This window comes from Actinokineospora xionganensis (assembly GCF_014323725.1).
GTDB lineage: Bacteria > Actinomycetota > Actinomycetes > Mycobacteriales > Pseudonocardiaceae > Actinokineospora > Actinokineospora xionganensis.
In genome coordinates this window covers 1-57,671 of sequence record NZ_JABVED010000017.1, presented here as the reverse complement: position 1 = coordinate 57,671, position 57,671 = coordinate 1, and the positions used below count along the sequence as shown (strand labels likewise).

At 70.2% G+C, this 57,671-nt stretch carries 47 protein-coding genes; 20 read left to right on the top strand and 27 right to left on the bottom strand.

Features of this window, described 5'->3' with window-relative positions:
• Positions 1-110 precede the first annotated feature (110 nt).
• Positions 111-1,064 (bottom strand): helix-turn-helix domain-containing protein, encoded by a 954-nt coding sequence (locus GPZ80_RS25580; protein ID WP_187223641.1) that lies wholly within the window; start codon positions 1,062-1,064, stop codon positions 111-113.
• A gap of 260 nt (positions 1,065-1,324) precedes the next feature.
• Here GPZ80_RS25580 and GPZ80_RS25575 point away from each other — a divergent pair, with 260 nt between their 5' ends.
• The 11 genes from GPZ80_RS25575 (at position 1,325) to GPZ80_RS25525 (ending at position 9,223) form a co-directional block, all read left to right on the top strand.
• The gene (locus tag GPZ80_RS25575; RefSeq protein ID WP_187223640.1) at positions 1,325-1,615 is read left to right on the top strand and encodes a hypothetical protein; all 291 of its coding nucleotides are present in this window, start codon (positions 1,325-1,327) and stop codon (positions 1,613-1,615) included.
• Positions 1,608-1,952 (top strand): thioredoxin domain-containing protein, encoded by a 345-nt coding sequence (locus GPZ80_RS25570; RefSeq protein ID WP_187223639.1) that lies wholly within the window; start codon positions 1,608-1,610, stop codon positions 1,950-1,952. Before GPZ80_RS25575 ends, GPZ80_RS25570 begins: the two co-directional genes overlap by 8 nt.
• A gap of 31 nt (positions 1,953-1,983) precedes the next feature.
• Positions 1,984-2,472 (top strand): glycine-rich domain-containing protein, encoded by a 489-nt coding sequence (locus GPZ80_RS25565; protein ID WP_187223638.1) that lies wholly within the window; start codon positions 1,984-1,986, stop codon positions 2,470-2,472.
• 23 nt (positions 2,473-2,495) lie between these two features.
• Entirely contained in the window at positions 2,496-3,131 is a 636-nt protein-coding gene (locus GPZ80_RS25560) for a phosphotransferase family protein (RefSeq protein WP_246477475.1), read from the top strand.
• A 338-nt stretch (positions 3,132-3,469) separates the two neighbouring features.
• A complete protein-coding gene (locus GPZ80_RS25555; protein WP_187223637.1) occupies positions 3,470-4,036 on the top strand; it encodes a DUF5987 family protein in 567 nt (188 codons plus the stop codon).
• A complete protein-coding gene (locus GPZ80_RS25550) occupies positions 4,033-5,682 on the top strand; it encodes a GMC family oxidoreductase N-terminal domain-containing protein (RefSeq protein ID WP_187223636.1) in 1,650 nt (549 codons plus the stop codon). The genes GPZ80_RS25555 and GPZ80_RS25550 overlap by 4 nt, the downstream gene beginning before the upstream one ends.
• Positions 5,683-5,760: 78 nt before the next feature.
• Entirely contained in the window at positions 5,761-5,967 is a 207-nt protein-coding gene (locus GPZ80_RS25545) for a hypothetical protein (protein WP_187223635.1), read from the top strand.
• 66 nt (positions 5,968-6,033) lie between these two features.
• Positions 6,034-6,600 carry a hypothetical protein gene (locus tag GPZ80_RS25540; RefSeq protein ID WP_187223634.1) on the top strand — a complete coding sequence of 189 codons (567 nt, stop codon included), beginning with the start codon at positions 6,034-6,036 and terminating at the stop codon, positions 6,598-6,600.
• A gap of 131 nt (positions 6,601-6,731) precedes the next feature.
• Positions 6,732-7,355 (top strand): DUF6239 family natural product biosynthesis protein, encoded by a 624-nt coding sequence (locus tag GPZ80_RS25535; protein WP_187223633.1) that lies wholly within the window; start codon positions 6,732-6,734, stop codon positions 7,353-7,355.
• Positions 7,356-7,434: 79 nt separating this feature from the next.
• A complete protein-coding gene (locus GPZ80_RS25530) occupies positions 7,435-8,490 on the top strand; it encodes a carboxymuconolactone decarboxylase family protein (RefSeq protein ID WP_187223632.1) in 1,056 nt (351 codons plus the stop codon).
• 127 nt (positions 8,491-8,617) lie between these two features.
• A complete protein-coding gene (locus GPZ80_RS25525; RefSeq protein WP_187223631.1) occupies positions 8,618-9,223 on the top strand; it encodes a response regulator transcription factor in 606 nt (201 codons plus the stop codon).
• A gap of 19 nt (positions 9,224-9,242) precedes the next feature.
• On the opposite strand, the gene GPZ80_RS25520 is transcribed toward GPZ80_RS25525, so the two are convergent.
• The 5 genes from GPZ80_RS25520 to GPZ80_RS25500 form a co-directional block, all read right to left on the bottom strand.
• Entirely contained in the window at positions 9,243-11,423 is a 2,181-nt protein-coding gene (locus GPZ80_RS25520) for a sensor histidine kinase (RefSeq protein WP_187223630.1), read from the bottom strand.
• An 85-nt stretch (positions 11,424-11,508) separates the two neighbouring features.
• Complete coding sequence (locus tag GPZ80_RS25515; RefSeq protein WP_187223629.1) at positions 11,509-13,833, bottom strand: sensor histidine kinase; 2,325 nt, start codon at positions 13,831-13,833, stop codon at positions 11,509-11,511.
• A 73-nt stretch (positions 13,834-13,906) separates the two neighbouring features.
• On the bottom strand, positions 13,907-15,403 hold the full coding sequence (locus GPZ80_RS33830; RefSeq protein WP_222719855.1) for a SagB family peptide dehydrogenase: 1,497 nt from the start codon (positions 15,401-15,403) through the stop codon (positions 13,907-13,909).
• A 15-nt stretch (positions 15,404-15,418) separates the two neighbouring features.
• Complete coding sequence (locus GPZ80_RS25505; protein ID WP_187223627.1) at positions 15,419-17,680, bottom strand: TOMM precursor leader peptide-binding protein; 2,262 nt, start codon at positions 17,678-17,680, stop codon at positions 15,419-15,421.
• Entirely contained in the window at positions 17,680-17,844 is a 165-nt protein-coding gene (locus GPZ80_RS25500) for a hypothetical protein (RefSeq protein WP_187223626.1), read from the bottom strand. Before GPZ80_RS25500 ends, GPZ80_RS25505 begins: the two co-directional genes overlap by 1 nt.
• A gap of 525 nt (positions 17,845-18,369) precedes the next feature.
• Between GPZ80_RS25500 and GPZ80_RS25495 the strand changes: the two genes are divergently transcribed.
• The 3 genes from GPZ80_RS25495 (at position 18,370) to GPZ80_RS25485 (ending at position 20,419) form a co-directional block, all read left to right on the top strand.
• On the top strand, positions 18,370-18,903 hold the full coding sequence (locus tag GPZ80_RS25495) for a hypothetical protein (RefSeq protein WP_187223625.1): 534 nt from the start codon (positions 18,370-18,372) through the stop codon (positions 18,901-18,903).
• The gene (locus tag GPZ80_RS25490) at positions 18,900-19,487 is read left to right on the top strand and encodes a thiamine pyrophosphate-dependent enzyme (protein ID WP_187223624.1); all 588 of its coding nucleotides are present in this window, start codon (positions 18,900-18,902) and stop codon (positions 19,485-19,487) included. Before GPZ80_RS25495 ends, GPZ80_RS25490 begins: the two co-directional genes overlap by 4 nt.
• 161 nt (positions 19,488-19,648) lie before the next feature.
• Entirely contained in the window at positions 19,649-20,419 is a 771-nt protein-coding gene (locus GPZ80_RS25485; RefSeq protein ID WP_187223623.1) for a helix-turn-helix transcriptional regulator, read from the top strand.
• A gap of 197 nt (positions 20,420-20,616) precedes the next feature.
• On the opposite strand, the gene GPZ80_RS25480 is transcribed toward GPZ80_RS25485, so the two are convergent.
• The 4 genes from GPZ80_RS25480 to GPZ80_RS25465 all read right to left on the bottom strand — a co-directional run bounded on the left by GPZ80_RS25480 (position 20,617) and on the right by GPZ80_RS25465 (position 25,417).
• Positions 20,617-21,456, bottom strand: coding sequence for a winged helix-turn-helix transcriptional regulator (locus GPZ80_RS25480; RefSeq protein WP_246477473.1), 840 nt, complete (start codon positions 21,454-21,456; stop codon positions 20,617-20,619).
• Positions 21,453-21,686, bottom strand: coding sequence for a hypothetical protein (locus tag GPZ80_RS25475; protein WP_187223622.1), 234 nt, complete (start codon positions 21,684-21,686; stop codon positions 21,453-21,455). The genes GPZ80_RS25480 and GPZ80_RS25475 overlap by 4 nt, the downstream gene beginning before the upstream one ends.
• Positions 21,687-21,795: 109 nt before the next feature.
• Positions 21,796-24,687 (bottom strand): helix-turn-helix transcriptional regulator, encoded by a 2,892-nt coding sequence (locus tag GPZ80_RS25470; protein ID WP_222719854.1) that lies wholly within the window; start codon positions 24,685-24,687, stop codon positions 21,796-21,798.
• 10 nt (positions 24,688-24,697) lie between these two features.
• Complete coding sequence (locus GPZ80_RS25465; RefSeq protein ID WP_187223620.1) at positions 24,698-25,417, bottom strand: zf-HC2 domain-containing protein; 720 nt, start codon at positions 25,415-25,417, stop codon at positions 24,698-24,700.
• A gap of 73 nt (positions 25,418-25,490) precedes the next feature.
• On the opposite strand from GPZ80_RS25465, the gene GPZ80_RS25460 reads away from it, so the two are divergent.
• Positions 25,491-26,078 (top strand): sigma-70 family RNA polymerase sigma factor, encoded by a 588-nt coding sequence (locus tag GPZ80_RS25460; RefSeq protein ID WP_312880571.1) that lies wholly within the window; start codon positions 25,491-25,493, stop codon positions 26,076-26,078.
• A 102-nt stretch (positions 26,079-26,180) separates the two neighbouring features.
• On the opposite strand, the gene GPZ80_RS25455 is transcribed toward GPZ80_RS25460, so the two are convergent.
• The 8 genes from GPZ80_RS25455 to GPZ80_RS25420 form a co-directional block, all read right to left on the bottom strand.
• Positions 26,181-27,308, bottom strand: coding sequence for a VWA domain-containing protein (locus GPZ80_RS25455; protein WP_187223619.1), 1,128 nt, complete (start codon positions 27,306-27,308; stop codon positions 26,181-26,183).
• On the bottom strand, positions 27,305-29,482 hold the full coding sequence (locus tag GPZ80_RS25450; RefSeq protein ID WP_187223618.1) for a DUF5682 family protein: 2,178 nt from the start codon (positions 29,480-29,482) through the stop codon (positions 27,305-27,307). Before GPZ80_RS25450 ends, GPZ80_RS25455 begins: the two co-directional genes overlap by 4 nt.
• Positions 29,479-30,564, bottom strand: a complete 1,086-nt coding sequence (locus GPZ80_RS25445) for an ATP-binding protein (RefSeq protein ID WP_091383571.1) — start codon at positions 30,562-30,564, stop codon at positions 29,479-29,481. The genes GPZ80_RS25450 and GPZ80_RS25445 overlap by 4 nt, the downstream gene beginning before the upstream one ends.
• Positions 30,565-30,598: 34 nt before the next feature.
• Positions 30,599-32,017 carry a DUF5691 domain-containing protein gene (locus GPZ80_RS25440; RefSeq protein WP_187223617.1) on the bottom strand — a complete coding sequence of 473 codons (1,419 nt, stop codon included), beginning with the start codon at positions 32,015-32,017 and terminating at the stop codon, positions 30,599-30,601.
• Positions 32,014-33,285: an SWIM zinc finger family protein gene (locus GPZ80_RS25435; protein WP_222719853.1), complete on the bottom strand. Its 1,272-nt coding sequence runs from the start codon at positions 33,283-33,285 to the stop codon at positions 32,014-32,016. The genes GPZ80_RS25440 and GPZ80_RS25435 overlap by 4 nt, the downstream gene beginning before the upstream one ends.
• 76 nt (positions 33,286-33,361) lie before the next feature.
• Entirely contained in the window at positions 33,362-34,357 is a 996-nt protein-coding gene (locus GPZ80_RS25430; RefSeq protein ID WP_187223616.1) for an LCP family protein, read from the bottom strand.
• The gene (locus GPZ80_RS25425; protein WP_187223615.1) at positions 34,354-34,860 is read right to left on the bottom strand and encodes a SigE family RNA polymerase sigma factor; all 507 of its coding nucleotides are present in this window, start codon (positions 34,858-34,860) and stop codon (positions 34,354-34,356) included. The genes GPZ80_RS25430 and GPZ80_RS25425 overlap by 4 nt, the downstream gene beginning before the upstream one ends.
• A gap of 266 nt (positions 34,861-35,126) precedes the next feature.
• Positions 35,127-36,227: a trypsin-like serine protease gene (locus GPZ80_RS25420; RefSeq protein ID WP_187223614.1), complete on the bottom strand. Its 1,101-nt coding sequence runs from the start codon at positions 36,225-36,227 to the stop codon at positions 35,127-35,129.
• A gap of 409 nt (positions 36,228-36,636) precedes the next feature.
• On the opposite strand from GPZ80_RS25420, the gene GPZ80_RS25415 reads away from it, so the two are divergent.
• The 3 genes from GPZ80_RS25415 to GPZ80_RS25405 all read left to right on the top strand — a co-directional run bounded on the left by GPZ80_RS25415 (position 36,637) and on the right by GPZ80_RS25405 (position 42,463).
• Positions 36,637-38,964 carry a terpene synthase family protein gene (locus tag GPZ80_RS25415; protein ID WP_187223613.1) on the top strand — a complete coding sequence of 776 codons (2,328 nt, stop codon included), beginning with the start codon at positions 36,637-36,639 and terminating at the stop codon, positions 38,962-38,964.
• A 101-nt stretch (positions 38,965-39,065) separates the two neighbouring features.
• Complete coding sequence (locus tag GPZ80_RS25410) at positions 39,066-40,178, top strand: DUF418 domain-containing protein (RefSeq protein ID WP_187223612.1); 1,113 nt, start codon at positions 39,066-39,068, stop codon at positions 40,176-40,178.
• A 437-nt stretch (positions 40,179-40,615) separates the two neighbouring features.
• Positions 40,616-42,463: a PA domain-containing protein gene (locus GPZ80_RS25405; protein WP_187223611.1), complete on the top strand. Its 1,848-nt coding sequence runs from the start codon at positions 40,616-40,618 to the stop codon at positions 42,461-42,463.
• A gap of 45 nt (positions 42,464-42,508) precedes the next feature.
• Here the strand turns inward: GPZ80_RS25405 and GPZ80_RS25400 are convergent, their stop codons facing one another.
• From GPZ80_RS25400 to GPZ80_RS25390, 3 genes are all read right to left on the bottom strand, one after another.
• Positions 42,509-42,916, bottom strand: a complete 408-nt coding sequence (locus tag GPZ80_RS25400; protein WP_187223610.1) for a hypothetical protein — start codon at positions 42,914-42,916, stop codon at positions 42,509-42,511.
• 21 nt (positions 42,917-42,937) lie between these two features.
• Entirely contained in the window at positions 42,938-46,165 is a 3,228-nt protein-coding gene (locus GPZ80_RS25395; RefSeq protein ID WP_187223609.1) for a S8 family peptidase, read from the bottom strand.
• Positions 46,166-46,302: 137 nt separating this feature from the next.
• Complete coding sequence (locus GPZ80_RS25390) at positions 46,303-47,121, bottom strand: SGNH/GDSL hydrolase family protein (protein WP_187223608.1); 819 nt, start codon at positions 47,119-47,121, stop codon at positions 46,303-46,305.
• 51 nt (positions 47,122-47,172) lie between these two features.
• Between GPZ80_RS25390 and GPZ80_RS25385 the strand changes: the two genes are divergently transcribed.
• A complete protein-coding gene (locus GPZ80_RS25385) occupies positions 47,173-47,718 on the top strand; it encodes a class I SAM-dependent methyltransferase (RefSeq protein WP_187223607.1) in 546 nt (181 codons plus the stop codon).
• A 53-nt stretch (positions 47,719-47,771) separates the two neighbouring features.
• A complete protein-coding gene (locus GPZ80_RS25380; protein ID WP_187223606.1) occupies positions 47,772-49,211 on the top strand; it encodes a PhoX family protein in 1,440 nt (479 codons plus the stop codon).
• 3 nt (positions 49,212-49,214) lie between these two features.
• Here the strand turns inward: GPZ80_RS25380 and GPZ80_RS25375 are convergent, their stop codons facing one another.
• The 6 genes from GPZ80_RS25375 to GPZ80_RS25350 form a co-directional block, all read right to left on the bottom strand.
• A complete protein-coding gene (locus GPZ80_RS25375; RefSeq protein WP_187223605.1) occupies positions 49,215-50,387 on the bottom strand; it encodes a trypsin-like peptidase domain-containing protein in 1,173 nt (390 codons plus the stop codon).
• Complete coding sequence (locus GPZ80_RS25370) at positions 50,384-53,428, bottom strand: ATP-binding protein (RefSeq protein WP_187223604.1); 3,045 nt, start codon at positions 53,426-53,428, stop codon at positions 50,384-50,386. The genes GPZ80_RS25375 and GPZ80_RS25370 overlap by 4 nt, the downstream gene beginning before the upstream one ends.
• Positions 53,428-54,471, bottom strand: coding sequence for a hypothetical protein (locus GPZ80_RS25365; protein ID WP_187223603.1), 1,044 nt, complete (start codon positions 54,469-54,471; stop codon positions 53,428-53,430). Before GPZ80_RS25365 ends, GPZ80_RS25370 begins: the two co-directional genes overlap by 1 nt.
• Positions 54,472-54,481: 10 nt before the next feature.
• Positions 54,482-55,528 carry a zinc metalloprotease gene (locus GPZ80_RS25360; RefSeq protein ID WP_187223602.1) on the bottom strand — a complete coding sequence of 349 codons (1,047 nt, stop codon included), beginning with the start codon at positions 55,526-55,528 and terminating at the stop codon, positions 54,482-54,484.
• 94 nt (positions 55,529-55,622) lie between these two features.
• Positions 55,623-56,504 (bottom strand): carbohydrate ABC transporter permease, encoded by an 882-nt coding sequence (locus GPZ80_RS25355; protein ID WP_187223601.1) that lies wholly within the window; start codon positions 56,502-56,504, stop codon positions 55,623-55,625.
• Positions 56,501-57,463 (bottom strand): carbohydrate ABC transporter permease, encoded by a 963-nt coding sequence (locus GPZ80_RS25350; protein WP_187223600.1) that lies wholly within the window; start codon positions 57,461-57,463, stop codon positions 56,501-56,503. Before GPZ80_RS25350 ends, GPZ80_RS25355 begins: the two co-directional genes overlap by 4 nt.
• Between the last annotated feature and the right edge of the window lie 208 nt (positions 57,464-57,671).

Here is a 57,671-nt window from a genome sequence, read left to right as displayed (position 1 = left end):
TGGTGCCCCTCTCTCATCTGTCAGCCAGCCGGATGGCGTACGCCACGCTATCCAGTTCACGGCGAGCACGGTGGGTGAGGTGGGGGTCGGCGCTCATCCGATCCACGACTTCACCTGCCCGAGCTTGGGCATGCCTCCGACCCCGCAAAACAATTGGCCGAGCAAGCAAACAGTGCCCAGAGCGTGTGGATGTTGAGGTCGGCGTGATGCGAGCCCGGATTGAGTCGAACAAGCAGGTGATCAAGCACGCGGGCGCCAAACCACTGTTCGGGGTCCACGGTAGTCATGAAGTCGTCATCGACCTGAGGATCGGCGATCTCCCCAAGCCAATAGGCCCAGTAGTTCAGATTGGCGATCTCCTGCGCGTCGGTGTTCAACTCCCGTGCGACGAAAGCATGCAGAGCGTCACGGTGTCCCTTCTGCGCCAAGGCGATGGCCGACGACCGATGTGCGACCCAGGACGACAGGTGATCGGCGTGTCCGGCGATGCGGTTGGCGTCCCGCAGCTCAGAAGTGAGCCACCGGGCGGAGTCTGGGCGTTGATCGAAGCCCAGCAGATAGACGGCTTGGCGCCTCAGCAACGCGTTTGCTGTTCCTCGTGAGGCATCCGCAGTGACCTGCAGGTGGTCGAAGAACCGCTCGCGTTCCTCCGAGCCCAGTAATGGTCGGTCGGCAACGGGACCACGGCGGGCCGTTTGCGCAGGCACTGCCAGAACGCCCGGCACAGTTCCCGTGAACGGCCAGGTGAGCAGGCTGGTGAGCGTTCGACGATGCACAGCGGCGGCGAGCGGATGGGTGTCGGCAGCCAACACTGTGGGGCCTGCCTCGACAGCGTCGAAGACGATGAGGTCAGCCTCGATCGCGAGATCCAACACGGCCAAGGCGACCGCAGGCGCTCCGAGACGGCGCATGCTCATCCGTAGCCGGACGAGATCTGCGCTGCGCAATGCACCCAGGGGCCGACGACCGCTCTCCCAGCCCTGAACTGTCGCCACATCCACACGCAGGATTTCGGCGAGACGCGCCTGAGTGAAATGCGTCGACTCACGAATCAGCTTGAACACGTAGCCCGAGATGCAGGCGCGGCCGGGCGAACGTTGACCAGCGCGCGGTGTTGCCCGCCTGTAGCCCACATCGCCCCCTGCACATCGTCGCCCCGAGCCCTGCCGTACTCGTACCCGTGGTCAGTCCTCTACCAGGTCGAACAAGCCTAGCGTTCACTATGCGGTGGTCAACAGCAACGCAGGGTGATGCTTCCACCGGCAACGACCGGCCCGACCGAATCAAGAGGACGTCAATGCCGAGGCCCGGATACCGACCGATCGTGGCTGTAGTCGTGGGATCAGACAGCCTGCTCGGCCAAGTCGCGCGGGTGATCGACGATCTGACCGCGCATCAGCCGGCTGAAGGAACCGAAACGTGCCTCCTCTGCTCGACCGAGCATTGGCCATGTTCGCGATTCGCGGCGGCGGCGCAAGACGTGATGGGCGCTGGGCTCCGACTGAACGACCTCGTGTCATCGGATCTGCATCAGCGACTGTGGCCGCCGCAGGCGGACACTGAGTATTCGTCGACATTGAACTCGGCACAATCATTCGGTCGCCGCTATGACTGAATCCGCCAGTTCCATTACCCGGTTCCCAGAGCTTGCCGAACTGGCGGCGCTACGGGACAACGGGTGGCAATTCCGGCTGCTTCACGACGACAACGGCGAACTTGTGTGCGTCGCCTGTTCCAGGAATCACGGAGCGCACACCGACGCTGTGTTCGTTTTTGATCGCACCCATGTCGTCGCCAGCCGTGTGCTCACCGAAGAGCATGGCGGTGTCGTCTGGCTCAAGGACGGCACTGACCTGGTCGAGGTGGTGCGTGAGCTTGTCAACCTACCCGCTCCCGGCGAACCGGGTGCGCCGTCGTTGGTGATCAGGGGCAGCGCCCTGTGGTCGCCGTGATGATGAGTACATCAACGAAAGGAACTATCCAATGACCGGGGTATTGCGCCTTGACTCTCGCCGGGCCCGCACTCTGATCTCGGAGGAATTGTTCGACCTCCTGACGACAAGACTCGCCCAAGATCGGAACATCGACCTGGACCTGGCCACACGAATCATGGACCAGACGCTTGCCTTTCTCGCGGCTGCCGGACACCCTGGCGAGCGTCTGTCGCCCAGCCCGGCAGTCGACGCGGGGTGGCACCTGTTCCTGCGTTGGACCAAGGACTACGCCGCGTTCTGTGAACGGGTGGCGGGCCGGTTCATCCACCACGTCCCGGACGACACGCCTGCCGAGACCTCGAACGCCGCGACCGCGCGGGGTGTACTCCGTACGCTGGAGGCGATCGAAGCCGCGGGGTATCTCGTCGACCACGAGTTGTGGGCGCTCGACGGCAAGTGCGGCAGCTGCCATGAAGACGGCAACTGCAGCTCCAGCGGGGAAGACGGCAACGAGAACACTGAGACCAGGAAGCGATAAGCGGCCGATATGAGGGCTCGACGATGAAGGTCGGCTGGACCGACCTGTCCCCCCAGGTGCGGGCGACGATCGAGAGACGCATCGGACCGGTAGCCGACTTCATGGACGTCACCGCGGGCCAGACCTGTGACCTCACGGCGATCCTGCGTCCCGCCACCGGCGAGCCGGTGTTCGTCAAGGGTGTCGCGGGACGATCACCTCGGATGCGGTGGCTGCGCAACGAAACCCTCGCGTCGCCGCTCGCCGCGGACCTGGCTCCGGCGGTGCTGTTCGCCGAGGACGTCGAGGACTGGTTGGTGGTCGGGTTCGAATTCGTTCCGGGCCGCCCGGCCGATCTCACACCTGGCTCGCCCGATCTGGCACTGGTCGGTGCGACAGTCGATCAGCTCAGTGCCACGCCCGCACCCGCACTCCGCCCGCTGAGCGAGCGGTGGGCCGTCACGGACTGGTGGAGTCGACTCGACACGGGGATGGACGCCGAGCGCCTGGACTCGATCGCCGCGCTGGTGCCCGACCTCGTGGACGGCGATCGACTCGTCCACACCGACCTGCACTCACACCAGTTCCTGATCGACGGCCCCGCCGTTCGGGTGATCGACTGGGGTCTGCCCGGTCGCGGTGCGGGCTGGTCGACACCGCATTCCTGTTGCTGCGTCTGATCGATTCCGGACACCACCCAGCCGAAGCCGAAGCATGGGCACGGACGCGCTCATCGTGGTCTGCCAAAGCGGATACCGCGCTGACGCCATGGGCGGTTTTCGTGGCCGGTCTGTGGAACTACTGGGCGACTGTCGGCCGCACCACTCCTCACCGTGCGGACCTGGCTCGACGGTATCTCTGTCACCGGATGCCAAATCTCCCCTCCACCTGACACCAGCGCCTCTCACTGTGCGGTATTTCCCTTGTCCAGCAAGGAAACGACGGCATACCGGGAGATGCGCCAGCCACTGCCCCACCACGACGATGGAGTTCTACCAAGGCCGAGGGAGGACACACCGTGCACTCGGGCACCTCAGACGAACACGTCAAGACGATCACGCTGGAAGCGTTCGCGGACTGCATCGTGCCCGGCGAGAAGCGCTCGCCTGATGACCGGGCCATCGCGGGGGTCTCCACCGGTGGGGGCGCGGTGCAGGCTGGTGCGCTCGAGATGCTGCACCACGACGCCACCGGGATCACCGCCGGGCTCGAAGCGCTGGTGGGCATGCTCAACGGGCATGCCACCACCTACGCCGCCGACAAGGGCATCACGCTCGACGGGGACGTCCCGCCGTTCGTGGCGCTGGAGTTCGACGACCGGTGCGCGATCATCCGGACGCTGACCACCCCCGGCCACCCGGAGAAGGACGGCTGGGTGCTGCTGTCGCTGTTCTGCAACATGGCCTTCGACAGCGCCGCCCACATGAGCACGCACGACGCCATCGCGCAGGGCCACCCGGGTCTGCTCACGATCGGCTTCGAGCTGCCCCAGGACGACGGACTCTGGCGGTTCGCGGACTTCTCCTACGGCAGGCAGCTGGCCAAGCCGCACCCCGACACGACGCCCTCAGGGAGCCCGGCGTGACCAGTATCGAAAGCACGGACGTCCTCGTCGTCGGCAGCGGCTTCGGCGGCGCCATCGCGGCCTACCACCTGGCCGCCGGCGGGGCGAAGGTCGTGGTCCTGGAACGCGGTCCGTGGCTGCAGGCCGAGGACTTCGACCACGACTACCTGCTCGGCAAGAGCTACACCAAGGTCTTCGACTTCGTCGCGGGCGACGGGATGAGCGTGCTGAGCGGCAACTGCGTCGGCGGCGGCTCGGTGGTGTACTTCGCCGCGCTCCCCCGCGCCCCGCGGTTCACCTTCGAGCGGCAGGGCAGCATCGGGCGCCGGATGTGGCCGAAGGCGATCAGCCGTGACACCCTCGATCCCTGGTATGACCGGGTTTCGCAGGTGATCCCGGTGGTGCAGCAGGGCTGGGACGACATCAGCTACGCCGGCGGCCTCTGGGCCGCGGCGTGCAACCACGCCGGGCGCACCGCCAACCCGGTGCCGGTCGGCATCGACAAGGCCAAGTGCACCAACTGCAACTGGATGATGGCCGGCTGCAAGTTCGACGCCAAGCGCTCGCTGTTGTTCAACTACCTGCCCGGCGCGGTCGCCAACGGCGCGGAGATCCGTCCGCTGCACGAGGTCCAGCAGTTGGAGCGGACCGACGACGGCGGCTACCGGGTGCGCTACAACCAGATCGACGAAGAGGACTACCGGATCACCGTCGGCAGCGGCACGATCGACGCGAAGATCGTGATCATGGCCGCGGGCGCGGGCGCCACGCCGGTCATCCTGCAGCGCTCCGAGGCCACGCTCGGCAAGATGCCGCACGCGGTCGGCCGGTACTTCTCCGGCAACGGTGAGCGCCTCAACACCGCGATCATCAACGAGGACCGCGCCCGCGAGGTGCTCGGGCTCGACCGAGGCAACGGATTGGCGTACGCGGCCAACCAGATCGGCAAGGGCCCGGTGGTCGCCAACTGGGACCACCTCGACGGCTCGCTGCCGGAGTACCGCCGCTTCTCCTTGGAGCAGCTGTACTTCCCGCCGGGACTGGGCACGATCCTGGCCCAGGCCCAAGGCGCGGACGGCCCGACCTGGCTGGGCGTGGAGAAGAAGGAGATGCTGCGCCGCTGGCAGTCCTGGCTGACGATCTTCCAGATCGTCGAGGACGACAACGAGGGCGTCTTCGGGCCGCCGCCGCCCACCGGCAACGCCTACCGCATCTCCCAGCAGATGCTGGGCCGCGGGCCGCTGAGCTACGACCCGACGCCGAACACGCTGGGCGCGTGGGCCGCCGCGGACGCGGAGGTGCGCGACATCCTCGAACGCGACGGGATCGCCACCGTGCTGCCGTGGACCAACGACCTGGTCGGCGCGTACACGGTGCACCCGCTGGCGTCGTGCCGCATCGGCGACGACCCGGAGACCTCGGCGCTCGACGACCGGCATGAGCTGCGCGGTCACCCGGGCATCTTCGTGACCGACGGTTCCGCGGTTCCCGCCGCGCTGACGGTGAACCCGGCGCTGACCATCTCGGCGCTCGCCGAGCGCGCCATGCCGGGCATCGTCGAGGCAGCCCGGGCCCGCGGGATCAATGTCAGCTACGGGGCGCCGCTGCCCACTGCGGCGGTGACCAAGCCCCTGATGAGGCCGGTGACGGCGACCCAGGGCGCGTGATGACCGCGCCGTCGTCGACCGTCCGGCAGACCCGGTCGCAGCCGCGTCCGGTGTGGACGTTCGACGACGGCGGTGGTCATGAGCGGGTTGCAGGAGATCACGCAGGTGATTCTGAGTATGCCGGGACCGCGGGCGAGCAAGGAAGAGGTCGCGGCCTGGTACGAGCGCAAGGCACGGTTGCTTGAGCAGATCGCGGCCGAGGGCGGCCCGGACTCCGATCAGGTGAGCGCGCTGGCGCTGTTGGCCCATCGGCGTTCGCAGGCCTTGCTCGATCGCGCCGCGTGAGGAAATGATCACCGTGGGTCGGCCCGTGCCGGGCGGCCCGCGGCATCGCGAAGAGAGGCGGGCGTGATGGCAGTGCAGGCGGGCGCGGGCGGGCGCGTGGGGTTCGTCGCGGCGCTCAACGGGAAATACCACAAGGCCGCCGTGCTGGGGTTCACGGTGATTGTGATCGGACACTGGGCCGAGCACCTCGTCCAGGCGTGGCAGATCTTCGTCCTCGGCTGGCCCCGGCCCAAGTCGCTCGGGCTGATCGGGCACTACATACCGTGGTTGTTCACCTCCGAGTGGATGCATTATGGCTACGCGCTGGTGATGCTCATCGGGTTCGTGGTGCTGCGCCACGGGTTCACCGGCCGGTCCCGCACGTGGTGGGTGGCGGCGATGTGGATCCAGGTCTGGCACCACTTCGAGCACCTTCTGCTGCTGGTCCAGGCGATGACCGGGCAATACCTGCTCGGTGAGCCCAAGCCGACCAGCATCATCCAGCTCATCGCCCCAAGGGTCGAGCTGCACCTGTTCTACAACTTCGTCGTCTTCGTCCCGATGGTCGTGGCGATGATCGCGCACCTGCGGCCACGGCCCGAGGAACGCGCCGAAATGGTCTGCTCGTGCGCCGCGCCGGTGCCGGTCGGATGAGGCGGGGGGTGGGCCGTTCGAGTGGACGGCCCACCCCTATCACCCCTATTTCCCCTGGGCCACGCCTCACCGGGCAACCGACCGCGACCCTCGGCACCACTGCCACCACAAAGCCGCTCCACACCCATGCGGTGCGGACGATCGCTGTCCTCGCCGCCACAGTCTTGTTCCTCGTCGCCTGCGCGGGTCGGGCGGTGGCGCAGCACGAGCACACCCTGTCCGTCCCGGTCTCGTTCGGGCCGCTGGCCCTGCGGATCGCGCTGCTCTACGCCGTGCCCGCTGTCGCCGGTTTTGCTTTGCTGCGAGGGTTCCTCGACCGGCCCAGCCGCATGACCGTCGCCTTCGTCTGCGGCAGCGCCGCGCTGGGCGTGCTCCTCGACCTGATGCTCGCGGGCAGGGTCGAGGTGTCCAACCAGGTCGTCTTCCTCGCCGTGGTGGCGGGCTGCTTCCCGGTCTTCCTCACCCTCGCCCCTGTCGCCGCGCCCCTGGCCGAGCCCGCTCGCCGGGCCGCTCCGGTCGTCCTGGCCGCCGCCTCGGCCGGCGCGATCTTCCACTTCGCCAAGGCGTGGACCGGCGCGGGGTCGCCCGCGACCCTCCACAGCGGAGTGATTCTGGCGCTCGCCGGGCTGGCCTGGCTGCCGTTGGTCGGGTGCCGCCGCCGCGCCGCCCGACTGACCGTGCACGCGGGTTCGGCGGTGGTGGCGACCGCGCTGCTGGCCGCCGCTGCCCAGGCCACCGTCGCGGGTGGCTTCTGAGACCGCATTCTCGGAGAGCCCCCACGGCCTTCGCCGTCACTAGATTTGGTTTGTTTACCCACGTTCGGGGAGGGACACCATGGGTGGCACCGTGATCCGCGCCGCGCTGCGTTCGGCGCTCAACCAGGTCCTGTACGTCGACCCGGTCCGGCCGCGGCAGGCCCGCGACGTCGTCGCGACCGTGTACCAGCGCGTCGAGCGGGAGTTCGGCATGCTGGCGCCCCCGATCGCCCTGCACTCCCCCAGCCCGACCGTGCTCGCCGCGAGTTGGGTGATGCTGCGGGAATCGCTGCTGGCCCGCGGTGAACTCGACCGCGCCACGAAGGAGGTCGTCGCGGCCGGGGTGTCGGTCGGCAACGGCTGCCCGTACTGCGTGCAGGTCCACAGCGCCACGTTCGGCGGGCTGGTCCACGGCCCCGCCGCGGCCGCGCTGAGCACGTCGCGGGTCGAGGACATCGCCGACGACAGCACCAGGGCACTCGCGCTGTGGGCCCGGGACAGCGCCTTCGCACACGCGCGACCGCCGTCGCCCACCGCAGAGACGGTCGGCGTCGCGGTGACCTTCCACTACCTCAACCGCATGGTGAGTGTCTTCCTCGGCGACTCCCCGCTGCCACCGAACGTTCCAGCGGGCGCGCGCGGCCCGGCGACCCGTTTCCTGGGCCGCTTCATGCGTTCCTCGGCGACCGCGGAGCACCGACCCGGCGACTCCCTCGACTTGCTGCCCCCTGCCCCGGTCGGCCAGGACCTGTGGTGGGCGGCGGACAGCCCGACGATCGCCGACGCCTTCGCCCGCGCGTACGCCGTCATCGACGAGGCGGGCGACCGCGCGGTCCCGGCCGACGTCCGCGCGCTGGTGATAGCCCAACTGGCCCAATGGGACGGACGGCCCAGGGGGGTGAGCCGGGCGTGGGCGGGCGAGGCGGTTTCCGTGTTGTCGCCGCGCGACCGGCCCATCGGCATGCTGGCACTGCTCACCGCGATGGCCGCCTACCAGATCGATCCGTCCGTCGTGGACGACGCCGGCCTGTCCCACAGCACACTGATCGAGCTGACCTCGTGGTCGAGCCTGACCGCGGCCCGACGGGTGGCCGCGGTGGCCCAGCAGGGGAAAACGCCTGGCCACAGCGGATAGGGGCGGCAGTCAACCCCCATTCGCCGGTATCGGTGGGAATCCACAGGCGACCAGACGGGCGAAAATCGGACACCGGGAAAGTGGTACAAACAACCATGGCGTGTGCGGGCGAAGGGTGCGTGGAGATGTGATCAGAGTGTTGATTGCTGAGGACATGCACATGGTGAGAGGCGCACTGGTCGCGCTGCTGAACTTGGAGCAGGACGTCGACGTCGTCGCGGAGGTCGCCTCGGGCGACGACATCCTGCCGGCGGCACGCAAATCGCAGGCGAATGTGGCGGTGATCGACATCGACCTGCCGGGCAAGGACGGCCTCACCGCGGCCACCGAACTGCATGAGCATCTCCCCGAATGCCGAACCCTGATCCTCACCAGCCTCGGCCGCCCCGGCACCCTGCGGCGCGCCCTGGCGGCCAAGGTGGGCGGCTTCATCCTCAAGGACGCCCCCGCAGACAAGCTCGCCAACGCGATCCGCGGCGTGGCCGCGGGAAGGCGCGTCGTGGACGGCGACCTGGCCCTGGCCGCCTGGGACGGCGCCGACTGCCCCCTGACGGGCCGTGAGATCGAGGTGCTGCAGATGGCGGCGGGTGGTGCGAACGCGGTGGACATCGCCGCCCGCTTATACCTGTCGGCGGGCACGGTGCGGAACTACCTGACGACCATCGTCACCAAGCTCAACGCCCGCAACCGGGTCGACGCGATCCGGATCGCCACGGAATCGGGCTGGCTCTAGGCCCTTTGCGGGCCAGGACCTAGGCGGGAACCTGGGCGCGGAGTCGGAACCGCCCATCGGCTCCGACTCCGGCGGTCAGCTCCCCGCCGACCGTCGTCACCCGCTCGGTCAGGTTCCGGATCCCGTTGCCCGGGCCCTCGAACGACACCGACACGCCGTCGTTGACGATCTCCAACACGACCATGTCGCCGTGGCGCCGCACGCTGATCTCGCAGTGGCCGCCGCGACTGTGCCGCAACACGTTCGTCACGCCTTCGCGCAGCACAGTCGCCAGCACCGTCCGGACCTCGGCCCGCAGCTCCCCGTAGCGCAGGTCCATCCGCACGTCGACGTTCGCCGCCGCGAGCACCGACTCCACGGACCTGGACTCCTCGTTCAGTGAGAGGTCCCGGTACCCGCTCGCCACCAGCCGGACGTCGGCGAGGGCCAGCCGGGCGATGGAGACGATCTCCCCCAACTCGCTCGCCGCCCGCGCCGGATCGACCTTCATCGCCCGAAAGGCCAGCTCCGCCTTGAGGGTGATCGCCGACAGGCTCAGCCCCAGCAGGTCGTGCAGGTCCCGCGCGAACCGCAGCCGCTCCTGTGCGACGGCCGCGTGGGCGAGAGCGCGTCGGGCGGCGCGCAATTCCGAGACCGAGCCCGCCATCCAGGTGAGCCCGTAGGTGACCAGGCCGGTGATCACCGTGGCGGTCACCGCGAGAAAGACGTCGATCAGCCCGGAGGACCCCTGCGCCCAGGGGACGCTGGCCACGACCGCGACGAAGCCGAGCCATCCCGTGGCCGGGCGGAACACCAGCAGCGCGGTGCCCGCGAGCAGCCCCGGCACGCTCACCCATGCCTGCGGGAACACCGCGAGCGGCAGATAGACCAGGACCGCCTGCACGGCCACCACCACGTACCTCGACGGCGACCCGATCCGGACGCCGGGTCTGCTCACCCACAGCAACTGCAGCGCGACGAGGACGGCCAGGCAGGTCGCGCTGAACGCGAGCACGAGCGGATCGCGTGTCAGGTACAGCAAATGCAGCATCGCGGCGCAGAGGAAGCCGACGAACACAACGTTCATCAGCCCGGTGGCGAGCAGCGCCGCGTAGCGGGGCACGTGCTCGACCTCGTCGGGCGCTGCCGCGAGTTCGGGCCGCCCGCTCACCGGGATCGTCAGGTGCAGGCCGAAGCGGCCGTCCGGGTCGGGGCCCTCGACGAGCGTCCCACCCAGCCGGCGGACCCGGTCGGCCAGGCTTTCCAGTCCCCCGTCGAAGGAGCTTTCCTCGGTGGGACACCGACCGGTGACCCCGTCGTCGACGATGTCGAGGGCGATGGTCCGGCCCGCCTGCCGCATGGTGATGTCGCACCGGGCGACGCTCGTGTGGTGCAGGACGTTGGCGACCCCCGCCCGGAGCACCGCGACGACCACCGATCGGATGTGCGCGGGCAGCTCGCCGTGGTTCAGCTCCATCCGAACATCCACATTGGACGCGGCGAGCAGCGCCTCGACCGTGCGCGACTCCTCGCGCAGCGACAGTTCCCGGTATCCGTTGGCGATCAGCCGCACGTCGGCCAGCGCGTGCCGGGCCACGACCAGGATCTCCCGCAGCTCAGCGCGGGCCTTGTCCGGGTCGGCGGTGAGCGCGGTGCTCGCGGCGGCGCTCTTGGGCCCGATGGCGGCGAGGCTGAGTCCGAGCAGGTCGTGCAGGTCGCGGGCGAACCGGGTGCGTTCCCGGGCCACGGCCACCTTCCCCAGCTCCGAGCGAGCCGCGTGCAGTTCGGTGATCAGCCCGGCCAGCCGGGTCAGGCCGAACACCTCCAGGGCCGCCACCAGGCCGCCCACGACGATGTAGGCGACGTCGAGCGCCGAGTCCGTCAGCGTTTCCTGGGTCCGCGCGGTGATCGCCAGGATGGCGACGAACGCGGTCACCGCCGCGGCGGGCGGCAGCACCAGCAGCACGGTTCCCGCGAGCAGGCTGGGCAGCGCCACCCAGGCCTGCCCGAACTGCTGCGCGGGGACGAAGATCAGGCAGGCCTGCGCGGCCAGCACCCAGTAGGTGAGCGGGGAGCGCGGCGGTCCGCCCGGCCTGCTGAAGTAGCAGACCTGCAGGGCCAGCAGGATCAGCAGCGCGGTCGCCGCGAACAGCGCGACCGAGAACGCCGGCGCCGACTCCAGGACGTGCAGGAACGCGACGACACAGAGTCCGGAGTACACCGCGGCGACGATGGCGCGGGCGAGGAGCGGGGCGAGGAGCGGGCCGGATGCGAAGGTCGCGCGGTGCGTCCCCCACGGAGTTGAGCTAAGCGGGAACCAGGGCACGGAGCCGGAACGATCCGTCGGAGTCCAGGCCCGCGGTGAGCCTGCCGCCCACCGTCGCGACCCGGTCGGACAGGTTGCGGATGCCACTGCCACTGCCGGGTCCGGTGTCGCCGACCCCGACGCCGTCGTTGACGATCTCGAGTTCCACCATGTTGTCGTGCTGGCGCACGGTGATCTCGCACCGCGCGCCCCGGCTGTGCCGCAACACGTTCGTCACTCCCTCGCGCAGCACCGTCGCCAGGACGGTGCGCACCTCAACCGGCAGTTCCCCGTAGTGCAGGTCCATCCTCACGTCGACGTCGGCCGCGGCCAGCACCGACTCCGCCGACCGTGACTCCTCGTTGAGCGAGAGGTCCCGGTAGCCGCTGGCGACTAGGCGGACGTCGGTGAGGGCGAGGCGGGAGATCTCCACGATCTCCATCAGCTCGGTGGCCGCCCGGGCCGGGTCGGCCTTCATCAGCCGCTGCGTCAGCTCGGTCTTGAGGGTGATCGCGGACAGACTCAGGCCGAGCAGGTCGTGCAGGTCGCGGGCGAAGCGCATCCGCTCCTCGGCGACAGCCGCCTCGGCCAGCGCGCGCCGCGCGGCGCGCAACTCCCACACCGACCGGGCCATCCAGGTCAGGCCGCAGGTGACCAGGCCGGTGGTCACGGTGGCGCCGACGTTGTAGAAGATGCTGAGCGCGTCGGCGTGGAAGTCCGCCTGCGCGAACGGAACGCTGAGCACGACCGCGCCGAACCCGATCCAGCCCGCGACCGGACGCAGCACCAGCAGGACGGTGCCCGCGAGCATCCCGGGGATGCTGATCCAGGCGTGGGGGAACAACAGGGCGGGCACGTACACCATCGCGGCCTGGGCGGCGATCACCAGGTATTTGGTCGGCGAGGTGAACCGGGTGCCCGGTTTGCTGACGTAGAACAGCTGCAGTGCCGCCAGTCCCGCCATGCAGAGTCCGCTGACGGTGAGCACCACGGCGTCGCGCGTCAGGTAGGTCAGGTGCAGCAGCGCCGCGATGGCCATCCCGACGAACACGACGTTCATCAGCCCGGTGGCGAACAGCGAGGCGAACCGGGGGATCTGCTCGACCTCGTCTGGTTCGGACTTGGCGTCCGCGTGCTCGCGGGAGACCGGAATGGTCAGGTGCAGGCCGAACCGGCCGTCCGGATCCGGTCCGACGACGAGTTCGCCGCCGAGCGCGGTCACCCGCTCGACCAGGTTCTCCAGGCCGAGGTCGGCGTCCGGGGTGAGCGGGCACATCCCGGTCATGCCGTCATCGATGATGTCCAGCGTCACCGTCCGGCCCGCCTGCCGCAGGGCGATCTCGCACCGCGCCACCCCGGTGTGGTCGAGCACGTTCGCCACGCCCGCGCGCAGGACCGCGACGATCAGCGACCGGATGTGGACCGGCAGCTCGCCGTGGTTGAGCTCCATCCGCACGTCGACGTTGGAGGCCGCGAGCAGCGACTCGACCGTGCGGGACTCCTCGTGCAGCGACATCTCCCGGTATCCGCTGGCGATCAGCCGGACGTCGGCGAGGGCGTGCCGCGACACGGCCAGGATCTCGCCGAGTTCCTTACGCGCCCGGTCCGGGTCTCCTGCCAGCGCGCGGCGCGCGATGGAGCCCTTCGGGCCGATCGCGGCCAGGCTCAGTCCCAGCAGGTCGTGCAGGTCGCGGGCGAAGCGGGTCCGTTCCCGGGCCACGGCCACCTTGCCGAGTTCGCTGCGGGCCTCATGCAGGGCGGTGATCAGACCGCCGAGCCTGGTCAGCCCGTAGAGGTAAAGGGTCACGCCGATGAAGCCGACGGTGAGGTAGGAGACGTCGAGCAGGGATCCGGTGAGGACCCACTGCTTGCCGACGACGATCGCGAGGATCGCGGTGACGGCGGCCCACGCGATCACCCGCGGTAACACCAGCAACGTGGTGGCGGCGAGAAACAGCGGCATCGGCAGCCAGGGGTCACCGAACTCGGACAGCGGCACGAAGGAGACATAGGCCTGGACCCCGAGGGCGGCGTAGCCCATCGGCGAGCGGGCCGCCGCGCCGACACGGCTGAAATAGAACAGCTGCAGCGTGAGCATGACCAGCAGGTATCCGGCGGCCCGGACCGTCGTGCCGACGCTGACGCCCGAGGTGGCGATCTGCAGGAAGGCGAACATCCCGAGGGTGAGGAACACCACGACGGTGATGGCACGAGCGAGGAACGGCGCGATCAACGGGACGCGGTACGAGTCCCCTTTCGGCGCGACCGGCCCCACGAGGCCGTCGTGGCCGCCGGGTAACTCTGCGTGAACGGTGACCGGGTGCATGTGTCCCCCTCGTTGAGCTGGTTTACCCGCGCCCCCACCCGAGCTTGATTCCGGTAGCAGTACTACCGTCCGATTATAGAGGGACACTGTCTGTGTTCCAGTGTCCCCGGCGGTAACCGAACACGAACTCTCCTACTCCGATCTCGGCGGGCCACTCCAGCCGCAGCGCGCTGTCCACGACGTCGCCGGGGTCGATGGCGGGCACACACGCGGCGAGCCCCATCGCGGTCGCGGCGAGACACAACGTCTGCTGCAGCGCACCCACGTGCGTGAGTGTCAGCGAGTACGCGATCCCGCCGTACATCCACGACGACCGCTCGGCGCGCGCGGTCACCGTGATCATCGCGGGCGGCCACTGCGACGTCGCACTGCCGATCATCGCGTAGTCGAGGACCTCGTCGAGTTCGCCCGCGTCGTCGTTGACGAGTGTCAGGCAGTGCTCCTGCGGGTCGAAGTGGAAGATCCCCCGCGGCAGTCCCGTGCAGTTGTGCAGGAGCAGGTAGATCTCCAGCTCATAAAGGCCGTGCACGCTCAGGTACGGGCGGTCGGAGATCTCGTAGGTGACCTCGCCGCCCGCCGACGCGGGCGAGACCGACCGCACCCGCGCGGCCCGGAAGAGCAGCTCACCGACCTGTTCGGCGGTCACCGGCCGGTCGGCGAGCTCCTGGCAGAGGCGGGTGTTCTCGATGACCTCGGTCATCGACGGGTCGGCGGTCGCCAGCGCGGACAGATCGGGCTGGAACAGCGGGTACCGCTCCCCACCGGTCGGCTGCTTGACCAGGGGAGGCGGCGGCACCGACTGCGCGGTGGGGAACACCACCCCGGACAGCCCGCCGTAGCGGCCGAGCCGGGTGCGCGAGTGGAACAGCAGGTCGTGGTGCGACCAGCTGACCAGGTTCGGGTCGGTGTCCTCGACGAAGCGCGGCACCCGGGCGGTCGCGCCGTCGGCCCAGTCGCCGAGCAGCACGATCCCGGCGGCCGCCATGAACGCGACGATGTCGCCGACCAGCGCGGGCTCGAACTCCAGCGCCCTGGTCAGCGCCTCGACCGACGTGGCCGCGCTGAGGGCGACCACGACCCGGGAGGCGATCCGCCGGTGCAGCACCACCCGGTACTCCGCGAGCGGTGACTCGACGACGAGATCGCCGTCGACCGTGCGCAGCGCCGCGAACCGGGACAGCCGGACGGGCCTGGCCGGGTCGACGTCGGCGAAGGTGAACCGGGCCGACCGGGAGATCGGGACGGCCGAGAGCATCGGCCCCTCCCCGGTTCTCGTGCCCAGTGAGTGCACGACGGACCCGGAGAGCCGCAGCAGGACCGACTCCAGCCGGGCCACCTCGTCCGGGGAGCCGCCGCGCGGGCCGAGCACGTTGTCCAGCGACACCGGGCCCAGGCTCATCCTGCGCAGCGACTCCCACACCATCTCACCGGCGTTCTCGATCTTGGTCTCACCCCAGCGGGTGACCACGACCAGTCGATCGTCTTGTGGTTCGCCTTCGACGAGAACGTCTTCTCGCAGCGACCACAGCCGTATCCGGGGATCGGAACGGCGGCCGGGCTCGATGGGCACGATCACACTCGATTCTCAAAGGAACATGGGCAGGGGGTTGAGGTCCTCGTACCGCGTGGGCGCGGCGACCCTGCCCAGTCGGACGGGTACGTCGAAGAGCCGGCCCGGTGCGAACCGGGACCAGAAGTGGCGCAACCCCGGGACGATCACCTTGACCACCGGGAGTCCGATGTCCGGCCGGGTCTGGTCGAGCACGAGCACCGAGTGCCCGGCGTGCTCCACCCGGGCCCGCACTGTCGTGACGTCGACGAGCAGGTCCTCCGACGGGGTGTACCCGTAGTCCCCCGGCACGCGGGGTCGCACCGCGGGATCACGGGTCAGATAGGGCTGGTTGGCCACGGTCGCGGTCCGCCACCAGCGCACGGCATCGGGGTCGTCGCAGTCGTACTCGCCGGGCCGGGCGTCGACCACGGCGGGCATCATCTGGTTGAGCTCGGTCACCGCGCGGCGCAGTGCGACGCACGGGTCGAGGTGGGCGCCGAAGCCCATCATGATGTCCTCCGGGCCGCCGCCGACGCGACGCGACAGCGCGACCATGACCGGGACGCCGAGGTCGGTGGTCAGGTCCAGCGCCCAGACGGCGCGGCCCAGCCGGGCGTGCACCCGCCGGGCCTCGGCGGTCCACTCGTCGTCGAACGCGGCGAGGTCGACGCCGGGCTGCCGGGTGCGGTTGTACCACCACAGGGCCACCGCGTCGCGTTCGACCACTTCGAGAAGTCCTTGCAGGACAGCGTCTTCCAGGCTGCTGCCTGCGGCGCTGCCGTTCGAGTCGGCGGTCATGTAGCCGTTCCCGGGGGCGCCGTAGTAGAGCATCGCGGTCGGCATCAGCCGGTGGCGCTCCTCGGTCATCGACCAGACCGGCGTCCAGTCGAGCACGGCGTCCGGGTCGAACGGCTCGGCGACATGCTGGAACGGCGCGTGCGTGCGGTTCCACGCGGCGCGGTCGGCGAACTGGCGCTCGTCGTAGAGCAGGCAGGTGTTCGGGTGGATCGCCCCCGCGCCAAGGGATCGGAAGCTGCCGGTCACCCGCTCCTCGTCGCCGTGGAAGGTCCCGGAGTAGCGCTCGATGGCCTCGCAAAGGGCGCTCACCTCGGCGTGCACCGGGGTGACGCCCTTGCCGCCGTTCGCCATGCGCAGCATCGCGCGCAGCGTGCCCACGTCGCGCGTGCGCGCGGCGGCGTTGGCGCCGGAGCGGTAGGAGTTGAAGAACGCGGGGCCGCGCGTGTCGCGCTTGATCTCCTTGACGATGCCCGTGACCGGGCTGATCAGGTGGCAGTAGCGGTCGCGGACCTGCTCCGGCGTCAGGGAACGGTGTCCGCCGCCCGTACCCGCCACCTTGCGCCGCGGGGTGAGCCGAACCGGCCGGTGTGAGCGCTCACGCACCACGGCCGGGTCGCCGCAAGCGCGGCACTGCGGGTAGACCGGGATATCGTGGTGGGCGCCGCGCAGGTCGAGGGTGTCGAGCGTCCAGACCTTGCGCTGGCCCGGGTACCGCAGACCGGCGACCCACTTCAGGGCCTCCGCGGCGACCAGGTGCAGGGCCATCGCGCTGGACGCGGGCGTGGCCGCGGCCGGGCTCGACGCGGGTCCCTGGCGGCCGAGTGAGCCCTGCAGGCAGCGCTCGGCGTTGCGGTGGCCCCACAACCGGCGCGCCAGGCAGTGCCAGCACCCGGCCTTGGCGGGCTCGAACACCGGACCCAGCCAGGTCCTCGTGCCGCCCGGTTTGGCGAGCAGCCACGGCACGCCGGACGCCCGGTGCGCGGCGTCGAGGTCGGCCAGCGCCGGGTTCAGATAGTCGTCACAGAGCACGACGCCGACCGTGGCCCGGTCGGCGTCGTCAGTGACGGAGAGACCCGCCGCGCGCAAGGCGGTCGTGGCCGCGTCCGCGTCGAGACCGCCGACGACGTGCAGGCCGACGGTGGCGGTCGTGGTGGCGGCGAACGCGGTGGAGGCGTCGAGGCCGCCCGCGTCCCAGTAGGCCAGGGTGCTCGGGTCCGCGCCTTCGCGCACGGGCCGGAACGTCACCAGGCCCGCCCGGGTCAGCGAGGCGAGCACCCCGCCCGCCTGTTCGCGGCTGACGTCGTCGGGCAGGCCGCCGAGGACCCCCGACAGGTCCCTCGTTCCGTCCACAAGGGACACAACCGACTCGATGGCGGACCCCTTGAGGACGGTGACACCGTCTTCGGAGAACAGGTACACGCCTTCGCCGGCGGCGATCTCGGCACGAAGGTGCCGCCTGAACGCGACCAGCGGCCCCTTCGCGCCGTCGGCGGCCATCAGACCAGCTGCTCAGCCGGGAAGACGGAGGTGAAGCCACCCACGCACGCCTTGGCCACCGGGCTCTGGTCATCCACCCACTGGGTGAACCGGTCGATCCTGAGCTCGGCGGAACGCTCCGCGGGAGCGGCTTCGACGCCGAGGGTGGCTAAGCGGGTGATCATGTTTTCCACGTCGGACTTGACCATCGGGGACTCTCCCAGGTTGTCGCGGTGAATCGGTGGGGATGCCAATTCTGGGAGTCAGCGGTCTTACCCGGCCAGTGTCAGTGTCACCGGCGGTCCATGTCTTTTTCATACCCTGGGTGGACCTGTTTTCACGGCGGCCGTCGTGGTGGCATCACTGTCGGGCGCGCGCCCATTCTGCAAGTGTTCTGGGCGTGCTGGCCGCGATCACCGGATAAGGCAACCCTAACGGCGACGGAGGGAGTGAAGATGTCCGGTCACGCTATCGGAACCGTCCCGACACGCGGGGACCGGGTACCCCCGGTCGATCATCGTTGCGGCCAAATCCACAGGTCATGGCCCACTTCTCCGGCCGGTCCGGGTGCGGCCCGAACGATCGCGCGCATACCGGGCCGATCGCTTTCGAATCGACGGTTTCGCGGTTCCGCCGATATCGCGGATCCGATGGCCTTGAGTTCATCCAGCCGTCATGTTCGGTCAACGGCACACCTGCAGGGAGACAAGATGCCAACTTTCACCCAAGGGATCGACGTCGCGAATGAATTGAGCAAGGAACTGATTGCGGCGGACTTCGGCCCGTTTTACGCGACGCCCTGCGGCATTCTCTCGCCATTGCACCGCACGCTCGACGAACTGGTCGGCGTGCTGACCGTGGCGCGTGAGGACAACGCGGTCGGCATCGCCGTCGGCGCCTCGCTCACCGGGCGCAACCCGGTGGTGCTCATGGAGAACGCGGGTCTGGGGCTGTCGCTGAGCGCGATCGCCTCACTCGTGGTGCCCTACAAGATCCCGATGCTGTTCGTCGTGGACGTCCGGGTCGCCACCGACGAGCAGCCCGGCGCGGCACTGCCCGGCGAGAGCGTGATCCTGCGCAAACTCACCGTGCCGCTGCTCGTCGGGCTGGGCGTCGAGACGTTCGAGTTGGAACCGGACACCCCGCTCGCGGAGCAGGTGAACCTGATCCGGGAGTCCGTACAGGACCAGCGCAGGCCCGCCGCCCTGCTGATCGCCTCCGACACCTCCGGGTTACCGCGATGAACAAGACCGCGGCCATCCAGGCGATCATCTCGGCCACCTCGACCGCACAGCCCGTGGTGTTCACGACCGACTCGACCTGCCGCATCGCGCAAGTCGTCGAGGACCGGCCGAACCACTTCTACCTCACCGCGTCGACCGGCCTGGCGGGCTCGCTCGGCATCGGCATCGCGCTGGAGACCAGGCGCCCCACCGTGATCGTCGACTCCTACAGCAACCTGGTGCGCAACCCGGTCGGGCTGATCACCGCGGGCACCCTCGTCGACCTGCCGCTGATCCACATCGTGCTCGACGACGGTCTCTACGGCTCGGGCCACACCTCTCCCCCGCCGTCGGACCGGGCCGACGTCCTGGCCCTGGCGCGGGCGTCCGGCTACACCGACGTCTCCACCACCACACAGCTCGACAAGTTCACCACCCTGCTGCGCGGCGGACTGGCGAAATGCCACTCGCCGGTGCTGGTGCGCGCGGTGCTCACCCATCCGGACTCGCCGATGCCCTATCCGTCCGATTCCGACCCGGCGATCCACGCGACCCGTTTCCACGCGCACCTGTCGATTCTCGACGACGACGCCCGAGCGGCGTGACTTACGCACAATTATCGGGTGCATATTTCATGTGCGGCTCCGAGAAATCGTCACGCGCACTGATGCGGGAAACACTTGAAAGCGATTCGCGCAACTCTGGACAATGCTTCTTTGAGCTGTATAAACACAGTCGCAGACGTTTCCAGCGAAAGGGAACAGCCATGGACGAGATGGTCGTGCGAGCCGTCGAACGGGCTATCGACACCATGCGGCGTGGCCTCGCCGATCGACTCACCATCGATGACATGGCCAGGTCCGCCATGTTCAGCAAGTTCCACTTCTCCAGGGTCTTCCAGCAGGTCACCGGGGTGTCCCCCGGCCGGTTCCTGTCCGCCATGCGGCTCGAGGAGGCCAAGCGGCTGCTGTTGACGACCTCGCTCACCGTCGCCGACATCAGCCACCAGGTCGGGTACAACAGCGTCGGGACGTTCAGTTCGCGCTTCCGCTCCACGGTCGGCCTGTCCCCGATCTCCTACCGCCAGTTAGGTGGCTCGACCTCCGAATTACCCGAGGACGTCCCGGTTCCCGGACCGGCCCGCACCTCGACGATCAGGGGCCACGTCACCCCGCCGCGTGACGGGCGGGCCGGTCTCGTGTTCATCGGCCTGTTCCCCAGCCGGATGCTGCAGGGCTCCCCGGTCCGCTGCGCGGTACTCGACCAGCCCGGCCCGTACGCGCTCAACGACGTCCCAGAGGGCACGTGGCACGTGCTCGCCCACTCCGTTCCGCCCGGCGCCGAGGAATCCCTCGACCCGGTCCCCTACGTCGGCGCGCACGGCCCGATCACCATCCGCCCCGACATCATCGCCCGCATCGCCGACGTCTCCCTGCACGAGATGCGCTCGTTCGACCCCCCGGTGCTCAGCGCCCTCCTCGACGTCCGCTCCGCCGCCCTCACCCGCCACCGCACCACCCTCCGCCAAGCCGTCTGACCCCGCTTTCCATGCGGTCGCGAGTCCAACGTTCAAGACACTGAGTCCAACGTTCAGAACATCGAGCCCACGTTCCGATTATCCGGAACGTGGGCTTCTGATGTTCTGAACGTTGGACTCAGTGTCTTGAACGTTGGACTCGCGACCGCATGGAAAGAGCCCGGCGCTGGGAAGCGCCGGGCTCTTGGGGTGGGGGGTTAGGTGGTGGCGGAGACGGGGACCGGGTGGATCTGGAAGAGGCTGACGAAGCGGGGGAACAGCGAGGCGTCGCCGGTGAGGGTGACGTGGCCGGTGTCGATGGCCTGCACCGGGGTCATCTCGTTGGTCATCAGCATCTTCAGCGTCGGGCCCGGCTCGACGACGAGGTCGGCGCCCGGCAGGGGCCCGGCACCGGCCTTGAGCACACCGTCGACGACCTTGGCGTGGATGATGACCTCGCCCAGGCGCAGTTCGAAGCTCGCGGTGAGCCCAGCGGCGGCCTCGGCCTGGTAGGTCGAGCGCAGCGCCATGATCATCGAGTTCTCGGTGATGATGTCCTCCGGGCGCGGGTCCTCCAGCGACAGCGCGCCCCACCGGCCCAGCGCCATGACGATGTCGTCGAGCGCGCGACCGTAGTCGGTCAGCTCGTAGGTCATGTCGCCGTCCTTCATGCTCTCCTCGAGCACGCCGAAGTGCTCCATCTCCCGGAGCCGGGCGCAGAGCACGTCGATCGACAGCCGCGGGAAGCCCTCGGCCAGGTCGGTGAACGACTTCGGGCCGACCAGCAGATCCCGGATGATCAGCAGCGCCCAGCGCTCGCCGACCATCTCCACCGCCCGGGACAGGCCGCAGAACTGTCCGTAGGTCCGGCGGGTCATCGACTGCAGCTCGGAGATGATGCCCTCAAGCTGGCTGGACTCCATCGCCTCGAGCACGGCCTCGTCCGGCGCGAGCTCACCCTGCGCGGGCACGGTCCCCGCGGCGGTCAGCCGAAACCGATCGCTGGCGATGGTCACGCCCTCCCGGTCGACGACCAGTTTCCATTGGTTATCCGTCATTTTGTCCGCATCCAATCTGCGTCGTCCCCGCAACCGATGACATTCCCGTCGCCGCAGGCGTAGTCGACGATGGGCTTACTCCGTAGGATTGTTTCTGCGGTGTACAGTTCCATCGTGCTGTCGCGCCGTCCGCGGTGCATCTTCACAATTGCGCCTGCCGTTCCGGCGAAAACAGCGGTGTCCAGCCGAAATCCGCCAAACTCGTCCTCGGCGAGCAAACCCGCGCCCATACCTAAACGGTACTCGCGCCCGGACGCCAACGGTCGTGAACGATTACGGCGCACGAGATGAAAAACGCATGCGCTGCGCATGCGTTTTTCATGAAAAGAACGACAGGCGTTAAGCCTGGTCGCGGAGCAACCGGATCAGCTGGGTGCGCGACCGGATCCCGAGCTTGCGGTAGAGCCGGGTCAGCGTCGCCTCAACCGTCTTGACGCTGACGAAGAGCCGGTCGGCGATCTCCCGGTTCGTGGCCCCTTCGACCACCAGTTCCGTGATCCGGGATTCGCCGGTGGTCAGCGGCAGCGCGGTCGGCGGCGCGGTGTCCGAACCGTCGAGGCGGGAACGCATCTGCTCAGTCTGGTCGGCCCATGGGCGGGCGTGCGCACTCTGGAAGACCTCCGCGGCCGCGTCCAGAGCCGCCCGTGCGGGGGCGAAGCGGCGGCGGAGGCGTTCGATCTTGGCGCGGGTCAGGTAGGTCTTGCCGACTTCCAGCGGCTGGCTCAGCGCGACGAACGCGGCTGTCGCGCGGTCGAGCAGGGCGATGGCGGCGTCGGAGTCGCCGCGGGCGACGAGCAGGTTGGCTTCGGCACGGTCCAGGCGAGCGCTCACCCCGTCGGTGTGCGGCCTCCCGTCGATGGTGGCGCGGGCCTGGGACAGAACGCGGTCGGCGTCGTCCAGTTCGCCGGTGTTGACCAGGCCGATGACCAGGTCGCCGTGCCACCGCAGGATCGACGGGTTGCCACCGGTCGGTTCGGACTCCGCGACCCGGCGCAGCGCGGCGACCGCCTGCGCGGGCTGGCCCGACCGCAGCAGGGCCTGCCCGAGGACATGCAGGTGCCGCCGGACGAACACCCCGTCGGACTCCTGTTCCGAGGCCCGGATGCCGCGTTCGGCGAGGAACTGGGCGCGGGCGACGTTGCCGCCTGCGAGTTCGGCCTCCGCGCTGGCGTGCCAGCACGGGCCGGGACTCATCCGCGCCTCGCCCGCGATCCGCAGCGCGCGGTCGGCGTAGTTCAGCGCGTCCTGGCAGCGGCCCAGGCCCACCGAGACCTCCGACAGCGACCGCAGCACGTGCACGAGTTCCTCAGCCGCGCCGTGTTCGACGAGGGCGAGCATGTCGAGCAGGTCGGAGCGGGCGTCGTCGAGCCGGTCGTCGAAGATCGCGAAGCGGGTGCCGATGTAGCGCGGCGAGAGATGGGTCCAGCCGTCGACGTCGGGTGCGGGCAGCGCGAGGGCGGCGCCGAGCGCCGACCAGCTGTCGGGTCGGCCGATCACCCGGAACTGCAGCGCGATCGCGGCGGCGGCAAGGGCTTCGGTGTTGTGGTCGCCGACCTGCCTGGCCAGTTCGACCGCGCGCTCGGCGTCGGCGATCGCCTTGTCGGAGTCGGCGGCGACCATGGCGGCCCACGACTGCCAAAGGAACAGCAGGGCCTGCGAAGCGGCGTCGTCGCCCGCGTCGGCGATCGCGGCGGCGAACATCTCGCGCATGCCGCCGAGCCCCTGGCCTGCCAGGTGGATCACCGCCATGCGCACCCGGACCCGCTGCAATGGCCGGGCCTCGGCGGCCAGCAGGGCGCGGGCGGCGCGGTTGGCCTGCTCGGGCAGGCCCGCGTTGGCCGCCGCCTCGGTGGCCGCGACCAGCCAGTCCAGTCGCTGGCTGGCGAGGTCGGCGGGCGCGCGGTCGGCGGCGAGGAGGTACAGCTCGGCGGCCAGGTCGCGGGAGCCGCGGCGGATCGCGGTCTCGGCCGCGACGACGAGCGATCGGGCCACCTGGGCGTCCGGCGCGGCGGAGGCGAGCGCCAGGTGGCGGTCGCGCTGGTCGTCGAACGTGACCGCCTCGGCCAACTGCCGGTGTGCCTGCACCCGCTGCTCCGCGTCGGCGAGTTCGGCGACGATGGAGGCCGCGGCGGGCGGGGTGAAGCGGATGTTCTCCTCGTCGGTGACGACGAGACCGGCCTGCACGGCGTGGCGGATGTCGTGGCGGGCGTCGGCCCGGCCCGCTCGCAGCAGCAGGCGGATCGTGGGTCGGGTCGCCAACGCGCACATGAGCAGGGTCTGCCGGACCCGGGGAGCCACCCCGGCCAGCCGCTCATGCACCAGAGCGGCCACCCCGGGCGGCAGCGGTGCGGGGGCGCGCAGGCCGGTGCGCTCGGAGAACGCGCCCGCCAGGGTCAGCGCGAGGTACGGGTTGCCCTCGGAGTCGGCGTGGATGGCCACGGCGGTGCGGGCGGGCAGGCCGTAGGCGTCGAACAGCTCCGCGAGGTCATCGGCGGTCAGCGGCGGCACCGGCAGCCGCAGCAGCGGGCGCGGCGCGAGCAGCGCGGGCGGCACCGGTCGGGGGTCGGCGCCGTCGGCGTCCTCGGCGAGGTCGGTCGGCTCCTCGACCCGGCCCGCCACGACGACTCGCACGGCGCTGCCGGGCAGCCGACGCGCGGCGTAGGCGAGGATGTCGGCCGAGGTGGCGTCGATCCACTGGACGTCGTCGAGCAGCACCAGGACGGGGGCGTCGGCGGCCAGCCCGAGCAGCAGCGAGTGCCAGGCCATGCGCAGCGCGGGCGATCCCTGCGGGTCGACCCGCTCGCCGCTCAGCACGCCTTCGACGGCGCGGCGCTGGGGTTCGGGCAGGTCGGCCACGGCCGTGCTGGGAACTTGGGCGAGCAGGTCGGCCAAGGCGGTGCCGGGGATCCAGCGCTCGTTCTCCGCGCTGGTGGCCCGCAGGACGCGTCCCTGCGTCGCGGCGGCCACCTCGTCGAGCAGGGTGGTCTTGCCGATGCCGCTGGGCCCGGTGAGCAGCACCCCGCCGCCGTCGGCGAGATGGCCCCGAAGGCTCTCCAACACCCGTGCCCGACCGACGATGCGCGCCGCCCGGTCCGCGGACGGGCGCACATCCGCGCTGGGACCTACCTCGCCGTCCACAGCGAAGAGGATATGACGCAACCGCCCGCCACCGACGTTCGGGCATGCCCGAACGATCTCCACGCCGCCCTGGGCGGCCGTCCCGATGTCCACGTCGGCGGCGCTACGCGGCGCGGTGTCTGCCCGCGGGCCGCAGAAATCCTTGCCCCGGGCCACGTTCGGCGGGCCTACGGTCCTCAGCCCGCGCGGTGTCGGCGAATTCCCCAGGCGTGCCAACGGCGTCACCCCGTCCGGGCGTCGGCGCGGCGGAGTCGCGGCGCACCAAGAGCAGCAGGCACAGGGCGAACACGAGCACACCATGGCCGACCACGCGGGACGCGGGTACGGCATCGACGAACAGGTCGTAGGCCGAATATCCCAGCAACACCAAGACGAACCCGGAGAGCACCGGGATCAGTCCGGACGCCGCGCGGGGCCGCAGCGCCGCCCAGGCGAGCCCGATCCCGAGCGCGAGCGTCCAGGCGGTGCTCTCGTTGACCAGGTGCCCGGCGAACGGCCCGGCGTGCCCGTGCCCGACGTGCGCCATGGCCGTGTCGACGCCGACGATCTGCGCGATGGCCAGGGTCGACTGGGCGACGGCCACCACACCCAACCCTACCCGCGGCCACACCCGGGTCGCCTTCGGCGCGGCGGTGAGGATGGCGTCGGTCAGGTCGGGCACCGCCACCGCCACGCGCACGCGCAGCGAACGGGTCAGCGCCACCACGCCCGCCTGCCACTGCCGACAGGCGGCGCACCCGGCGAGGTGCCGGTCGGTGGCCTCGGCGGGCGCGGGCTCAACTTCGCTGTCGAGCCGTGCGGACACGGCTTCGCGGCACGTCACACAGTCCACATCACAGTTAGTCGCCCGTTCGGCCCTGGAAGTTCCCCGCACTTCCTCCGCTACGCTGCGCGGCGTGGGAGCACCAGAGGGCGACCAGAACGACGGTCACGACGACCTGACGGCGTGCGCACTGGCCGCGGGCGCGGGCGACCGGCGGGCCTTGGAACGATTCATCCGCGCGACCCAGCGCGACGTCTGGCGGTTCCTCGCCCACCTGACGCACCTGGACCTGGCGGACGACCTGACCCAGGAAACCTATCTGCGCGCCCTGCCGAGCCTCCCCCGCTTCGCGGGTAGGTCGACCGCCCGCACCTGGCTCTTCTCCATAGCCCGCCGCGTCGCGGTGGACAACGTCCGCTCCGCACTGACCCGCCCCAAGGTGGCGGCGATCGATGACTGGGCCACCTCAGCGGAAACCCGCCATGCGTCAACGCATCAGGGAGTGGCCGGGTTCGAGGACATCGTGGAGATGACCTTGTTGCTGGCGGACCTCTCGTCAGAGCGACGGGAGGCACTGGTGCTCACTCAGGTGCTGGGACTGTCCTATAACGAGGTGGCGGAGATCTGCGACTGTCCAGTAGGGACAGTCCGCTCCCGCATCGCCCGCGCCCGTGAGGATCTACTGCGGGCGGATGGAACACGGCGGACCTCATCGGGTTAGGCGCCGCAGGCAGCCTGGCACCACACCCCCGACATCCCCCGCGAACGCGAGGGGCGGACCACCCGAACAGGCACCCAGCAGGAGCCCGCAGGCAACCAAGCCTCACACCCACCGACTCAGATCCTCCCGCCGCAGAGCAGCCGAGAGAAGATCACCAAACCGATCAGGCGTGCAAGCGAACGCCGGAACCCCGAGAGCGGCGAAAGCGGCGGCATTGTCGTGATCATATGAAGGCGCACCGGAGTCGGCCAAAGCCAGCAGCGCCACCATCTGCACCCCGGATTCGACGATCATCCGAACCCGAGCCAGCATCTCCTCCCGGTTCCCACCCTCATAAAGATCACTCACCAACACCACCAACGTGTCCGCCGGTTTGCTGATCAACCCCTGCGTATAAGCGAGCGCCCGGTTGATATCAGTCCCACCACCAAGCTGCGTCCCGAACAGCACATCCACCGGATCCTCAAGCAGATCCGACAGATCCACCACGGCGGTGTCGAACGCGAACAGCTGAGTACGCAACGCCCGCATCGACGCCAGCACAGCACCGAAAAGGCTCGCGTACACAACGGATTCAGCCATCGACCCCGACTGGTCGATCGCCAGGATCACGTCCCGCTGAATGCTCTTGTTGCGCCGCCCATACCCCACCAGGCGCTCCGGGACGACCGTCCGCAGCTCAGGCGAGTAGTTGCGCAGGTTGGCATGTACTGTCCTGCCCCAGTTGATGTCCGCATGCCGGGGCCGCGCACTGCGGGCCGCCCGGTCAAGCGCCCCCCTCACCGCCGCACGAGTCGGCTCGCCCAGGCGGCTCTCCAAATCGTCCACCACCTTGCGCACGACGTCGCGAGCGGTCTGCTTGGTGCGTTCGGGCATCACGGAGTTGAGCGACAGCAGTGTCCCCACCAGGTGCACGTCCGGCTCGACGGCCGAGAGCAGTTCCGGTTCGAGCAGCAGCCGTTTGAGGCCGAGCCGGTGGACGGCGTCGCGCTGCATGACCTGCACGATGGAACTCGGAAAGTAGGCGCGGATGTCGCCCAGCCACCGGGCGACCCGCGGCGCGGAGGCGGCCAGCCCGCCCGAGCGCGGCGTGCCTGACTCCGGTTCGGGCTGGTACAGGGCGGCCAGCACACCGTCTATTTTGGAGTCCTCGGCGTTGAGGCCGACGCCGGTGCCGTCCTCGTCGCCGCCGAGGACCAGGCGCCACCGCCGCAGGCGTTCGTCGTTCACCGCACCCCCAACAGTGTCGCGAGCACCGGCACGGCGGCCGCCGCCCGTTCCTCGTCGAGCTCCGCCACGACCGCCGGGACACCCGAGCCGCGCCGGGCGGCGCGTTCGCCGATCGTGCGCCGCTCCGGGCCGGCGAACGCGCCGAAAGTACGCCGCAGCAACGGAAGGACCTGGGCGAACTGTTCGCAGGCGATACCAGCGAGCCAGCGGTCGAGGACGTCGAGGAGCGCGTCGTCGTGGATCAGCAGCAGGGCGCCGCCCGCGAAGAAGCCCTCGATGTAGGCGGCGGCCGCGGCGGGCGCGACACCGGCGGTCAGTTCCCGGCCCAGGCGCAGCGCGACCTCGTCGGTGACCACCCGGTCGGCGTCGTGCAGGAGCCGGGTGACCCGGCCTGCCAGCAGGGGCGGGGCGAAGTCCCGGGCGGCGACGGCCGCGAGCGCGTCGAGCCACTGGGCGGTCGCGGCCTCACCCAGCAGCCCTGTGGCCTCGTGCACGCCGTCGACCAAGGCGCAGAGCTCCTCGGCGGCTTGGTCGTCGAGGCCGTGCGCGGCCCGCGGGAGACCGGCGCAGACCCTGGTCAGGATCCGTTCGCTGACCGCGGTCAGCGCCGCGGTGTCGGTGCCGCGGACGTCGCCGTAGCGCGCGGCCCGGGCCAGCGGCGGGAGCGCGCCCATGAGCGCCGCGGCGTCCGCGTCGGCGGCGGCCCGGGTGTCGAGGGCGGCGAGCGCTACGGGCAGGGCGTCGACGAGGTCGGCGAGCAGGCAGTCCTCGATGGCGCCGGTGATGTCGGGCAGCGAGGACTCACCGGTGGTCCGTGACCGCACCACCGAGGTGGCGGCGGCGACCACGGACGTTCCGTGCACCCCGGCCGCGACGAGGTCGACCTCGAACGCCGGTTCCCAAGCCAGCGACCAGGTCTCGCGGAACGTGCCTTTGGAGCGGCGCGCGGAGATCGCGGGAACGCCCCAGTCGACGCCGAGGATCCGCAGCCGGTGCAGGAGCTTGGAACGCTCGGCGCCGTTGGTGTCACGCAGGTCCAGGTCGAGTTCGCGCTCCTGCGGGTCGCGCTTGAGCCGCAGCCTGCGCGCCTGGGCGGTGAGGTCGGCGGCGACCGGCGCCTGCGGCGTGCCCTCGGGCACCTCGCCCAGGCGCTCCCCCACGACCAGGCGCCTGGTCACGAGGTCGAGTTGCAGCTCATCGCCGCCGCACAGGACAGCCCGGGTCGCCTCGGTGACCTCGGACAGTCCCGCGACGGCCCGGCCGCGCAGCGCGGCAAGGGTGTCGGCCAGCCGGACAGCCTCGATCACGTGGGCGCTCGACACGGGCAGGTCCTCGGCGCGCAGCACCCGGGCGACGTCGGTCAGCCAGCGGGCGGTGATGTGGTCGGTCGCGGTGAACAGGTGGTGGTACCAGCCGGGCGAGGTGATGCCCGCGCCGTAGCCGCTGGTGGTGGCGAGCCTGCTGTGGGTCCACGGCACCCAGGTGCACGCGACCTTGCGCTTCGGGAGTCCTTTGAGGACTTTCTGGTCGTGCGTGGCGGGCGGGAAAGGTTGCCCCAGCGCGGGAACGTGCCAGGCGCCGCAGACCACGGCGATCCGCTCGTAACCGTCCTTTTGCGACTTGCGGATGACCTGGCGCATGTACGCCTCGCGCTGCCGCTCGCGCTCGTCGGTGTCCTGGTGCTCCTCGCGCAGGGCGCCCATCGCCTCGGCGATCACCTCGAACGGCGGCTCGCCGTGGCGGCCGTGTTCGATCATCTCGTCCCACCAGCGCTCGGCGTCGTCATAGCCCGCCAGCTGGGCCAAGGTCCCGAGCGGGTCCTCGGTGCGACCGCGGCGGCGGGTGGGTTCGGCGGCGAACTGGTGGGCGGCGGGCAGGTCGCAGAAGCGCACCGGGACGCCCGCCTCGACCGCGTGGCGGATCGCCTGCCATTCCGGGCTGAACACGGCGAACGGCCAGAACGCGGCGCGGGCGGCGTCGTCGGTGGCGTAGGCCAGCAGGGCGACCGGCGGCACCATGGTGTCCTCGGCGGCCCACGACACCAGGGCGTCGGCCTCCGGCGGGCCTTCGATCAGCACCAGGTCCGGCGCGAGGTCGGCGAGCGCGCGCACCACGGCCCGGGCGGAACCGGGGCCGTGGTGGCGGATGCCGAGCAGGGTGACCGCTGCGGTCATCCGCTCAGCTCCCGGCACGCCCGGTAGAAGTCCGACCAGCCATCGCGTTCGCGGACAACAGTCTCCAGGTACTCCATCCACACGACACGGTCGGCGGACGGGTCTTTCACGACCGCGCCAAGGATTCCGGCCGCCACGTCGTGCGGGCGCAGCACCCCGTCGCCGAAGTGCGCGGCGAGCGCGACACCGCCGGTGAGCACGCTGATCGCCTCCGCGGTGGACAGCGTGCCCGACGGGGACTTCACCGCGATCCGCCCGTCCTCGGTGCGCCCGGCGCGCAACTCGCGGAACACGGTGACCACGCGGCGGATCTCGGCGAGACCGGCGCTGTCGGCGGGCAGCGCGAGCGAGGCGCCGAGGTCGCTCACCCGACGGGTGACGATCTCGACCTCGGCCTCCGCGGTGTCCGGCAGCGGGAGGACGACGGTGTTGAACCGCCTGCGCAGCGCGCTGGACAGCTCGTTGACGCCCTTGTCGCGGTTGTTGGCGGTGGCGATGACGTTGAAGCCCGGGCGGGCCTGCGCCTCGGACTCGAGTTCCGGGATCGGAAGGGTCTTCTCGGACAGGATGGTGATGAGGCTGTCCTGCACGTCGGCCGGGATGCGGGTCAGCTCCTCGACCCGGGCCAGCCTGCCCTCCCGCATCGCGCGCAGCACCGGGCTGGGCACCAACGCCTGCTCGCTGGGCCCCTCGGCGATGAGCCGGGCGTAGTTCCAGCCGTAGCGGATCGCTTCCTCCGCGGTGCCCGCCGTGCCCTGGACCAGCAGCGTCGAGTCGCCGCTGATGGCAGCGGCGAGGTGTTCGGACACCCAGGTCTTCGCCGTGCCCGGCACGCCCAGCAGCAGGAGCGCGCGGTCGGTGGCGAGGGTGGCGATCGCGACCTCGATGAGCCTGCGCGGGCCGATGTACTTGGGGGTGATCACGGTGCCGTCAGGCAGGGTGGTGCCCAGAAGGTAGTTGAGCACCGCCCACGGTGAGAGCCGCCACGACGGCGGCCGCTGCCGGTCGTCGTGCTCGGCCAGCGCGGCCAACTCGGCGGCGTGGGCCTGCTCGGCGTGCGGGCGCAGCACGGTCTCGGTCATCTGTCATCCCTCTCACTGCGGCAGATCAGGGTATTCATCGCAATTCCTCCGCCATCTCGCGGCGGAACACCAGCGTCTCCGACAGGTGCCGGCGCCAGGCTGGCGCGTCCGGGGGCAGTGGCTCGACGGCGACTTTGTGCCGCAGGCACTCGGCGGGCACGGTGCGCGCGATGACTCCCGCCGCCCGGGCGACGGCGCGATGGTCGGTGTGGCCAGCCAGCCAGTCCAGGAGGGCGTTCCCCAGGTCGGTGGGCCAGGGGGCGGGCAGCGCCACGACGAGTTCGGCGAGGTCGGCGGACTTGCGCGCGCCGCCGAGTTCGGCGACCACCCGGGCCCGCTCGGCGGCGGGCAGCACGTTCACCAGCGCGGCGGTCTCCGGGGTGGTGAGGTCGTCGGTGGTGAGCAGCGCTCGCGCCCAGGCGACGTCGCGCTGGCGGATGGCGGCGGCGGCCCAGGCCTCGAGGAGCACGCCGGGATCGCAGCCCTGGACCGGCATCACCAGCAGTTCGGCGGGGCTCCGCTCCCACGCGGCGAGCGGGGACGCCGCCACGATGTGCCGCAGCCAGGCCGTGCGCTGTCCGCCCCGGGCGGGTGCGGCGGGGACGCCGTCGCGCGCCATGCCGCCGTCGCGGGTGGTCGGGAGCCGGACGGTGATCGTCGAATCGGCCACCGTGACCAGTGCACGAAGGCGCGCGGCCATCCGGGCGGCGAACGCGGAGGCGGGCCTGCCGGAGAGGATGTCGGCGGCCAGCGCCCGCACCTCCTGGGCCCGGTCGTCGAGGGCGGCTTCGAGGAAGTCGTCCCCGACCAGGTCACCGACGGCGCGCAGGAACCGCACGCGGTTCGCGGCGGGCTCAGCCACCCAGTCACGGGCCAACGCTTCGCGCGCGGCGGCCGGGTCGGCGGCGAACGTCTCCCGCAGCCAGCGCACCCGCTGGTCGGTGTCGCCGTAGCGCCACACGTCGGCGACATCGCAACGGTGGTCGGCCAGGTAGGTCCACTCAGGATTGAGCGCGCCCAGCCAACTGCCACGTCCCCCGGCGACCTCCGCGAACGAGGAGCGCAGCGCATGCCGCGTCCGCGCCAACTCGGCCAGGACCGGCAAGCGCTCCGGCGGCAACCGCATATCGGTGCGGCGCACCAGTTCCAGCCAGTCACCGAGCAGGTCGGTGTGATCGCCGGTGAGCATCCGATCGAGCCGTCGTCGCGCCACGGCGGGGATGACCGGCCTGGTGTCCTCGACCGCCTCGGCTATCGGCAGGCCGCCGGTCTCCGGGACCCGCCCCGCCCGCCGGTACCCGGCCATAAGCGCGGCAGCGGTCAGCAACCGACCGGCCGAGTCCCCGTCGTCGGGTACCAAAGCCCGCACGGACTCCGGCAACCCTTCGGTGTGCACCACCCGCCGCCGCGTGCCCAGCAGGGCGGCGGCCACCAGCTCATCCCACCCGCTCACAGCCGCACCGCTCGCTCCCCGTCCCAACAGGACAGCGGACGCAACCCGCTCACCGAAAGCTCCGCCGCCACCGTCAGCGCCCGCCCGCCCGAGACCGCCAGCAGCGGCCACGGGTCGACACCGGAGCCGAGCGGCAGCGCCGAACCGTCCACAGAGGACAGTCCCCAGTCCTTGCCCAGCGACACCGGCGCGACCTCGCGCAGCACCACCGGCAAACGGTCGAGCCACGGGTCGAGCGCCAGTCCGGCGGCGAACGCGGCCAGTGCGTCGTCCACGGTCCCACCTCCGGGCACCGGTGCGGGGACAGCGTCGTCGCGGTCGGCCACGAGGGCGCGCAGTGGCAGCGCGCCCGGGTAGAACGCCAGGGTTGCCGGGATCAGCGTGCCGGACACCAGGGAGGTGTCGAGAATCCGGCCCGGACCGGCGAACGACAGCACCAGCGCCCACCGCCCGCTCGAAGAACCCCGAAGCCACGTCCGCCTGGAGACCAACTGGTCGTTCTCCTGGTCGACATGTCCCGCGACCAGCCACTCGTCACGCACGCGGTCGCCGGAGGCGAGGACGTCGGCGGCGTCCACCGTGAACCCCAGCCGGGTGCGCACGGTCGCGGCGAGCGGGGCGGGCAGGTCATCGATCCGGGAGTACGCCACCGCGAGGGTCCGCAGCAGCGCGAGGTCCTCCAGCAGCCGCGACGGCCAGTCCCGCCCGCGGCCGGGGAGCATCGCGGCCCGCCGCAGTCCCGAAGCGAGCCCAGGGGCCTGGGCGTCGACCATGCGGGCGGCGACGCCGTAGAGCACGTCGGGACTCTGGTCGAGCACCGCCAGGCCGGTCGTCACCTGGTCGCCCAGCCAGCCGATCAGCTCCGCGGCACCGCCCGCGACCCGCGAGGCCCGCTTCTCCGCGCGCCGCGCGGCCGCTTCCTCGTCGCGCTCACCGGTTGGCTCGGCCCGCTTGGGCCGGGCCAGCCAGGTGTCGATCCACTCCGGCTCGCCGGACTCCGGGACCGCGCCCTCGGCCCACAGCAGGAGCAATCCGATGGCGTGCTTGCAGGGGAACTTCCGGCTCGGACACGAGCACTTGAACGCGGGCTCCGCCAGGTCGACGCCGACTTGGTACGGCGCCTTCCCACTCCCCTGGCAGTCACCCCACACCGCGTGCGCCGATGCCCCGAGCGAGGGCCACTTCGCCGGGCTCGCCTGGCTCCGACCGGCCTTCGCGGAGGCGGGGTCGGGCGCGAGGTCGAGCACCCGCTCAGCGGTCCATCGCAACCCGCGCCCTCGTCTCTATCCGCACTGCCCCGTCAACCCGAGCATGCCGGCTGACACCGACACCGGCGGTCCCAGGTCAGTCCACGCAGTCCGGCGCCGCGGGCGCCTCCCCGGCCAGCGCGGACTGGACGAACGGCCGCACCACCTCCGGCGACACCTCCAACCCGGCTCCCTGCGGGGAACTCACCTCCAAGTCCACGGGGATCAGCGCGACCCGGACCCCGCCGCGCGTCCTGGCCAGGCTCTCGACGAGCCCGAGCAGGTCCGCGTCGGTGACCACGTGATCGCGGACGGCGGCCAGCACCCCGGCCGCGTTGGCGGGAGTGACGCGGCCGATCAACCCGGAGAGGAAAACCTGCTGGCGCATGATCCGGTCCAGGTCTCCGTTGGGAAGTCCGCGGCGCTGCCGCACGAACGCCAGCGCGTCGGGCCCGGTCAGCAGAGACCTGCCCGCCCGGAAGTCGGCCTGGGCGAGCGGGTCACGAGTATCCGACCGCACACACACCTCGACGCCGCCCACCGCGTCCGCCGCCCGGCCGATCGCGGCCATGTCGATCAAGAGGTAGTCGTCGATCTCCATGCCGGTGAGCCCGCCGACGACGGACATCGTCAACTCGGCCCCCGTCTTGTCCGCCGCGCCCTGGCTCGCTCCGGCCGCCAGCGCGGCCTCCCGTCCCTGGCTGAACGCCGAGTTCACCTTCCCGGGGCCGAACCCAGGGATGTCGACGAGCGTGTCGCGCGGCACGGAGATCGCCGTCGCCCGCTCGCCTGCGAGCCGGGTCAGCATGATCGTGTCGGTGCGGCTCTCCCCGTCCCGGCCGAGCACCAGGATCGTGCGCTCCTCGACGACGCCGGGCGCGGCGGGTGGGGCCTGGTCACGGCGCATCAGTTGCGGGATGACCACGGCGGACGCCGCCACGACCACCACCGCGACGGCCGCGAACACCAGCGCCATCGACCGCCGCGGCCGCTCACGCTGGAGCGCTCGGATGACGACTGAGCCGTCCACTGCGCGGCCCGCCTGTTCGGTGACGGCTTCGCGGATCAGGGACTCGGTCTTGTCGTGCGTCATGAGTGGACCTCCGTCACGGTCAGGTCGGCGGCGGCGCGCAGGGTGCCCAGCGCGCGCGAGATGTGGCTGCGGACGGTCCCCGCGGAGCAGCCGAGGACCTCGGCGATCTCCGCGTCGGTACTGTCCTCGTAGTAGCGCAGGACGATCGCGGCCCGCTGTTTGCGCGGCAACGTGGCGATCCGGATCCGCATGGCCTCACGTTCGGCGTGGCGGACCGCCGGGTCGCCCCCGGAGGGCCCGATCGCCTCCAGCGTCGAGTGTGCCGAGGTGACATCGCGCGCGGCCCGCCTGCGCCGCCACGAGAGGTACTCGTTGGTGATCATCCGCTTGACGTAGAGGTCGGGGGCGTCGAGTCCTCCGATGCGTCCCCATCGCGACTGCGCGCGGAGCAGGACTTCCTGCACGACGTCCTGCGCGAGATGCGGATCGCAGGTCAACGCCGTGGCGTAGCGCAGCAGCCGGTCTATCCGTTCGGCCACGAACGCGTCGAAACTGTCCGGCACTATCGCTCCTTTCCCTGGTCGACACCCCCACAACGCGGTGACGGCCGCGATTGTTGAGTGCGCTGGGAAAGAAAACTCGTGACACCGGACCAGTGGGCCGACACTGGCGACCGATCCGGTGTGACGACGTTGTACTGCCGCATCGCCGTCGGGGGCGATGTCCCAGTGGTCGGTCAGGCGCGGACAAAGTTCCCACACCACCCGATCGAGCGAAAAGGCGGTGGCCCATCTCGGGCGCGGAGATGGGCCACCTGTCTCTCAGGAACCTAGAACTGCAGGCTCCAGGCATCGATGTATCCGGTGTCGTAGCGGGCCACGTCCTGGACCTTGAGCTTCCAGGTCCCGTTCGCGACCTCGGTAGACGCGTTCACCGTGTACGTGGTGATGACGTTGTCAGCGGAGTCGTTGGAGCTGGAGCTCTTGAGCCGGTAGGCCGAGCCGTCCGGGGCCACCAGGTCGATGACCACGTCGCCGCGCCAGGTGTGCTTGATGTCGACGTCGACCTTCAGTGTCGACGGCGCGTTGCCCGCCTGGCCGGTGACGGTGACGTCGCTGGTGATCGCGACCCCGGCGTCCGGGATGGTGACGTTGTTGGTGTTCTCGAACTTGCTCCCGGTGGGCGGCGGCTCCGTGGTGCCGCCGGTCTGCTGGTTGATCCAGGCGAGGTTGGCCGCGATGCCGGTGTAGAGGGTCGTGGTCGCGCACTCGCCGTTGTTGTCGCCAGGCCCCTTGGTCTCGCCGACCAGGGTCCAGTTGCCGCGCGAGCCGACCAGGGCGGGACCGCCGGAGTCGCCGTGGCAGGCCGAGTGGGTGCGGTCGCCGGAGATGCAGACGTCGGTCGACTTCCCGCCGCCCGCGTAGCAGCGGCTCGACTCCAGCACCGTCAGGTCGATCTCCTGCAGGTACGACGGGTTGGAGCAGCTGGGCCAGCTGGTGCAGCCGAAGCCGATGAGCCGGGCGGGCGTGCCCGGCGCCGGGTTCGACGCGGCCATCTTGACCGGGGTCATGGTCGAGGGCTGCGACAGGTGCATCAGAGTCAGGTCGGTGCCGGTCTTGTCGACCCTTCGGTCGATGCCGCGGACCTCGCCGCCGGAGGAGCGGTAGACCGAGCCGATGCGGGCGGACGAGGCGTTGCCGCAGTGGGTGGCGGTGACGATCCACTGCGGGGCGACCAGGCTGCCGCCGCAGCCGTTGCTCATGGCGGCGTGGAAGGAGTACGTCTCGGTGGCGTTGCCGCCGCCGATGATCTGGATCTCCTGGGGTGGGTCGTCCGACGGCGGGGCGGCCAGCGCGGCCTCGCCGACGGTCACCGCCACTCCCAGTGCCAGCGCGGCGGCCGCGAGGCGGCCCAGCCAACGGTGCTTCATGTGTATGCCCTCTCGGATAACGCTGCAGGGTGGGCGGGAGCAGGCAGGCGATCCCGCTTGTCTCGCACGATGGCCCCGGCTGAGGGCCGCGCATCATCAGAGATGGGCATTCACCGAACTGATGGCCGGTCGCGCTCTGTGATCGACTCCCCCTCGACATCCCCGCGTTCTTGCCAGATGTGATGCGGCACAAGGGATCCGAGCACCACCGCAAGTAGTCGAACAGGATTCGCGAATCTCCTCGCGAACTCATCTGTGAACTGGTGATGTCCGCGTGCGGAAACCGGTGAGAAGCGCTCGATCGTGTGGTTGCCGGTTCGGGGCCTTGGCGCGGCGCTGGCCGCTTTGGTTTCGTGGACAAGGTCGAGATCAGCATCGCCCCACTCCCCGGAACGGCAGGTACCACGCCATGCAGCCCTTCGAGCTGCCCGAGTTCTATCTGGTCCACCCCTCACGGCTGAACCCGAACGTGGACCAGGCCCGCCGCGACAGCAAGGCCTGGGCGTACGCGATGGACATGATCGACGTGCCCCAGGCGGGCACCCCGATCTGGAGCGAAGCCGACCTCGACTCCCACGACTACGCCCTGCTGTGCGCCTACACGCACCCGGACGCGTCCGGCCCCGAACTAGACCTGATCACCGAGTGGTACGTCTGGGTGTTCTACTTCGACGACCACTTCCTGGAGCTCTACAAGCGCTCCCGCGACATCGCGGGAGCGCGCGCCTATCTCGACCGGCTGCGGCTGTTCATGCCGGTGCGCGACGAGATCACCGAGACGCCGACCAACCCGGTCGAGGCCGGACTGGCCGACCTGTGGGCGCGCACGGTGCCCGCGATGTCCACCGACTGGCGCGAGCGGTTCGCCGAGAGCACCAAGAACCTGCTCGACGAGTCGCTGTGGGAGCTGGCGAACATCAGCGAGGGCCGGGTGTCGAACCCGGTGGAGTACATCGAGATGCGCCGCAAGGTCGGCGGCGCGCCATGGTCGGCGAACCTGGTCGAGCACGCCGTCGGCGCCGAGGTGCCCGCCGCGATCGCCGCGTCGCGGCCCATGCACGTCCTGCGCGACACGTTCTCCGACGCCGTGCACCTGCGCAACGACCTGTTCTCCTATGAGCGCGAGGTCCTCGACGAGGGCGAGCTCAGCAACGGCGTGCTGGTGTTCGAGAAGTTCCTCGGCTGCACCACGCAGGAGGCCGCCGAGGCGGTCAACGACCTGCTGACCTCGCGGCTGCACCAGTTCGAGCACACAACGTTCACCGAACTGCCACCGCTGTTCGACGAGCACGGCCTAGACCCGGTCCAGCGCGCCGGGGTGTTCGCCTACGTCAAGGGCTTGCAGGACTGGCAGTCCGGCGGCCACGAGTGGCACACGCGGTCGAGCCGGTACATGAACGGCGGCGGCGCGGAGCCCGTGCTCGGCGGCCCGAAGGGGCTGGGCACGTCGGCGGCGCGGATCGTCACGTCCCTGGTCAACACCGCCGGTCAGCGGGTGCGCTCGTTCACCCACACGCCGTTCGAGCGGGTCGGCCCGCTGCCGGTGCCGGAGCTGTACATCCCGTACGCCAACACGCTGAGCCCACACCTGTCGGCGGCGAGGGAGAACCTCGTCGGCTGGTGCGAGCGGATGGGCATGCTCGACTCGGTCGTCTGGCACGAGCACACCCTGCGCGCCGCCGACCTGCCGCTGTGCGCGGCGGGCATCCACCCGGACGCCACGCCCGCCGAACTCGACATCACCAGCGCCTGGCTGGCCTGGGGCACCTACGCCGACGACTACTACCCGCTGGTGTTCGGCCGCAGCCTCGACCACGCGGGCGCCCGGGCGTGCAACGAACGCCTGCACGCCATGATGCCGGTCGACGGCGAGCCCACGCCGGTCCCCGTCAGCGGGTTGGAGCACAGCCTCGCCGACCTGTGGGCGCGCACGGCGGGCCCGATGAGCGTCGAGGCGCGGAGCACGTTCAAGGCCACCGTGGTCGATATGACGCGGAGTTGGCTGTGGGAGTTGGACAACCAGGCGCAGAACCGGATCCCGGACCCGGTCGACTACCTCGAGATGCGTCGGCAGACGTTCGGGTCGGACCTGACGATGAGCCTGTGCAGGCTGTCCCACGGCCGGACGGTGCCGCCCGAGATCTACCACTCGCGGCCGGTCCGGGCGATGGAGACCGCCGCCGCCGACTGGGCGTGCCTGGTCAACGACCTGTACTCCTACCAGAAGGAAATCCAGTACGAGGGCGAGATCCACAACGGCGTGCTCGTGGTGCAGAACTTCTTCGACTGCGACTTGGAGCACGCGGCGGCGGTGGTGGTCGACCTGATGACCTCACGGATGCGCCAGTTCGAGCACGTCGTCGACATCGACCTGCCGACCCTGTTCGACGACTTCAACCTCGACACGACCGCACGCGCCACGCTGACGGGGTACGCCGAGGAGTTGAAGCACTGGATGGCGGGGATCCTGAACTGGCACGTGCATGTCGACCGGTACAAGGAGTCCTATTTGGACCAGACAGCTCTGGGTCACCTGCCCGCGGTCGCCCGGCACCTGGGACCGACCGGCTTGGGCACCACGGGCAGCCGGATCGCGCCGGACCGCGGCACGAAGGTCCCGTTCCCCTCGGCTTCGGCCAAGGCGCCCGCAGTCGGGCGGCACCTGGGCCCGACGGGTCTGGGCACCCCGAGCAGCCGAATCGCGCCGGGCCGGGGAGCCAAGGTCCCGCAGGTCTGAGTCAGCCGAAGGTCCGACCCGGGCATCCGTCGAAAGGCTGACGCCCGGGTCGGCGCCGCAGGCTAGCGTCGACTCCGTTGTGCGACAACGGAGGGGGACACATGGTCGGGGGACGCGTCGCGGCTTTGGATGTGCTGCGTGGGGTGGCGATCCTGGGGACGCTGGGCACGAATATCTGGATCTTCACCACACCCGGCGGTGCCGCAGGCTTTCTCAGCGGGGGCGGGTCGGGGTTCGCCGAGACGTTTCTCAGGTTTCTGAGCAACGGGAAGTTCCTGGCGCTGCTGTCCATCATGTTCGGCATCGGCCTGGCGATGCAGCACGCCTCGGCGGTGCGCCGGGGTGAGCGCTGGCCCGGCTGGTACCTGTGGCGCTCGGCGCTGCTGCTGCTCGAAGGGCTCATCCACTATGTGCTGATCTTCGAGTTCGACGTGCTGATGTTCTACGCACTCGTGTCCGTCCTGGTCGCCTACCTCGTCGGGCGCGGTGACAAGGTGATCCGCGGGTGGATGATCGGGCAGGCCGTCCTGCTGGTCAGCATCATCGGTCTGCTCACGTGGGCCCTGCTCGCGAGCAAAGCCGGTGGCCCCTCGGGTGGGCTGCCCGCCGACACGTCGAGTTGGTTCGCGCAGGTCCAGGCCCGGCTCGACTACGCCGGTGTCTACCGCGTGGAGGCGATCTTCGCCATCCCGCTGAGCACCGTCCTGTTCCTCGCGGGCGCTCGCCTGCTGCGGGCGGGCGCCCTGGAGGACTCCGACCGCGGCAAGCGGATCCAGCGCGGGCTGACGGTGTGGGGACTCGGGCTCGGCGTCCCGCTCAACGCGGTCACCAGCTTCGCCGGAACCGAGTGGTTCTTGGTCGACCGGTACCTGTGCGCGCCGGTCGTGGCCTTCGGGCTGCTCGGCCTGATCACCATGGTGGTCAACCGGATGCGCGCCGAGGCGGGCGTGGTGCGGCGCGGCCTCACCTCCGTCGGGCGAGCCGCGCTCACCTGTTACGTCGGGCAGAACGTGATCGCCTCGATCCTGTGCTACGACTGGGGTTTCGGCCTCAACGGCCACGGTCCCGCGGTCAGCGCCGCGCTGTGGCTGGTGATCTCGGTGCTGCTCATGGCCGGGGCGGCATGGTGGCTGCGCCGGCACGAGCGCGGGCCGGTGGAGGCGCTGTGGCAGTGGGCGTACCGCGCTCCCCAGCCCCGGCCCGCCCTGCGCTGACGCGCCGCCGGATCAGCCACGCCTCGACCACCACCAGCGGCAGCACCCAAGGGCTCCCCTACCACCTCGAACGTGCCCCTGACCTGGCCACTTCGGCTGTCACCTCGTCCCCACACGCCTCGGTACCGATCTTGGTGACCACGGTAGGAACCAGGCGACGCCGAACCAATCGGGTGCACACCAGAATCGACGGTAGGGATAACCCCCGCTCCCGGATGACTACGCGTAGCGGAAATTCGGAGCGGTCGGGACGAAACGCCGCCCGTTCGAGCGGCGACTCCCCCGTATGAGGGAATTGCTTGTCGAACTTCGCATGCGCGCATAGCGTCCATCGGCTGGATTCCCGCCTGACCTACCCGGAGGCGAAAATGCGTGATCCGCGCAGATCGCGAGCACGACAGACCGGCCTACTCGGCGCCGTCGTACTCGTTGCCAGTGTGTTGTCCACGGGCGTTTCCAGCGCCCACCCCGACCATCCCGGCGGCGGCCGGGAGGACTTCCCCGGCGAGGGCGTCGCCGACGGCATGTACAAGCAGCATGACGGCGAAGAGGGCCACCTCCCGCCGGTCAACAACAACATCACCCTCGTCGGCAAGGGCGAGGTGACCAACCCCGCGGGCACGGGCAACACCGGCCGCGTCGCCGACGTGACCGCCCACGGCGACTACGCCTACCTCACCGCCTTCCGCGAGCCGACGTGCGAGCAGACCGGCGTGCACGTCATGGACATCTCCGACCCCGCCAACCCCGCCGAGGTCCTCGACGCGTTCATCCCGACCAGCGCCGGGTCCTACGCCGGTGAGGGCATCCAGGTCATCCACGTCGAGAACGCCTCGTTCACCGGCGACCTGCTCGCCCACCAGAACGAGACCTGCCCCGGGCAGACGCCGCCCGCGCCGAACCGCGGCGGCATCTCCTTGTGGGACGTCACCGACCCGCGCGACCCCAAGCCGGTCGCGCTGCACACCGGCGACTTCAGCAACCCGAGCGGCGCGACCGACCCGGCCCCGAACTCGACGCACAGCATGCGGATGTGGACCAACAACTTCGACAACAGAAGCTACGTCGCGCTCGTCGACAACGAGGAGCTCGCCGACGTCGACATCATGGACATCACCAACCCCTACGCCCCGGTGATGGTCAACGACACCCTCGACCTGGTGGCCCAGTTCGGTGTCAACCAGGCCACTCCGAGCAACCTGACCTCGACCTTCAGCCACGACATGATGATCACCAAGGTCGGCCAGCGGTACGTGATGAACGTGAACTACTGGGATGGCGGCTACGTCCTGCTCGACGTCACCGACCCGCGTCCGGGCAAGGTGGCCCTGATCGCCGAGAGCGACTACGGGCCCCTCGACGAGGAGCGGCTCGCCCGCGGGCACTCGATCTCGCCCGAGGGCAACGCCCACCAGTCCGAGTTGTCGCCGAACAACAAGTTCATGATCGGCACCGACGAGGACTTCAACCCGTACCGGGTGACCGCGACGATCGACTCCGGCCCGTACGCAGGCCAGTCCTACATCGCGACCCAGGCGAGCAACACCCCGCCGATCGACCAGAACACCACGATCAGCGGACCGACGACCTACGTCGGCGAAGGGTGCGCCCCAGTCGCCCCCGGCACTGGGACCGCACTCGTCGAACGCGGCACCTGCGCGTTCCAGGTGAAGCTGGACAACATCACCGCCGCGGGCTACTCAGCGGGCATCGTGTTCCAGAACGCCCGGCCGGACTGCCTGGCGGGCGTGACGATGCTGGCGAGCGGGACCCTCCCGTACGTGTTCGTGAACCGGCTCAACGGCCTCAAGTTGCTGGGCGTGCCCGGCGTGACCGAGGCCAACGCCTGCACCACCGCGAGCCCGTCGCCTGGTCCTGGTGAGACCACGACGATCAAGGCCGTGTTCGACGGCTGGGGCTACGTGCGGCTCTTCTCGACCAGCATCCCGCACAAGGCGGGCACGACCGGTGCGATCAGCCAGCTCGACACCTACAGCGTGCCCGAGGCGCAGGACCCGGCCTACGCGACCGGATTCGGCGACCTCTCGGTGCACGAGGTCGCGATGGACCCCGACAACAGCAGCCTCGCCTACCTCTCGTACTACGCCGCCGGACTGCGGGTGCTCGAGTACGGGAAGAACGGCATCCAAGAGGTCGGCGCCTTCATCGACGAGGGTGGCAGCAACTTCTGGGGCGTCGAGGTCTGGAAGGACGAGAACGGGGAGAAGTACATCCTCGGCAGTGACCGGGACTTCGGTCTCTACGTGTTCAAGTACAACGGCTGAGTGAGTGACGCGGGCGGCGCCGATCCGGCGCCGCCCGCGCTCGCGTCAGTACTCGTCGCCGCCGGAGAAGATCTCCTCGATCTGGTCGGCGGTGCCCGCGAGCAGGCTCAGCGGCTCGGTGAACTCGTGCAGGTCGAGAGTGGTCAGCGGCAGCGCGTGCCGCAGCACCACGTGGTCGCCCATGATCGCCGCGCCGCACGCGATCGAGGTGTGGCCGACCTCGGTGAGCAGGGCCTTCAGGTCGACCTTGTCGGCCAGACCCACCGGGGAGGCAATCTGCACCCATTCGTGCTGCTTGTCGAGCACCTCGCGGGCCAGGAAGATCACCTGGGTGCGCTCGTCCTCGTCGTCGTAGTGCTCGAAGTTGAACAGGATGCGGATCTCGCCCTCATCCTCGGACAGCACGTCGTAGGTCTCGTTGACGTACGCCGCCAGATCGCCCCATGTCGCCATGTCGATCATCTTAGGGAGGTTTCAGATCCCGTAGGCGCGGATTGTGGTCTGCTCCACGGTATTCCCGGTGGCGTCGGCGGCTTTCGCGCGCAATGAGACAAATCGGGCCGACCGCGGATGGCCGACCGTGGCCACGCCCGCCTCGACCGGGACGGCCCGCCAGGTGCGGCCGTCGTCGAAGGACGCCTCGACGGTCAGCGAGGTGAGCGCCACCGGGTCGAGCCCCTTGTTCCACTGGACGGTCACGGGCACCTTCGCCGAGTCGGCGGTGGTCCGGTTGCCGTCGTCGAGGCCCTGTGGGGCCGCGCGCACGACCATCAGCGGGAGCGGCACCCCGCCCTTGCCCTTGCCCGGCCCGGTGTCCGGCGGGCGCACGGAGGTGAAGGTCCACGTGGTCGACATCGACGTCGAGAAACCGGACACGGCCGAGCGGGTCGCCGTGGTCTCCAGGCGGTAGGCCGCCTGCTCCGGCCGGACGTCGAACGAGCCCTGCCCAGCGGTGTCGGACTCACCCACCTTGACGCCGTCCATGTACAGCACCGTCGACCCGCTGTCCATTTCGGACACGCCGACCCGGTCGAGGCCGGCGTCGGCGTACATCGGGATCGACACCGACATCGTGTCGCGGGCCCGGGACGCCTGGTCGACGCGGAAACTCGGGCCGAACACCGCGCTGTTCCAGTCGTCTGCATAGGACTTTCCGGCTTCGTGCGTGACGGCCCCGCCGGTCACGACCGTCTCGGTGCGCAGGGACTTGCGCACTTTGCGCCACTGCTGGAACTCCGCCGACCACGACAGGTCGTCGACGTTGTGGAACTCGGTTCGGGTGCGGGGCAGCTCGAACGGGATGCCGTAGCCGACGGCCGTGCCATGGCGGGGTTCCTTCGCCACCCAGATCTTGGTGCCGCCGCGCCGGTCGGCCTGTTCCCGGTACGTGGTGCGAACTTCGGCGAGGTCGGTGTCGACGACGTGCTTGGCGAACCCGGTCGGCAGCCTGCCGTAGTCGAACCACGCGAGGTGGTAGGCCACGGCGGCGCGGGTGATCTCGCCGAACCGGTCGGGGACGGCCCAGGCGCCGCCGATGTCGGCGACGAACTCGGCGTCGGGCAGCGGTTGCCCGACCTGGCCGATGAAGATCCGCTCGAAGGTGTCGCCAAGCACGCCGGTGAACACCGCCCGTTCCCCGCTGACCCGGCCGTAGCCCGCGCCGACCGCCTTGGGCAGCACGCCCGCCCGGTCGAAGGTGACCGAGATCGGTTTCGCCGAGCGCGCGTCGAGCACGACGGTCGTGTCGGCGGTGACGTCGATTGTGGGGTGGACGACCTTGTTGGAGTTGACCGTCACGCCGTCCGGCCGCGGGGTGTTGATGACGGAATCGAGGTGGTAGCTGCCTTTGCGGACGCGGACGGTGCCGACGCCGTCGATGGTGGGCACGCCCCGGTAGCGCGAGGGATCGATGCCGAAGAGGAACGAGAAGTTGTTGTCGGACAGGGCGCCGGTGGTGTCGAGGGTCTTGATGGTCAGGTCGTAGCTCTCGGGTTCCCGGTCGATGGCGACGGGCGTGGTGACCCGGCCGGTCGGACTCTCGGCCGTGACGCGGGCGCTGAACGCGCCTTGCGCGGCGTCGATCTTCGTGTCGGCGGTGAGCTGCACGGTGGCCTGGCCGCGGGCGGGGATCGTCAACTCGGTGGCGGACAGGCGGAACATGTCGGGCGCGGGTTCGCCGTCGGGTCCCGCGGTGGTGAGTGTCAGCCGGACGGTGACGGGCTGGTCACCGGTGTTGGTGTAGGTGATCGGCTTGGTGACCGGGGTGTCGTCGGTGTGCGGCCAGGCCTGCCTGCCCATCGACACGGCCGCCGGTTCGGCGTAGAGGGTTTGTTTGACGGCGTGGGCGACGTCCACCCGGCCCGCGCCTTGGTCATAGTTGCCCGCTTCGATGGGTTTCGCCGAGGCCATCAGGGCGGCTTTGAGCTGCGCGCCGGTCCACTCGGGATGCCGCTGCGCGAGGATGGCCGCGGCCCCGGCGACGTGCGGGGTGGCCATGGAGGTGCCGCTGAGTTCGCGGTACTTCTCCTGCGGCCTCCCGAATGAGTGGCGGGAGCGGGCGGCCATGATGTTCACCCCGGGCGCCACGATGTCCGGCTTGAGTGCGGCGTCGTGGATCCGCGGCCCCCGCCCGGAGAAACTCGCGATCGCGTCGTCGCCGTCCACCGCCCCGACCGCCAGCGCGGCGTCGGCGCTGGCAGGCGAGGACACCGTCTCGGCGCCGTAGGACCCGTCGTTGCCCGCCGCGACGACGAACAGCGTCCCATGTCGGGCGCTGAGGTCGTTCACCCCCACCTCAAGGGGATCGTCCCCGCGCGCGTCCGGCCCGCCGAGGCTCAGGTTGACCACCTTGGCGCCGGACTCCGCGGCCCACCGCATCCCGGCGAGGATCGCCGACTCCGGGCACCCGCGCGGCCCACAGACCTTGCCCACCAACAGCTTCGCGTCGGGCGCGACCCCGGTGTACTCGCGGTCCCCCCGCCCGGTCCCGGCGATGGTGGACGCGACGTGCGTCCCGTGCCCGTCCTCGTCGCGCAGGGTGCCGTCGGTGAAGTTCTTGGCCTCGATCACCCGATCGCGCAGGTCGGCGTGGGTGGCGTCGACCCCGGTGTCGAGCACCGCGACCGTGACCCCTTTGCCGGTGAACCCGCCCTGCCAGGCCGCCGGGGCGCCGATCTGGGGGACGCTGACGTCCAGGCTGGGCTTGCGCATGCCGTCGAGCCAGAGCTTGCCGGTGTCTCGGGACTGCTTGCGCTGGACCCAGATCTCCCCGTTCTTGGGCGCGCTCAGCGCGGTGAGGTCCCCGGCGATCAACGGCAGCGAGTCGGTGCGCCCGTCGTCGTACCCGTCCCGAATCAGCAGGGCGACGTCGAAGAGCCGCAGGTCGAGCCGCCCGGCGTTGACCTCGGTCCAGGCGTCGGACGGGATGACGTGCAACCTGGTCCCGTCACCGGTGGTCGCGAAGTGCACGTGCTCGCGACCTTCCGCGGGATCCACGGCAGGCACCAGCCTTGCCCCAACCCGACGAACCGTGACCCGGTCCCCCGTGATCAGCGTGACGGCGCCCAGATACTCCCCACCGGCGGCGGGCTCGGCGGCCCCGGCGGGCACCGACACCCCCACCAACCCAGCCACCACCGCGGCGGCCATGGCGGCGAACTTGGTGACCAGGCGCATCGCGACCTCCCGAGCGGACGTGTGCACCCAACCAAGTGCAGTCGCCGGCAACCGTCAACAGACGAATGGAGGACTTCGTTACCAGATGCCAAAGGTCAAGAGGCTGCCGACCCACCACACGAACGCAACGGCCCAACGCGACGCCTTCAGACAGCCTGCGACCCCTAAAGACCCAGCCACGCCTTGGCATCGGAAGAGATCCGCGAGACATACCGACCGATCCCCGGAGCCACCCCACCACACCCCCGACCCGGATCAAGCCCGTCCAAACAGAAGTGGATGTCGTCGTTGTCCGCACGCAACCGCGTCACCCCACCGAAAACCTCCGGCTCCGTGCAAGCCGCCGTCCCCCGCTCCGCCTCCGTGCAAGGCAGGAACCGGGTGAACTCATACCGGTCCCGCGGCAGGTTGTCATACGGGTACGCCGCCATGCTCACCAACGCACCCGCGTCGCTGACCCGGTCGCCCGCCAGGTCCGCCGCGTAGGTGTAGATCGAGTTGAGTCGCCGAGGCACCTCCTGTCGCGGTGCGGGCATCGGCGCCTGCAGGACCCACAGCAGCTTGGGCCTCGGCAGGCCCACCGCGTCCGCTGCCGCGGAGATCTCGCGGCGGGCGGAGAAGGCGTTCCACAGGTACTGGTCGTAGAAGGTCTCCGTGCCGCGGCGGGTGTGTTCGACGCAGGGCGAGTAGTAGTCGTTGCCCCAGAACTGCAGGATGACCAGGTCGGGGCGGACTTCCCGGATCAGGTTGTCGAACTTCGCCGAGGCGGGCAGCCACGTCGGCGTCGCGGCCAGGTAGTCGCAGATGCCCGTCCCGCCCAGTGTCGCGTCCCGGAAAGACGCCGGGGTCAGCGCCGCCGCCAAGGCACCCGAGTTCTGGACGGCGACCGAGTCGCCGACATAGAGGACCGTCGGGGGTTGCGCCGCCCGCGCCCTGGGCGCGACCACGAACATCAACGCCAACACCACGGCAAGCACCCGCATCGAAACCTCCCAGAGCCGGACGGTAACACCGACGGATGGGACAGTGGCCCCGTGAGCGACACACAATGGGACGGCGACGACTACCAGCGCCGGTTCGACGACCTGGCCGCGACCGGCGCCGACGTGCACGGCGAGGCGACCTTCGTCCGCGCCTACCAGCCCGCGAGCGTGCTCGACGCCGGGTGTGGGACCGGACGAGTGGGCATCGAACTCGCCCGGCACGGGATCGAGGTGGTCGGCGTGGACGTCGACGCCTCCATGCTCGCCACCGCGGGCGCCCGCGCCCCCGGGATCACCTGGGTGCGGTCCGACCTTGCCGAACTCGACCTCGGCCGCGCCTTCGACATCGTGGTCATGGCGGGCAACGTCCCGCTCTTCACCGCGCCGGGCACCGAGGCGGCCCTCGTCGCGGGAGTGGCGCGCCATGTCGGGCGCCTGCTCGTGGCCGGGTTCAGCCTCGACAGGGGTTACACCGTCGCCGACTACGACGCCCACGCGAAAGCGGCCGGGTTGTCGCTGGTCGAGCGGTTCGCCACCTGGGATCGGGAACCCTTCTCCGGCGGGGACTACGCGGTGTCCGTCCACAAAGTCGGGTAACAGAACCCTTGCGCAGCCGCACAAACTAGGCGCAGGATCGTCCGATGGTGGACATGGACCGACGCTCCGTCCTCCGAGGGGCGGTCGCGGGCGCACTGCTCGGCGGCCCGTTCCTCGGCTTCGTCAACCGCGCGGCCGCCGCGCCCGCGGTGTCGTATCCCCTGGGCCCGGTGCCCGACCTGCGCGACGGCGCCGTGCGGCTCTGGCTGCCCGACGGCTTCCAGTACCGCTCCTTCCACGACACCGAGTCCCGGGTCGTGTTGGACGACGACACGGTGCTGCCCGGCAGGCACGACGGCATGGGCGCGTTCAAGACGCGTGGCACCAACGTCATGCTGGTGCGCAACCATGAGGTCAACGGCACGGGCACGGCGTTCGGCGACGTGTCCAAGGCCTACGACGCGAAGGCCATGGGCGGAACAACCTCCGTGGAGGTCACCCGGTACGGCGAGGTCGTGCGCTCCTACACCAGCCTCAACGGCACGCAGATGAACTGCTCCGGCGGCCAGATGCCGTTCGGCTCCTGGATCACCTGCGAGGAGACCGTCAACGGCCCGGACGTGGGCCCGGACTTCACCGGCGTGTCCAACGTCCCGCTGACCAGGCCGCACGGCTTCATCTTCGACGTCCCCGCGCACGGTGTGTCCGACGGCGAGCCGATCACCGCGGCGGGCCGGTTCGCGCACGAGTCGGTGGCATACGACCGCGAGGGTGGCTGCCTCTACCTCACCGAGGACGACTTCGGATTCCCCTCGGGCTTCTACCGGTACAAGCCGCGGCTGGACCCGATGGAGTACGGGCGCCTGGACAACCTCGGCAGGCTGCAGATGCTCAAGGTCAAGGGGCAGCCCAACGCGCACCTGGAGGCCGGGCAGCCCGCGGGCACCACCTACCAGGTGGAATGGGTCGACATCGAGGACCCGGCACCGACGTTCCCCTACACCCCGGGCCAGCCCGCCCCGACCTCGAACAACGACGCGATCACTTATGTCGCAAGCCAGGGCTGGGCCCAGGGCGCCGCCTTCTTCTCCCGACTGGAGGGCGCCGCCATCGACCGCGGCGTCGTCTACTTCACCTCCACCCAGGGCGGCGGTCCGGCCGAGACCGGGCCCGACAACGTCTCGGGCTACGGCAACGGGAGCGGCCAGATCTGGGCCTACGACACCCGCGAGGAGGTCCTGCGGCTGCAGTACCAGTCCCCCGGCGCGGACGTGCTCGACTTCCCGGACAACGTCACCACCAGCAACCGGGGCACGCTCGTCGTCTGCGAGGACGGCAGCAACAACAACTACATGCGCGGCCTGACCCGGCAGGGGCAACTCTTCGACATCGCCCTCAACCGGCTGGTGAGCAGCACGGGCGCCCCCAGGTTCAACGACGAGTTCGCCGGGTCGACGTTCAGCCCCGACGGGCACACGCTGTTCGTGAACATCCAGGCCAGCCGCGGCGTGACGTTCGCGATCTGGGGTCCTTGGGGGAAGATCGGCGTCTGACCGTCAACCCTGGCCCGCGACGATCTCCGCGCGCAGGTCGGGGTGGTTGGCCGCGAGGTGTTCCAGGATCTTCCCGATCGGCGTGCCGTAGTTCTCCTGGTTGATGGTCCGCCCCCACACCGACACCGATCCGCCGGTGATGGTCTGGAACCCGCGGTGCAGCGCGGCGGCGAACCAGGCGTCGTCGCAGATCGGTGAGCCCGACGACCCGCCCGCGGTGTCGGTCAGGTAGCTGAGGCGGTCGGCGGTGCCGGTGACGACGAAGTTGTTGCGGAACCCCAGGCGCATCGGGTTGCCGCCGGGGTGCTGCAGGACGTTGACCCGTTCGCGCAGCGCCCGGTCCTTGGGTTTGAGGATCGGGTTGGTCCGCAGCCGCAGCGGCGGCCGGGGCGAGCTGTCCGGGGCGAGCCGCAGGATGGCGTAGTCCAGCGTCTTGTCGTGGGCGACGCAGCCCGCCGAGACCGCGCTGTGCACGGTCGCGTCGGTCGTGTAGAAGTCGAACAGCGCGCGGATCGCCTTGCCCTGCAGGTCGAAGTCGGCGGCGCTCGCGTCCGGTTCGCTGCCGACGCGGGCGTTGACGACGTGGTTGTTGGTGATCAGCAGGTTGGGTCCGATCATCCAGCCGGTGCCGTGGCCGACGTCGGGCGCGTTGCCCGCCAACGTCGCGGGCACGCCGTCGAAGTGCCGGTGCACCACAAGTTTCGCCACCGACCGGGACACGTCCGTCCCGGTGTGCAGGAACGCCACGTCCAGGGTGTCGTCCTCGAAGATCACGACCTCGAGTTCGCCGTCGTTGCGCGGCAGGTCCTCGACGTCGACCAGCACCGGCGCCGGGTCGGCGCCGGGTGAGCTCCGCGCCCGCCCGTCGGCGGACATCAGCTCCAGGGCCCGCCGGAAGACCATCTCCTGCGGCTGTCCGCCCGCCATCGGGATGGCCGCCCCGAGCCACTCCCGCAGCGGGACCTGGCCGGAGACCAGCGCCCTCGTGGTGTTCATCCGCGAGGTCAGCGTCATCAGCTTGGCCAGCGGGGTGCCGCCCTGCGTCGCGGTGGCCACGAACGCGCGCGAGATGTTCGCGGTCAGCGCGGCGCTCTGGTCCGCGTCGGCGAAGCCGAGGTCGACGGCCGCCTGCTGGACTTCCCTGAGCTCGTCGGAGGTCAGATACGCGAATGTCATGACTTGCTCCTGCCATCGTGGCCGGCGACCGGCCGAACGAGAGTGTCGACGACCATCCGGCGGGCCTGGCCCGCGTCGCGCGCCCAGTCCAGCCCGACCGCGACCGCCTTGCCGGTCCGGCCCGCGCGTACCACCGAGCTGGCCAGGTCCTCGGTCTTCCACCCTCGACCGGACAGTCCGACCTCGGCCGCCAGGTCCGCGAGCGCGGGCGCGCCTTCCGGTGAGATCTCCCGCAGCAGCCGGGCGACGGCGAACGGGTCGTGCTGGAACACGCCGTCCTCGGCCTCGGTCTGGTCGCCCACCTGCACCGCGGCGTGGTGCAGCACGGTGTCGTCCGACGGGCCCGCGGTGTGCAGCACGCGCCGGACCAGGTCCACGTTGTCCAGCAGGTCGGACCGCGACAGGTGGGTGAATCGGGACGCCAACTCGCCGCGGAGGCCTTCGCCTGCGTCGTCGAGTCCGCCCAGGATGCCCACCGCGTCGGTCAGCACGTCCACGCCGCGGGTCTGGTCGCCGAGAAGGTCGCAGCCGCGCACCGCCCATTCCGCCGCGCTGACCACACCGGCGCCGTCGCCCCGCAGTCCGCGGACGACGACGGCCTGTTCGGCCAGGGCCACCTGAGTGTCGCGGTCGTCGGACTCCGCGGCCGCGGCCATCCCGCGCTCCAAGGCCGCCGCCGCGCCCTCGACGTCCTTGGCCGCCAGCCTCGCCCGCACTTCCACAAGGTGGAGCTTGGTGTCGGGTAGCCGTTCCGTCCGCTCGGCGAGCACGGCCAGCGCGCTCGCCGGGTCGCCGGAGGCCAGCCACGACATCGCCCGCCCCTCCGCATCGGCCTCCCAGTCGCGCTGGTCCCATTCCGCGCGGTCGTCGGTCTCGCCGAAGCCGAGGCGCCTGCTCAGCCAGGTCCACGCCCTTGGCGGCAGCGGCTCGCCGAGCGCCGGGGCCAACAGCGGGCGCAGCGCCGGGTCCCAGACGCGGTCGAGGTATCTAGGGTCCTCGCCGACCATCAGCCGGTGGTAGACCTCTTCCGCGCGGTCTTCGGTGCCCGGGCGGGCCTGGTAGTAGTCGATCGCGCGGCGGTGGACGCGCGCCACGACGGCGGCCAGGGCGGGTTCGTCCATCATGGACCGCAGCATCAGCGTGCGGACGTCCTGGCGGTGGCGCAGCGTGTCCGGCCCGTCGAGCTCGAACAGGCTGACCTCGAACCGGAGCTTGTCGAAGATCAGCTCGGCGTGGTCGGGGTCGAGATCGCAGGGGTCGGCCAGCACCTCGCGCAGCACGTCGACGGTGATCCGCCGCACCGCCAGGCCCGGGTAGGCGATCCGGCGGACTTCCGGGTCGGCGATGTGGCTGAGGATGCGTCCGTAGAGCATCCCCTGGACCTGTTCGATGGCGATCCCGGCGAGCGCGTCGCCGCGCGCGGCGACGTCGTCGAACACCGCGGTCCCCGTGCGCTCCAACGCCTCCGCGGCCAGCCGCAGGGTCAGCGGGTGGCCGCCGAACTTCGCCACGATGGTCGTGCGCAGCGCCAGATCGGCGACCCCGAGGTCGGCGAGCACCGCGTCCGCGGCGGGCGGTTCCAGCTCGCCCAGGGTCAGGACCAGGTTCTCGAAACCGGTGAACACCGTCGGGTCGCCGCGCCCGGAGACGATGACGCGCATATCGGGGAGCGCGGCGAGCAGGTGCCCGATGAGCCGCTCGAGGTCGCGCACCGCTCCCGGACCTTTGAGCTGCACTTCCTCGTAGGTGTCGAGGAACAGCACGAGCGGGGTCCGGTAGCCGGCGGGGCCGTGGGTGTCCATCAGCTTGTGCAGCCGGTCGGCGAGGACGCCGACCATCGCGGCCAGATTTCCCTGCCGGTCGAAGTCGATGTCGAGAATGGCCGAGGCCTTCTCCAAATCGGAGCCCCAGTAGACGCTTTCGGTCGCGGCCAGGGCGCGGGCTTCCTCGGTGGTCGCGTGGAGCAGCCGCAACTGCCGCGCGATCTGCCGCAGCAGCCCGATCGGGTCGCGCGGGTCGTTGCGCGCGCGGTCGAAGTCGAGGTAGGCGAACGGGACCGCCGCGTACTCCCCCGCGGCCTGTTCGAGCCCCAGGAGGACTTTGCCGAGCAGGCTCGACTTGCCGACCCCGCCCGGCCCGCGCAGGCACAGCAGCATGGGGTCGGCCACCCCGTGGACGAAGGAGTCGAACACCGCCAGTTCGGGTTCCCGGCCGTGGAAGTGGGTGCCCACCAGGGCTCGGAGCGGGTCGAGCAGCGCGCGGCGCTCCAGGGTGGCGTCGACCTCGGTGCCGACGGTCTCGTCGAGGACGCCCGCGACCTCCAGCCAGCCGGTGACGACGGCGTATTCCTCGAGTTCGGCCGTGCCGAGCCCGGCGAGGTTCGGCCGCGTGCCCGCGAGCAATTCGCGCACCTTGTCGCGCTCGGCGTCGGGCAGGTCGGCGTTGACCGCCAGCGCGTCCTGCAGGGTTCCGGTCTCCCAGAGCAGGCGCAGGCACTGGGTCCGGACCTCGTCGAGCAGGATCCAGCAGCCGTCGATGGCGGTGTGGCTGAACTCCGCGAGCATGCCGACCGCCGAGGTGCGGGTCGGCCGCAGCGGGCGCAGCTTCGCCGGGAGGAACCGCCCCAGCACCGCCGCGGCCGTCGTCCACGGCAGGTGGTCGTCGTCCAGCGCGATTTCCTCGTCGGTGGGGACCGCCGTGTCCGACAGCGCGGCGTTCAGCTTCGCGGTGAAGTCCGCGTACTCCGGGGGCAGTTCCCGGACCGCCGGCGTGTCCACAGCAGACCCGCCGAGAAAGGACCTGGCGACGTCGGCGATGTCGTCGGCCCGGTCGGGGAACCGCCTGGTGAGCGCGGCGAAGAGCCGCTCGTCGACCAGCCCGCGCCTGCGGAGCTCCATCGACACCTCGGCCGCGAACGACGACCCCTTGCCACCCGGGCGGGTGCTCACCCGCATCCCTTCGAGCGCGAGGAAGCTCTGCAGCTCCCGGTGGTCGTCGAACAGGACCGCCAACAGCTCCCGCAGCCGGTCGCCCGCTTCCATCAGGCCTCCTGCAGCAGCACGCGGTGCGCGTCGACGCACTTCTGCGCCAGCAGACGCAGCCGCATCCTCGGGGTGGGCTGCAGGGCGGTGACATGGCTGATCACCTGGTCGGCGGTGTGCCGGTAGTAGGCCTCGTCCTTGCCGGGCACCGCGGCGGCCAGCCACCCGGCTATCTCTGCCTCGGAGATCTCGGCGAGGGTGTACCGGGAGTTGATCTCGGGCAGGTTCTCCATCGCGACGGCGGCGAAATCGGCCAGCACGGTGATCCGCAGCTTCTTGGCCAGCAGCGGGGTCGTCTGGACCTGCCGCAGCAGTTCACCGAGGAACTTCAGCACCCCCGCGTCCTGCTCAGGCTCGACGAGGTTGGCGACGAACCAGACCGGGGTGCGGCTGTGCACCGCGAAGCCGCCGAGGTTCGCGGCAAGGGTGACCGCCCGGCGCTCGGGTTCGGGGTCGATCGCGGGCGGCACCACCACGCCCAGTTTGAGCCGCAGCTGGTCGGCGAGGTAGTCGACCATCCGGTTGTCGTGCAGCCGCTGCAGGTGCTCGACCACCGGTGTGAAGACGCCGTGTCTGCGGGCGCAGTGGTCGATGTAGGCGCACATCGTGCGCTTTCCGTGCCCGGCGGGGCCGTCGATGGTCAAGGCGGTGGGGCCGTCCCCGCGGGCGATGTCGCCCAGGTGGGTCCGCAGCGGCTCCCGGTCGGCGAACGGCCATTCCGCGGGCATCCACAGTTCGCCGGTGCCGAGACCGGTCCAGTCGAGCTGCCCGGTCCGCAAGTGGCCCACGAGCTGGTGCACCTTGACAAGTTCACCCGCGGCGTCGACCCGCAGCACGACGTTGACGAAGGTGTCGGCCGTGGGCAGCGCCAGTGACCAGTCCAGCAGCCACTTGGCGTGGTTGTGCGGGTTGAGCCCCGCCGGGACCACGCGCAGCGCCTCCGGGCCGAACAGGTCCCTGGCGACCTGGCCGTATCTGCCCTCGCCGAGGTACTCCGTGATCAGGTACACGACCTGCTTGTGCTGTTCGTCGGTCAGAAGCACCGCGCCCGCCTTAGTCCGTGCGGCCCACCATCCCGTTGAGCAAGTCGAAAACCCTTGCCAGGTAGGGGAATTGCTCCAGGTCGGCCTCCTGCCCGGCACCCATGATCTCCAAAGTGGACTCCGCGCGCCCGGCCAGGTCGGAGAGGTCGTCGGCCGCGTGGGGGTAGAGCAGCTGCAGGCCGCGTTTATCCCCTTCGGAGAGGTCGAGACCGTTTCCGGTCGGCGCGCAGGCGCTCGGCGCGGAGTGGTAGAAGAATGGCTCGAACTGGTAGAGCATCACGGATTTCGCGTCGAACGGGCCCGCGATCACGTCCGGCGACTCCTTGGTGCGAAGGTTGTGGTCGACCTTGGCCCGCGGCCACTTGTTGGGCTCGCCCGCGAGGTAGGTGTAGATGCCGGGGCGACGCCCGGCCGCGTCCGGCACGAACCTGCCCCGGTTGTCCTTGGTCGGCACGTACCCGGGGTCGTCGTCCCAGCGGAACTCGTCCTCACACGGCCCGCGCATGTTCTGGTGGGCGTGCTTGAACGCCAGCGCGTGCAGGAACTCGTGGCGGACCGTGCCTTGCCACCGGTTGGGTTTGGCGGTCTTGAAACCGCCGAGGTTGAGGCTGCGCTGGCCGGGTCCGCCGCCGATCGGGCTGCCCGGGCCGCCGATGGTGCTGTCGTTGCTGTCGGTGCCGACCAGGGACCAGAAGCCGGGCATGTCGAAGCTGACCCGGATGTCCGCGGCGTGCTCGGTGTCGAGGACGGTCCACCGGCGGAACTCGCCGCTCGCCGGGTCGAGCCCGAAGTCGAGTTCCAGGTTGCAGGCGTCGGTGATCTGCGCCGTGGCGTCGACGATGTCGCGGTGCAGGTCCTTGTCTCCGTCGAGGAACGCGACCCGCACCGCGGAGCCGGGCCGCCAGCGGGCCAGGTCGTCGATGAGGAACTCCAGACCCTCACGCTGCGCGGCGACCCGCTCGCGCCAGGCGTCGCGCACCTCCAGGGAGGCGACCAACTCATCCGGCAGCGCGTCGAGCACGAGATCGGCGCCCTGCCCGTCCACTCGGGTGTCCATATGAAGGGAGTCGCTCGCCGGTACGGCCTGGTTAGCGTCCCCCGCCACGCGCGAACGGGTGAATCACCTGGGAGTCATCACCGGTGACGGCCTGTTATTTCACGCCTCCCGCTGTCAGGCCGGCGACGATCCGGCGTTGGAAGAGCAAGACCAGGATGACCAGCGGGATGGTCACGATGACGCCCGCGGCCATCTGGGTGCCGAACGGGGCGTCGAACTGGGTGGTGCCGGTGAACTGGCTGGTGATCACGGGAGCGGTCTTGAGTTCCTTCTTGTTGACCACCGACAGGGCGATGATGAACTCGTTCCAGGACGCGATGAACGTGATGATCGCGGTGGTGAAGACACCTGGCGCGGCGAGCGGCAGGATCACCTTGCGGAACGCCTGGGCTGGGGTGCAGCCGTCGATCTGGGCCGCTTCCTCAAGTTCGACGGGCATCTGGCGGAAGAACGCGGTGAGGTTCCAGACCGCCAGCGGCAGGGCGAAGCTCATGCTGGGCACGATCATCGCCTGGTAGGTGTTGATCCAGCCGATGTTGCTGAACAGGTCCAGCAGCGGCACCAGCAGCGAGATGCCGGGGAACATGCTGGTCGTGATGATGATCGCCAGCACCAGGTTCTTGAACCGGAAGTCCAGCCGCGCCAACGCGTACGCGGTCAGGATGCCGATGATCAGAACCAGCACCGTGGTGGTCCCGGCGACCAGGAAGCTGTTGCCGAGAGCGCGGAGGAAGCCGTTGTTCGCCGCGAACGCGGCGGTGTAGGAGTCGGTCGAGAACGGCGACGGCACAGGCGCGGAGTCGAAGATGTCGTTGGTTCGCCGAAGACTCGACACCAGCATCCAATAGAACGGCGCGAGGCAGTAGACGACGATCGCCGCGATGCCGACGTAGGGCAGCCAGCGCCAGCCGGACTTCTTCGGCTTCGTGGGCGGGGTCGCGGAAGCGGTCGGCGTGGTCGACAGCGTGGCGGTCATCGGTTCCTCCCGGTCCGCGCGCCGACGACGTCGGCACCCAGCAACTTGACGAACACGAACGCCACGACGGCGACGTAGACGAACAGGAAGATCGCATACGCGGAGGCGGGTCCGTACTTGGTGAACTTCACCGCCTCCTCGAACGCCAGGATCGTGACCGTGTCGGTGGAGTTCTTCCCTGGTCCGATGAGGGTGTACGGCAGGTCGAACATCCGCAGCGTGTCGAGGATGCGGAACAGGACCGCCACCATGAGCGTCGGCTTGACCAGCGGCAGGGTGATCGACCAGAAGGTCTTCCACGGCGACGCGCCGTCCAGCTTGGCCGCCTCGTAGACCTCGTTGGAGATGACCTGCAATCCCGCCAGCACAAGGAGTCCGATGAACGGCGCGGTCTTCCACGTGTCGGCGATGACGACCGCCAGCCACGCCTGCGGCCCGTCGGTCGTCCAGAGAATCGGGTCACCGGGCAGCAGGTCGTTCGCCACACCGTCGGCCTGGAAGATCCACCGCCACAGGATGCCCGCGATCGCGGTGGGCACCGCCCACGGCACCAGGATGCTGGCGCGGACAAGGGCGCGACCCTTGAAAGCCTTGTGCATCACCAAAGCCATCAGCACGCCCAGGATGACTTCCAGGCCCACGGCGACGATGGTGAAGCTGGTGGTGTTCCACAGGGCGTTGAGGAACCGGGCGCCGGTGGTGCCGCTGAACATGTCGGTGAAGTTGTCGATGCCGACGAACTTGTTGCCGGTCTCCAGTACGCCCGTCTCCGGGTCGATGCCTTCCTTGCGTTGGTAGAACGCCAATCGGATGGCGGAGACGATGGGGTAGGCGACGACGATCCCGAGCACCAGCAGGGTCGGCGACACGAGCAGGGCGGCGAGCTTCCCGACTCCCTGTCTGCGCCCCACGGGCTTGGCGGGCTTGGGATCGACCGGCGCGCCGATGAGAGTGGACATGGGTTGCCCTCCGCGAACGAAGGCGGGGTCCCGGCGGCACCCGGGACCCCGCGTGCCGAAGTCAGCTACCGGTCAGGGACTCCAGCTTCGTCTGCAACGAGGCCAATGCGTCCTGGCTGCTTGTCTGGCCACTCATCGCCGCGTACGCGGCTTCCTGAATGGCGGAGGAGACCTCCTGGTACTTGACGACCGCGGGGCGCTTCTTGGC

Excerpts from the sequence above, each read along its gene's own strand:
- GPZ80_RS25515 (WP_187223629.1), bottom strand. The coding sequence starts at position 13,833 with ATGCACCCGGTCACCGTTCACGCAGAGTTACCCGGCGGCCACGACGGC.
- GPZ80_RS25370 (WP_187223604.1), bottom strand. The coding sequence starts at position 53,428 with ATGGAAGCGGGCGACCGGCTGCGGGAGCTGTTGGCGGTCCTGTTCGAC.
- GPZ80_RS25400 (WP_187223610.1), bottom strand. The coding sequence starts at position 42,916 with ATGGCGACATGGGGCGATCTGGCGGCGTACGTCAACGAGACCTACGAC.
- GPZ80_RS25360 (WP_187223602.1), bottom strand. The coding sequence starts at position 55,528 with ATGGACACCCGAGTGGACGGGCAGGGCGCCGATCTCGTGCTCGACGCG.
- GPZ80_RS25350 (WP_187223600.1), bottom strand. The coding sequence starts at position 57,463 with ATGTCCACTCTCATCGGCGCGCCGGTCGATCCCAAGCCCGCCAAGCCC.
- GPZ80_RS25475 (WP_187223622.1), bottom strand. The coding sequence starts at position 21,686 with ATGGGCGCGGGTTTGCTCGCCGAGGACGAGTTTGGCGGATTTCGGCTG.
- GPZ80_RS25415 (WP_187223613.1), top strand. The coding sequence starts at position 36,637 with ATGCAGCCCTTCGAGCTGCCCGAGTTCTATCTGGTCCACCCCTCACGG.
- GPZ80_RS25540 (WP_187223634.1), top strand. The coding sequence starts at position 6,034 with ATGGCAGTGCAGGCGGGCGCGGGCGGGCGCGTGGGGTTCGTCGCGGCG.
- GPZ80_RS25355 (WP_187223601.1), bottom strand. The coding sequence starts at position 56,504 with ATGACCGCCACGCTGTCGACCACGCCGACCGCTTCCGCGACCCCGCCC.
- GPZ80_RS25490 (WP_187223624.1), top strand. The coding sequence starts at position 18,900 with ATGAACAAGACCGCGGCCATCCAGGCGATCATCTCGGCCACCTCGACC.
- GPZ80_RS25390 (WP_187223608.1), bottom strand. The coding sequence starts at position 47,121 with ATGCGGGTGCTTGCCGTGGTGTTGGCGTTGATGTTCGTGGTCGCGCCC.
- GPZ80_RS25545 (WP_187223635.1), top strand. The coding sequence starts at position 5,761 with ATGAGCGGGTTGCAGGAGATCACGCAGGTGATTCTGAGTATGCCGGGA.
- GPZ80_RS25530 (WP_187223632.1), top strand. The coding sequence starts at position 7,435 with ATGGGTGGCACCGTGATCCGCGCCGCGCTGCGTTCGGCGCTCAACCAG.
- GPZ80_RS25450 (WP_187223618.1), bottom strand. The coding sequence starts at position 29,482 with ATGACCGCAGCGGTCACCCTGCTCGGCATCCGCCACCACGGCCCCGGT.
- GPZ80_RS25495 (WP_187223625.1), top strand. The coding sequence starts at position 18,370 with ATGCCAACTTTCACCCAAGGGATCGACGTCGCGAATGAATTGAGCAAG.
- GPZ80_RS25410 (WP_187223612.1), top strand. The coding sequence starts at position 39,066 with ATGGTCGGGGGACGCGTCGCGGCTTTGGATGTGCTGCGTGGGGTGGCG.
- GPZ80_RS25500 (WP_187223626.1), bottom strand. The coding sequence starts at position 17,844 with ATGATCACCCGCTTAGCCACCCTCGGCGTCGAAGCCGCTCCCGCGGAG.
- GPZ80_RS25480 (WP_246477473.1), bottom strand. The coding sequence starts at position 21,456 with ATGACGGATAACCAATGGAAACTGGTCGTCGACCGGGAGGGCGTGACC.
- GPZ80_RS25380 (WP_187223606.1), top strand. The coding sequence starts at position 47,772 with ATGGACCGACGCTCCGTCCTCCGAGGGGCGGTCGCGGGCGCACTGCTC.
- GPZ80_RS25560 (WP_246477475.1), top strand. The coding sequence starts at position 2,496 with ATGAAGGTCGGCTGGACCGACCTGTCCCCCCAGGTGCGGGCGACGATC.
- GPZ80_RS25445 (WP_091383571.1), bottom strand. The coding sequence starts at position 30,564 with ATGACCGAGACCGTGCTGCGCCCGCACGCCGAGCAGGCCCACGCCGCC.
- GPZ80_RS25570 (WP_187223639.1), top strand. The coding sequence starts at position 1,608 with ATGACTGAATCCGCCAGTTCCATTACCCGGTTCCCAGAGCTTGCCGAA.
- GPZ80_RS25485 (WP_187223623.1), top strand. The coding sequence starts at position 19,649 with ATGGACGAGATGGTCGTGCGAGCCGTCGAACGGGCTATCGACACCATG.
- GPZ80_RS25430 (WP_187223616.1), bottom strand. The coding sequence starts at position 34,357 with ATGACGCACGACAAGACCGAGTCCCTGATCCGCGAAGCCGTCACCGAA.
- GPZ80_RS25420 (WP_187223614.1), bottom strand. The coding sequence starts at position 36,227 with ATGAAGCACCGTTGGCTGGGCCGCCTCGCGGCCGCCGCGCTGGCACTG.
- GPZ80_RS25565 (WP_187223638.1), top strand. The coding sequence starts at position 1,984 with ATGACCGGGGTATTGCGCCTTGACTCTCGCCGGGCCCGCACTCTGATC.
- GPZ80_RS25505 (WP_187223627.1), bottom strand. The coding sequence starts at position 17,680 with ATGGCCGCCGACGGCGCGAAGGGGCCGCTGGTCGCGTTCAGGCGGCAC.
- GPZ80_RS25375 (WP_187223605.1), bottom strand. The coding sequence starts at position 50,387 with ATGACATTCGCGTATCTGACCTCCGACGAGCTCAGGGAAGTCCAGCAG.